Genomic DNA, 48,941 nt, shown 5'->3' on the forward strand with positions numbered 1-48,941 from the left:
AATCTCGTTCGCCTGGCGAAGCTCCTTCACTTCGCGCTCAAGCATCTTGATCCGCTCGCGCTCTTCGGTGCTTGGTCCCGCCCGCTTGCCGGCATCCCGCTCGGCCTGCGCCACCCAGCCATGCAGCGTCTGCGGCACGCACCCGATCTTGCCGGCAATCGAGACGATCGCTGCCCATTGCGACGGGTACTCCCCGCCATGCTCCATCACCATCCGAATGGCTCGCTCACGCACCTCTGGCGAGTAAGGATGTCTCTGCTTCCTGTCTGTCATAAAACCACTCTCTCAATGAAAATGGCCTCCGGCAAACCCGGCGCGGTTCAATCAATAGCATGCCGCCAGGTTTCAACAGGCGAAAGGCACTCGCGAGAATGCTCTTTTTTACTGGGATCGGGCATTGGTGGAGAACAAGACTGGTTAAAACTTTGTCAGCAGTTCCTGGCGCAAGCTGATCATCGATTTCGGCATCCCCCAATGCAGTTATAAACTCTAAATCGGTGCCAGCTTTCGCCGCTTTCTTTTCAGCGATGAGCCGAATGTCCGGATCCGGATCAAGGGCGATCATGCGGACGCCTGGGCGCTTGGTTTTGATCAGGATCGCCATGCTCGCTGTCCCGGCGCCAATATCGACAATGGTTTCCCCATTTTCGGGCGCGAGCGCTGCCAATAGCTTTGCGCGCCATTGTTTCTCGCGGGTCAGAAGCGCGATGACATGGTCATAAAGACCGATCGAACCGCGAGGGCCGAGAGCAGGGGTGAAATCAGGGGTCGGGGACTTTGTCATGGAGCGGTTTTAGGGCTGCGAAGCCGTGACCGTCTTGAACGTTTCAACGGCCAGGGACGCGAGGTCTCTGCAGCGTCAAGTGTAATGATTGAGGGAACGCGCCGTCTAAGCCGTATCAGCTCTTAGACTGCTTGCGTCTCATTCGCGGCAGCCTTCGACCCAAACACATTGGAGGATTTCGCCCATGAGACGCTCAACGGTATCCCGCATGGCATTGTCGCGCCCATGCTCGCAGATTAAACAAACCGTGCTGGCGCTGCCGGCGCGCTATCGTATCGCCAGGGCCGCCCTGCTTGGGGTCGCCACGATAAGTATCTTAGCCATTCCAGCTGCGGCACAGATCAATCTCTATGATAGCGAAGATGTCGCGATTGATGTCGGTCTTGACGCAGCCACAGCGGCTTTCGCACAGAGTAATCCCTGGTTTGGCGAGCCCGAGGCCAATATCGGCGTCGACACCAACAGTTGGGCCGAATTCGCGATTGAGCCCCAGCTATATCTAACCCCTGAAAAATGTATTGGGCGGTGAGGTCTCAGCTGGCATATCTGGCGTCGCGACCAAGACTTATGGTGAGAGCGCAGACGGCTTCGCTGCAGGGATCGACGATCCGGGCAAGGCCACCCTCGAAAAACTCTATGTCGGATGGAAAACCGATCTCGGCGGAGATGATTTCTTTGAAATTGTCGGGGGTGACTTCGATTATGAAATCGGCACCGGTTTCCTGATCAAGGACGGTGGGCGCGATGGCGGCGATCGGGGAGGCTTCTATCTCGGCGCCCGGTCTGCTTCTCGCAGCAGCGGCCTGGTTCGCCTTCAGAAAGGGGAGCTTCTGCTCGAAGGCTTCTGGCTCGGCAACAATCCCGGCCGCGGCGGCATCAAGGCGCATGTCGGCGGTGTTAACGCCGAATACGATGTCTCCGAGCGCGCTTCAATTGGTGCGACCTATATCGAGGTCGCTCATTTCGATGACCCGGTGACGGCGAACACGGCCGAAGAGCTGAAAACCTATGATGTGCGCGCCGCAGTCAATGTCACTGATCGTTTCACCTTATCAGGAGAATACGCTCTGCAGGACGGAGCCAGTTTCTATGAAGGCAATGGCTGGTATCTCCAAGGCGACTACGCCTTGGAAGACCTACGCTTCGAGCCGACACTCACCTATCGTTATGCGGTTGTCACCGGCGACGATCCAACAACGCCTCAGAATGAGGAATTTGTGCCGCTCGCCTATGGTTTCACCGATTATGGCCAATGGTATCAGGGCGAGATTACCGGCAATTGGATTTTCGGAAACTCTAACCAGAAAACTCATATGATCAAAGGCTCCGCCACGCTGACCGACTCAGTGTCGGTGACTGCGTCCTGGCTGAACTTCACACTGGATGAACCTGGTCAGATCGGGGTGAGCGATGAGGCTTTCGGCGACGAGATTGATGTTTTCTTGGACTGGCAAGCGACCGACCGGCTGTTCTTGTCAGCCGTTGCTGCTGTGATGATCCCGGGCGACGGCGCTGAACAGTTTACCGGCGGCGACAAGACCTGGTCTCACATCATGTTCTACGCATCCGTCGCGTTCTGAAAGAGGGGTTAAAGACATGTCCGATACGCTCCAAACGAAAGACACGCCAGCCTCTTCGAAGGGCTTCAAGTTTCCAACCGCTTATACAATCCTGTTCGCGCTGATCGCTTTGGTGGCCCTTGGCACCTGGTTTGTTCCGGCCGGGCAATATGAGCGTGTTGAAAACACTGAGCTTGGCCGCGAAGTCCCGGTCCCTGGAACATACGAAACTGTCGACGCGAACCCGCAAGGCCTTGTCGATATTTTTCTCGCTCCGATTGGCGGGTTCTATAATCCAGATAGCTATGAAGCGCAGGCGATCGATGTCGCGCTCTTCGTTATCATCATTGGTGGTTTTCTCGGCGTCGTAACCCGAACCGGTGCCATTGATCACGCGATCGAGCGCGCCATGTCGGCCTTGAAAGGACGGGAGATCTGGATGATCCCGATCCTGATGGCCTTCTTCGCCGCAGGCGGTACGACCTATGGCATGGCCGAGGAATCGCTTGCCTTCTACGGGCTCCTGATCCCGGTCATGCTTGCGGCGCGGTTTGACGCGGTCGTCGCTGTCGCGGTGATCCTTCTTGGGGCTGGGGTCGGCGTCCTCGGGTCGACGATTAATCCGTTCGCAACCGTCATCGCTTCTAACGCCGCCGGGGTTCCGTTTACCGACGGCCTGGGCTTGCGGCTCTTCATTCTCGTGACCGGCTGGGCGATATGTTCGGCCTATGTGATGCGCTACGCACTTAAGGTGAGAGCGAACCCCTCGAAATCGATCATTGCCGACAAGTCAGATGAAATCGCTGGCCGGTTCAAGGGCGATGGTCACGATCCGAATGCGCCGCTTTCAAGATCACAAATTCTGACCCTGATCATATTTGCTGCGACCTTTGCCATCATGATTTGGGGTGTCTCTTCACAAGGCTGGTGGATGGACAAGATGTCTGCACTGTTTATTGCCGCTTCCATCCTTGTTGGCGTTGCCGGCTGGATGGGAGAGGAAGGCTTCATCGACGCATTCATGGCAGGTGCAAAAGATCTGCTCGGCGTCGCTCTTATCATTGGCATCGCGCGCGGGATCGTCGTGATCATGGATGCCGGTAAGATGACCGATACGATCCTGCATGCGGGCGAAGGCGCCCTGAGCGGGCTTGGCCCGATCGGCTTCATCAATACTATGTTTGGAATTGAGCTCGGTCTCTCTTTCCTGGTGCCCTCATCTTCCGGACTCGCGGTTTTGAGTATGCCGATCATGGCCCCGCTTGCTGATTTTTCTGATGTCGACCGCTCGCTTGTTGTCACTGCCTATCAATCGGCCAATGGGCTTGTGAACCTAATCAATCCGACCTTTGCCGTTGTCATGGGTGCCCTTGCGATTGGCGGGGTGCCGTATCAGCGCTGGCTGCGCTTCATGTGGCCGCTTCTGCTCGTGCTCGTCATTCTGATCATGGGGTCGCTCAGTATTGCGACCCTGCTCAACTGAGCGTGGCGGCGCCAATTCCATTGCAAGCCACGCTTCATCTCAAACCGCCCGTGAAAGGACACTTCTCATGACAGGCTTCGGTGTACATTCCGAAATCGGAAAACTGCGCAAAGTCATTACCTGCCAGCCCGGCCTTGCGCATTCGAGGCTGACGCCGGCCAATGCCGACGCTTTGCTTTATGATGACGTCCTCTGGGTTCAGGAGGCGAAGACCGATCATGCTGATTTTCGCATGAAGATGAGCAATCGCGGGGTTGAAGTCTATGAGTTTCACGATCTGCTGAGTGAGATTGTCGCGATGCCGGAAGCGCGCGAATGGATCCTCGATCGGCGGATTACCGAAGACCAGGTTGGCGTTGGCATGCTTGAGGATTTGCGGGCCTGGCTGTCTGAGCTCGCCCCCTATCAATTGGCGGTGTTTCTGGTCGGCGGGATCGCAGTTCATGATCTGCCGTTTAAGGCCAAAGACATGTTTGGCAGCTATTTGGGGCCCGATGGTTTTGTGATTCCGCCGCTCCCTAATACGCAGTTTCCGCGCGATAATAGTTGCTGGATCGGCAATGGCCTGACGTTAAATCCGATGTTCTGGCCAGCCAGACGGCCGGAAACCCTGCTGGTGGCCGCTGTCTATAAATTTCACCCTGCCTTTTCAGGCGGTGACTTCAAAGTCTGGTGGGGCGATCCGGATACCGATCACGGCCCGGCGACGCTGGAGGGCGGCGATGTTATGCCATGGGGCAATGGCACTGTGCTGATCGGCATGGGCGAGCGCACCTCGCCGCAGGCCGTTGGGCAGGTGGCGCGCGCCCTTTTTAACAACGAAGCGGCAACGCAGGTCATTGCTTGCCAAATGCCGCGAGCCCGCAGCGCCATGCATCTCGATACGGTTTTCTCTCACTGCGACCGCGATGTCGCCACCGCTTTTGTCGAGGTCTGCGATCAGATTCAATGCTATACGCTACGCCCTTGCGACAAGCCTGATCGTGTCTGTGTCGAGCAAGAAACGCGGCACCTGTTTGCGATTGCGGCCGAGGCTTTAGGGCTCAAAAAACTCAATATCGTTCAGACTGGCGGGGATGCCTACAATCAGGAGCGAGAGCAATGGGATGATGGCAACAATGTCGTCGCCCTCGAGCCTGGCGTGGTTGTCGCTTATGACCGCAACACCTCGACCAACACGTTGCTGCGCAAAGCCGGTATCGAAGTGATCACAATCCGGGGGTCTGAGCTTGGGCGCGGCCGGGGCGGCGGTCATTGCATGACCTGTCCGGTCTGGCGCGACCCAGTCGATTTTTAGAGTTCAATTGCTGAACCCAAATTTAAACAAGGACATATGATGGCTTATAATCTTCAAGGGCGCAGTTTCCTGAAACTGCTCGACTTTGATCAACGCGCCGTACGCTATTTGCTGGATCTTTCGCGGGATCTGAAGCGGGCGAAATATTCGGGCATTGAGCATCAAAGCCTGAAGGGCAAAAACATCTGCCTGATCTTCGAGAAGGCTTCGACGCGCACCATGTGCGCCTTCGAGGTCGCGTCTATGGATCAGGGGGCAGGGGTCACCTACCTTGGGCCGTCGGGGTCGCACATTGGCAAAAAGGAATCGATCAAGGATACAGCTCGCGTGCTCGGGCACATGTATGACGCCATCGAATATCGCGGGTTCTCGCAAGACATTGTCGAGACGCTGGCAGAGTATTCGGGTGTGCCGGTGTTTAATGGCCTGACCGACGAATGGCACCCGACCCAAATGCTGGCTGATCTGATGACGATGCGCGAGCATGCTGACAAACCGCTCACCGATATCTCTTACGCTTTTGTCGGCGACGCCCGAAGCAATATGGGTCATTCCTTGATGGTCGCAGGCTGCCTGATGGGCATGGATGTCCGTATCGGCGCGCCGCGTGAGAACTGGCCTGGCGAGGAATATTTGAGCGCGGCAAAAGCTCTGGCCGCTTCGTCGGGCGCGCGGCTGACGCTAACCGAAGATGCTCAAGAGGCGGTGAAAGGGTGTGATTTCATAAACACCGATGTCTGGGTCTCGATGGGCGAACCGGACAGTGTTTGGCAAGAGCGGATAAAACTGCTCAAGCCCTATCAGGTCAATACTGATTTGATGGCGGCGACGGGTAAGGCGACCACCAAATTCATGCACTGTCTTCCAGCTTTTCATAATGCCGAAACCGAAGTTGGCCGCGAGATGCTCAGCAAATTCGGAATCGCAGAAATGGAGGTGACGGAAGCGGTTTTTGAATCGCCTGCCGGCATTCAATTCGAGCAGGCAGAGAACCGGCTACACACGATCAAGGCGATACTCGTCGCGACGCTGGGAGGTTAGGCAATGCGAATTGTCGTTGCTCTTGGTGGAAATGCGCTGCTGAAACGCGGCGAACCCCTGACCGTCGCCAACCAGCGCGCAAATGTAAAGATTGCGGCAAGCGCGTTAGCGCCTCTGGCACGTGACCATGAGCTCATTATCTCTCATGGCAATGGCCCTCAGGTCGGCCTGTTGGCCCTGCAAGGCGCGGCCTACAAACCGGATGAAGCCTTTCCTCTGGATGTGCTCGGGGCTGAGACGGAAGGTATGATCGGATATGTCATCGAGCGTGAACTGCGCAATTTGCTGCCAGAGCGCAAAGAAGTCGCCACGCTGCTGACAATGATTGAAGTTGACGCCTCTGATCCAGCCTTCGAAAGCCCGAGCAAGTTTGTTGGACCCATCTATTCCCGGGACGAAGCGGAGCGTCTGGCGGCACAGAAGGGTTGGTCCGTGAAAGCCGATGGCAAGGATTGGCGCCGCGTTGTGCCATCGCCGGCGCCGCGGCGAATTCTCGAGCTTGAACCTATTCGATGGGTGCTGGATCGCGGGGCGGTGGTCATTTGTGCGGGCGGCGGTGGAATCCCGACGCAGCGCACCGGCACAGGCGCTCTTCAGGGGATCGAGGCTGTGATTGATAAGGACTTTGCCAGCGAGTTGCTGGCGCGCGAGCTGGGCGCTGATCTGTTCGTGATGGCGACAGATGTCGATGGGGTTTACACCGACTGGGGCAAGTCTTCGCAGCGGCGCATTCTTGAAGCTTCGCCCGATGCACTTAACGCCTATGAGTTTCCTGCGGGATCGATGGGGCCGAAGGTCACCGCAGCAAGCTCTTTTGCGCGCCAAACCGGCGCCAGAGCAGCAATAGGGGCGCTAAAAGATATCGAAGCGATCGTTGCCGGCGCAGCTGGCACGATTGTTAGCAAGTCAATCCATGGCATCAGCGAAGTGTCTGAGTGATGCGTTCGGATGTCGTTACAAAATCTGTTCGCGGCGCGCTGCCAAAGCTTCTGCTTCCGGAGGCGTTCGCGATAGAAGTAACCGCCTCGGATGCTGATATTGACGCCTTCAATCACGTCAATAATGCGGTGTACCTGAAATGGATGAATGACTGCGCGGCGGCGCACTCGGCTGCAGTGGGGCTGCCCGCGGAGGCGTGTGTCACGCTCGACCGCGGAATGGCGGTTCGGGAAACAAAATTGCTCTATCAGCATCCCGCGCGCCTCGGCGATGAGGTCATTATTGCCAACTGGGTGACACAAAACGATGGACGATTAAGAGCCAGCCGCGCGTTTCAGATCCTGCGGCGTTCTGATGACACGACGCTTTTGCTGGGCGCATCCAATTATGCCTGCATCGCGCTCTCCACGGGTAGACCGGTTCGCATGCCAGATATTTTCCGCGACCAATATCGGGTTGATCAACATGTAGAACGCCAGCTCTTAGCAGATGCTGATCTGCGCTCTAGACTCCTGTTTTAGGAACACTATCGATTGTCCGAACACCTATTCAGAAGGCCCGTTGCCATGCTCACAGAAACCGAAAAAGATCTATGTGCGTCTCGCCCGAACAGCGTGAGCTATGACCGTGTCGCGGACCTCCACTTTCTCGGAAACTATGTGCGCCGTCTGCCGGTGAATATGGCCCGAATGATGGAGAATGCGCATGATTGGGAGCATCTTCCTTATGTTCACGCCTCGTCATTCGCGTCGATCGATCTGATCAGCAAGGGCCCCTGGGGGTGGCGCGCAAAGATCGGACTTCCTGGCGGCGGTGATTATCAGCTTTTGGACCTCATCATTGATGAGACCAGACACTATTGGGTATCCACGGTGTTTTCCGGAATGGGAACAGGGACCGAAATCCATACGCAGGCGACAGAACTCTATGGCGATGAGATAGAAGTCGATGTCCGGTTCTATTTACCCGAAGCGCCTGCGGACAAATCCGTTGCCGACTTCGTTCTGAACTATCTGACAGATCAGTATCGCGTTTTGTACGATGAAGACCTTGGCTTAATGTCAGGGCGACAATCTGCGTTGGATGATCGGATGGCGCGGCGCGATGAACCGCCAGGTTTAGCGTCTGTTTTGGTGGGGGATGTATCTGAGCTGGACCCGCTCGGAACTCATTTGGTTGAGACACAAGCCGGTCGTTTCTGTGTGCGGCGATGGCGCGATGAGTGGATCGTTCATAGCGCCATCTGCCCTCACATGCTCGGCCCCCTAAATGAGGCCAAACTTGATGAACACGGCAACATCACCTGCCCATGGCACGGTTACAGGTTTGATGTTGCCACGGGTCAAAACATCGGCGCAAAGTGCAATGACCTAGCGCAGGCACCGCGACTGATAGAACGCAACGGCAAGCTCTATTTAGACTGAACCTCAGGGTGCGCATCAGCATTTGAAGTGAGTGCGAAATGGGAAGTCTCACATTTTCCGGATCGAGTACGAAACCATATGCTCGCGCTAAAATCCGTGGCGTTCTTTGCTTGGTCAGCAATCGCGTTTTCACGCGCGCTGAAAGTGACCGAGGATCATCCAGGCGCCGATCGCGACAAATCCCAAGCCTGCAATCATCTTCAATGGCAGCATGCTTAGCCAGCGCTCTGCGGCGGCTCCTAACATGACGGCGATCGCCGTAGAAGCGGTCAATGCGGCAGTGGCGGCAAAGAACACAAACCATTTGTTCCGATCGCCGTCCGATGCAAATAGCAATGTCGCCAGCTGGGTCTTGTCTCCCAGCTCAGCCAAGAAAACGGTTACAAACACTGTGAAGAAGGCTGTCATTTTACGCTTGTTTCCTAATGGCGTGATTGATCCCGTCAGCTAGGGTGACGGGCAGTTACAGCGATTTCTGGTTTTGCCGGAAGGGCGCAGCGACACACGATCATTCCTCGGTTTTGCTTTCAATGAGCTGCAGCACGCCCAGATCATTCTCCAGGGGCTGGCCGGCCTGCGCCCAGGTCTCAAACCCTTCATGAGCGACAACGCTTTGGTATCCTTGCGCATCGAGCGCTTTTTTGACGAGCGCTGCTCGACTTCCGGTCTTGCAGTAAACAATGATTTCGGTTTCCGCGTCGCGTACTTTTTCGGCGACTTCAAATTCGACCCGGCCGCGTGGGATCCAGATCGCATCCGGAATATGCCCAAGTTCGTATTCGTCTTCGGTTCGCACATCGATCAATATCAGGTCAGGATTTTCGGTCTTTCGCTCCTGAACATATGTGTTCCCAACAAATTCGATCCCATCTTTCGCCGCTGCGACAACCGCGTCGCGGGTCATGGGTTCATCTGCATACGCGGCCCCTCCGAAAATCACGAGCGCGCAATAGATTAGTGAACTCCGCATCATTGGTATCTCCACAATATGTTTTTCATCTGCCCAACTCACCCCGACTCTAAAAGCGCCTGTTTGATATACATCTCGACATTAAGCTACTACGCGAAACGCAATCAAACCCCTGTAAATCGTCTTCAAAAGCGTTCCGATGCCGGCTCTAATCTCCAATGTCGGACTTCAATACAACAGTTGCTCTTGTCACAAAACTGATGGGCGAGTGACCCATCTCAAAAGTTTTTCGCTGCGCCTCTGAGAGACTCGTTCGATCCACTACACATCCGACGACGGCACAGAATCCAGCTTTTGCTGCATCGTTTTGGCGGCTCGGGAGCATGTTGCCAACTGTTCGGGATAGCCCTCAGTTTCAAAGACCCGCGCTGCCTTTTGAAAATGGGCGATGGCGGTTTCGCAATCATGGCGAACGCTGGTTGTGCCATCGAGCTCTGAATGGGCGGCATAGATGGTTCCCAGATAGGTCTGGATCCTCGCCCACATCAGTGGATCACTGTCTTTGGAGAAGACTTTCAACGCTTCCTCATAGGAGCCGATGGCGCGCAATAGATACAATTCCGTCAATTCGTTCTGCAGCGCCATGGCGTGAGCCTGTAATATCGCCGCCAATCCATATTGGGTGTGGCCGTACTGAAAGGGAAAGAAAGACAGCGGATAGACTTCGATAGCGGCGCAATAGGCAGCAATTGCTTGTATGCGCATGAACGCCTTCTCATCAGCGTTCTCGTTGAGATCAGACAAGCTCGCCAAAACGTTGCCGGTATTGACGTGAGCCGCAGCCCAAATGTCGGGCTGATTGGCATGTGCGCTGAGTGCTGTCGCACGCCGAAATGATTCGAGTGCGGCGTTGAGCGCCTCGAGATCGTTGTTTTCGGATTTTGCGAGATGCGCCGTTCCGAGATTGTTGCTGGCGTGGCATGCGAGTTCAGGGAAATCCTGTTCAAGCCCTTTTTGCGCCAACACTTTTTCAAATAACGCAATGGCCTCGTCAAAATAGATGATCCCTGCCTCACTCCCGAGCTGTTTGCCCTTATCCATCAGGCAGTTGCCAAGATTGATCCGTGTTGTCGTGGCGAAAAAGGCATCTTCGCCGCGAACAAGAACAGCTTTGGCCTCGCGGTTCAAACGGATCGCGCGGTCGATGAGGTCGCTGGCTTTATCCCGGCTTTCCTTGATCGATTGGTTTCGGGTGATAAGTGCCGCTTTGTAATTGAATTGCGCCGCAGATTGTTCGTTTCCTTGGTCAAGCCTGATTTCTGTCGCCTTGGCGAGCAGGTCTAAAGCGACCTGGAAATGGCTGTCGAAAGAGCGGCGGCCCGCCTCATAGATTCGGTTGGCCACAACATCCAGAGTCATGACCGATTCATCCACATCGAAGGCACAAAAGAAATCTGCTGCGCCCGCATAGGCATCATAAGCGCCCAGGCGATCTCCACTGAGGAGTTTGACATCACCGCGCGCGATGCGAATGGCTGCGAGCTTGCGGATCTCGCTCAGCGTATGTTCAGTCTGGCACAGTGCCTCGGCCTGTTCGAGATATCCATCAGCTGCCCCAAAGTCGCCTTGCTCCAGGGCGGCTGTGGCATTGTCTTTCAGCCTTGTTAGTTCGATTTCTGCACCTTCGAGCGTTTGGATGCGGTCTCGCAGTTCGCGCCAGTCTCTCGCCTTGGCCTTTAGAAACGCGTCGACCTCACCGAAACTTGCATCTGGATTGTCATGTTCGAACTGATAGAGCAGGGCGTCGATCAGGTTGCTGGCATTTCGGTAGGCGTCTTCAAGGTCGGCATCCGGTTGAAAGTCACTTGCACGCATGCACTGGGTGAGTTCCTCGTCACTGATTTTGAGAGCCACAATCAATGGATCGATAGTCTTGGGATGTGGGTTCGCGACCGTGCCGCTCTCGAGTTCGCTGATGCGACGGACCTTGCTCGGCGATTGGTAAGCGTCTTCAGACAATTGCAATTGCGTCAGACCAAGGATCGTTCGTTTTTGCTTAATCAGCGCGCCCAGTGCGGCGCCAAAGCTTTGTTTCTTCATAGGCGCATGTGCTCCGCATCTCTTCCGCAATTCATCCGCATATCTGGCACAACATATCACGCGACGTTGTGACATGGGCTGCCCATGAAGGGCGGCCCGATCAACGGAGCCTTCATGTCATGCAGACCCTATCCATACCGAAATTCACCCTATTGATAAGCATCGCCTTGCTCGCGGGATTAGATATCCAAACGATTTTGATCTTGCTGAGCGCGTTATACACTGTGATTGAAGAGCGTTAATTAGTGAGGCCCAAAGCATCGTCAGGCTTCCACGGTGAATTGACCCATCATACCAGCATCCTCATGTTCGAGAATATGGCAGTGATACATGTAAGGCGTGTTTGGGTCGCTATAGTCGGAAAATGCGAGCAGAAGTCGAACCGTTTCGCCAGGTGAGACAAGAACGGTATCCTTCAACCCGCTTTCGGCCGCCGACGGTGGACGACCGTTTCGGTCAAGTATCCTGAATTGTACATCATGGATGTGGAATGGGTGTGCCATCGTCGAGGTGTTCTCAATGTGCCAGATTTCGCTGGTGTCCAGTTTTACCCGTTCATCAATCCGGGTCATATCCATTGTCTTACCATTGATCGTAAAACCTCCTCCCATCATCCCCATCGGCATGTTCATGACAAATCTGCGCGTTCGAACCGCGGTGGCTGGATTGGGTCTAGGCAATTGTAGCAGTTTCCCCGGCACCGGCTCGGCTGATCGCCGCGTAGGCGCTGGCAGCAGCGATAGAACCGGCAACTCTGGACCCGACCCTCGCATTTGGCGGTTGCCCATCCGGCCTCTCATCATGCGCCCGCCCATCATCGAATTCTGGACTGGATGGGCGACAAGCTGAGCGGGCTGACCGTTGCTGAGGTCAACGAGAATCTCTGCACGCTCACCAGGAGAGAGGATAATATCTGTCAGAGGCACCGGTGCCGCTAGCAGACCGCCATCGCTGGCAATTTGGCGCATGCTGCGACCATCATTGAATGAAAATCTGTAGATGCGGGCGTTCGATCCGTTCAGGAGGCGCAGCCGAAGCAGGTCGGTTGTATATTCAAATACAGGGTCGATCACGCCATTCACGAGAAGCGTATCTCCGAGCATACCCATCATCAAAGTATGCATCGAGGTGCCATAAATAAGCTGACCATCACGCTGGAAGGCGCGATCTTGAACAATCAAAGGCAGGTCGGTTACGCCATACTCGCTTGGCAAATCCAGTGCGTCGCTTTCTTCTTCGCGAACATAGATCGGTCCGGCCAGCCCGCGATAGACTTGCGGGCCTGAGCGTTTATGCGCGTGCGAATGGTACCAGTAGAGTCCACCTCTCTGGCGAACGACGAACTGAGCTGACCAAGTTTCGCCGGGGGCAATTGCCTGATGCGGATTGCCGTCGAACCTCGCTGGCAAGTGAAAGCCATGCCAATGAAGTGTCGCCGTTTCATCGAGCGCGTTGTGGACATTTAGTTTGACGCTTTCACCCGACTGCATCTCAAGCAATGAGCCAAGATACGGTTGATTGATCCCGATTGTCTCGGTTTGCAAACCTTCCAAGAAATTCGAGGTGCCCGTCTGAAGCTGGAGATCATAAACTGTTTCAGCCCCCTTCCGCGTTCCTTTAAGTATTTCAGGCAGTTTGAAGGAGGATTGGACCGATGATGCTGAGGGCCCCGCATGGCTTCTCAAGTTAGATAGCAGGGATAGGCCGCCGACGGTTGCAACCGCTGCACCACCGAGTCCCCAGAGTGTTTGTCTTCTTGTCGGCATGAGTATTGGTCCTCTCAGACAAGGAGCAAACTGATATACGGTGTCGGCCTTGTGGACGCGATCGGAAATTCTGGAGCGCTCCAAAAACCAGTTCTTTAGCTTCTGATTTGTATTACGCGACATCTCGCGCGCCCCCTCGGAAAACGATTTGTGATGCGTTTCTGTTTCGCGAATGAGCGCTTCAAAATCCCCGGCCGATATTGGAGGGACCAGCGGTTATCTCTAAGACCTCATACGGCCTCGAATGAACCTTCTAAGCGGCGTTGCGGCGCGCCATCGCCCTTGAACATCATCCAGACGAGATAGAATGACATTAAAGCACCGCCGAAACAAAAGACTGACACATAGGCGTATGCAAAGAAGGTATAGGTGGTGATGAGCACACCCAGCGCCAGCAGGCCAAAGATGCGCACACCGCGCACGGATGATAGCAACAACGGCAAGATCACGACCGATATATAGATTGCATAAGTGACTTCTCGGCGGCCAACAAAGTCCAGCAGCTCAGTACCTTCATAGATGATCACGTGCGAGAGGAAGCGCGTGTTGAGCCAATCCGCATGCGCGAAGTAAGGCACATATTGCAAGGCGCCGAGCATCGCGCCGACAATCACGAATATGAGGAAGTAGGGCTTTCGCTTCGCCGGCTCCAAGGCGAAAGTCGAGACCGGGATCCAGACAGGCCATGCGAGCCAGGAAAAGAACATATAACTGAGTGAAGCGGTGGCAATGAGCTCGGTATTCTGGCCGGCGCCGGCAACCCAGACAACGCCTTCAGCAAGCTGTTGCAGTCCGAACAGGAGTGGCAGGGTTGCCAGTGGCAAATAACGCCGGTCGCCCCGCCAGGCCTGGCGCATGCTAAGCGCGCCTGCCGGGATAAGCCCTGCGGCGGCGATGAAACTGACTTCTGCTGATAGGCACATATTTTTGGTCCTCTTGATTGCTTAATTTTGGGTCAGGACACGCGCCTGCGAAACAGCCAGGCGCCTGCGGTAAGGGTCACGACAGCGATAACCGCCATGGGCCAGGTATGGTGGAAGAAGAGTTCAGCTGGCGCGTCCTTCATATAGACGGCCTTGCTGATCACGATGAAATGCATGATCGGATTGGACTCGTTCAAAGCTTGGAGCCAATCGGGCATATTGGCGACCGGGGTTGCATACCCTGACAATAGGACAGCTGGCATCATGTAGATGAAAAGACCGATGATCGCCTGTTGCTGTGTTGCTGCGAGCGAAGAGATAAACAGACCAATCCCGATGATCGCGGCGAGATAGATGATCATACTGGCATAAAGCAGAAGCAGAGACCCGCGCAGGGGAACATCCAGAACCAGCCAGCCAAGGATCAGCATTGCTGTCGCGCTTGCCAGGGCGATCATCAGAGCCGGCACCGCCTTGCCGATCAGAATCTCTGTTGGCCTGAGCGGCGACACAAGCAGCTGCTCGAATGTACCAAGTTCGCGCTCGCGTGCGATGGACAGGGCCGAGACCATGAACCCGACAATCGCGGTCAGGACGGCAAACAGCGCTGGTACGGCTGACCAAAGCGGATCGAGATTTGGATTGTACCAAACACGGGTCACGACCTTGGTGAGGGTCGGCACACCGAGCGCGGTCGCTTGATCTTCGTTGAAATCCTGGACGATCCGCCCAGAATAACCTGCAAGGATTTGGGCGGCGTTGGAGGCGCGGCCATCCAGAATGAGCTGTACGTTCGCTGGTTCACCGCGCTCCAATTGCCGGGAAAAGTCCGGACCGATCCTCAAGACCAAATCGACCGAACGAGAATCAATTGCCGCGGCGATATCGGCGTCGCGACGCAGATAGAGAATTTCTTCAAACGTCGGTGAACCCTCGAATCTGCTGATCAGTTCTCGCGCCTCGACGCCGCGATCCTGGGTGTACACGCCGAGCGTGACGCTGGAGATTTCCTGGGTGATGGCGAAGGCGTAAATCACCAGAAGGAAAGGCGGCGAAAACAGCACGACCCAGCGAGTTTGCGGGTCGCGGGCGCTGGCGAGAAGCTCCTTGATAATGAGAGACCAGATGCGTTGAAACATGCCGCTATTCCAGACGCGTGCGCGTGGTCAGCGCCGTGAGAGCGAAGATGATGAGCGCAAACACGCCGAGCCCAATCAGATCCGGAACGATAACGCTCCAGACGTCGCCTGCGAGAAACTCAGTTTGCAAGGTCGAGACATAGTATCGGGCGGGGACGCCATAGCTGATCAGGCGCAATGCGAGCGGCATGCTGTCAATTTCGAATACGAAGTTCGAAAAATAGAAAGCCGGTAGGAAGGCGGTTAAAACTGAGGTTTGCGCGGCGACCAGTTGGTTGCGGGTCAAGGTAGAGATCAGAAGGCCCTGACCGAGCGAGCACAGCATGAAGAGCGATGAGGACAGAATGAGCACGGCGAGCGAACCCCGAAACGGCACGCCGAACAAAAGCACGGCTGTGATGACCGCGAGCGCCATGGAGCCCAGCCCGAGCAGGAAGTATGGCACCAGTTTGCCAATCAGCAGCTCCAAGATACCAACCGGCGTCGCGAGCAATGCCTCCATCGTGCCACGCTCCCATTCGCGTGCGACGACCAGGGCGGTGAGGAGCGCGCCAATCGTTGTCAGAATGATCGCAATCGATCCTGGCACGAGATAGTTTCGGCTCGAAATCTCCGGATTGAACCAGACTTGCGGTTCCAGCTGCACACTTGGCGCCAGGGCCGGTCGTCCACGGCTGATCCATTCCTGTTCCAGCCAGTTGGCCCATAGGAGCTCGACATAACCACTGACCAGATATGCCGTGTTCGGATCACCGCCGTCCACGATAACCTGAATAGGCGCGCCTTCGGCCCGAAACGCTTTCTCCGCGAAATCAGCTTGCAGTACGATTAACCCATCCAATTCGCCAAGTGTCAGCGCGCGCTCGAACAGGCGACGATCCGGGCCCGTTTCGACCTCGAACAGGGTTGAGTTTTCAAGCGAGGCTTGGAAGCTCGCAGTTTCCGATGACTGCTGCTCAACCACCAATGCGACATCAAGTTGGCGTGGATCAAAGGTTACGCCATAGCCGAACAGGAAGAGAAGCAAGAGCGGCATCACGCCCGCGATCAAGACGGAACTCGGGTCGCGCAGAACCTGGCGCGACTCCTTTACGATCAGGCCGGTCAGACGTCGCCACCGCAGCGCAAGGGGTTCGCGGTCCTTCATCCCGCCTCGCGCTCTCGATCACTCTGCTCAACCAGCGCAATGAACGCGTCCTCAAGCGTTGGGTCCATCATGCCGCTTGCGCGGGCGCGGTCTTTCAACTCATCAGGTGAGCCACTGGCGATCATCTTGCTGCGATAAATAAGCGCCATCCGATCGCAATATTCCGCCTCATCCAGGAAGTGCGTTGTCACCATGATCGTGACGCCATTGGCGACCATCGCATTGATATGGGTCCAGAACTCTCGCCGGGTGCGTGGATCAACACCGGATGTCGGCTCATCAAGGAAAAGGACATCCGGTTCGTGCATAACCGCGCAGGCGAGCGCCAGGCGTTGTTTATAGCCAAGCGGCAGCCCCATGGCGTTGACATCCAGCCTGTCAGCAAACCCGAACGTCTCAATCATTTGAGAGATGGCGTCTTTGCGGGATTTGCCTGTCAGGCCATAAACACCAGCAAAAAAATCGAGGTTCTGCTGAACGCTAAGATCGCCATAGAGCGAGAATTTTTGAGCCATATAGCCGATCCGGCCGCGCGCCTTGCTTGGGGCGTTTTGCAAATCAAGGCCAACCACACGGGCCGAGCCCTCGCTCGGCTGGAGCAAACCGCACAGCATTTTGAACGTGGTCGACTTGCCAGCGCCATTGGGTCCAATCAGGCCAAAGATTTCACCGCGCCCCACTTCGAAGCTGATATTATCAGCAGCTGTGAAATCCCCGAACCGCCGCGTTAGCGCACGCGCCTCGACCACCTGATTCATAGTATGTTCGGCGCTATCCTCTCGATTGGCAAAAGGTGAGGTCGCGCGAAATCCACCGCCGATCAGATCCATGAAGGCATCTTCAAACCGCGGCGGGATTTGCGAGATTTCAGCTGCTAGGCCCGCGTTCAGCGGCGCGAGATTTGGCGGATCGGCACCTTCGGCCATGACCAGACGCACGCGGCTTCCCTGGATAACGCCGTCAATCACGGTTGCCAGCTTTGTTGCTTCGCTTAGGACTTCGCGGCGATCGGTGTCGATATGCCGGATCTGGTAGGTGCGACCGGCGACCCGGTCTGTGAGGTCTTGCGGCGAGCCTGCATAAAGCAAGGCGCCTTCATTCAGGAGCAGCACGCGGGCGCATTGTTCAGCTTCATCTAAATAGGCCGTGCTCCAGACGACGCCAATCCCCTGATCGACCAGTTCATAGACCATGCGCCAAAGCTCTCGCCGGGAGATCGGATCGACGCCAACGCTTGGTTCGTCAAGCAACAGCAAGTCGGGTTTCTTGATGAGGGCGCAGGCAAGGCCAAGCTTTTGCTTCATACCGCCGGAAAGCGCTCCAGCCAGCCGGTTTGTAAAAGGTGCGAGGCCTGTAAATCCCAAAAGCCGCTCGAAGGCCTCTTCGCGGTCTGACCCTAGAACTGACCGCAGATCAGCGTACAGCGTCAGGTTTTCCTGGACGCTCAGATCTTCGTAGAGCCCAAACCGCTGGGGCATATAGGACACAATCCGGTGAACCGCTCCGCTATCCGTGACAGGATCCAGACCGTTGACAGTGATCTTACCGGTTGAGGGAACCAGTAAGCCTGCGATCAGACGCAGCAATGTGGTTTTTCCAGCCCCATCGGGACCAACCAGACCAGTGACTTCCCCTGCATTGACATGGGCCGTAACAGAATCGAGCGCCGCAAGGGCACCCTTATCAAAGCGCTTGCTGAGTTGATCTATCTGGATCAGCGGGCCCGGCACGCTCAAACATCCCGGTCGGGGCTGAGCATGACTGTAACCGGCATGCCTTGTTTCAGGCGGTGTTCTGGATCTTCAACGATGATGCGCACGCGGTAGACAAGGCTGGTTCGCAATGACCGGGTTTCGACCGTCTTTGGCGTGAACTCGGCGACCGGCGAAATGAACCCGATTTGGCCTGTGTAGACGCGTCCGGAGTCGGTGCGCACCTCAGCGTCCATACCGGCCTGGATCAAATCAAGATCTGGCTCTTCAATATAGGCGCGCACCCAGACCGGCGAGGTCAAGGTTAAGGTATAAATGGTTTCCCCTGCGCCGATGATTGCGCCCGGCTCGCGAACACGTGTCAAAATGATGCCTTCATTTGGGGCGGTCAGCATCGTATCGGCGACGCGTTGCTCAGCCAGGGCGCGAGCGGCTTGTTCGGCGGCCAGCACCGAACGCGCCTGATCGATATCCTCAGAGCGCGGTCCAATGCGCGCCAACTCCAAGCTTTTTGCGGCGGCGTCACGCTGCGCAATGGCCGCGCCATGCCGCGCTTCGGCTTCCTCATGTGCCTGGTGTGAGGCGATATCTCGCTCGGCAAGAAACTCCTGTCGCGACAGGGTGGTTTCAGCGACGGTCAGAGCCGCTTCTGCTTCGGCGAGCTGCGCTTCAGCTTGCGCGATTTCCTGGGGTCGGGAGCCGGCGAGCAAAACGTTGAGCGCAGCTTGAGACCGCGCAACCCGCGCTTGCGCGAGTTTCACCTCATTTTCATAGTCAATCGGCTCGAGTTTTGCGACAACTGCACCCGCAGCGACCTTGTCGCCCTCATCGACCATCATTTCGGCGAGGCGCCCGGGAACTTTGAAACCCAGATTGACCTGGCGCACATCGACATTTCCGAACACTTCGATATGGCCGCGCTCTTCATGGGGGTTGCGTAGCTGTGTCCAGCCGACAATCGCGGCAGCGAGGAAGACGATGGCGATGCCGATCAGACCATAGCGTTTTACCATATTGGTCATTTGTGCCCCCATTCCTCAATAATACGCGTGGCCGAGTTCCTTCCCTTATAGGCGCAGGCGCGCGCCAAACATTTCAGGTGTAACTGTATTGAAGCGCGTGTGGGGGGTCTCATTGCCTGCTTTCCCCGCTCTGCTCCGTCATGAACAGAAACAGCATCGCCGCCGAGCAACTGATGAGCAGAAAACCATTCAGCGCCTCGACACCGGCGACGAAGCGCAAATGGCCGGTTGGAACAATGTCGCCAAGACCGAGTGAGGTGTAACTGACGAGCGAAAAGTAAAAGACGTCCATGGCTGTCGTCGGCGTATCACCGCTTAGATCACCTATATCCAGGGCGCGGCCCAGGCCATAAGCGAGGGCGTAAAGACTGGCCGCCGCGAGATGCGCAATCCCCGAGACGCAAAGCGCAGTGACCAGTTTGCGGCCGCGATGATAGCTGGCCGCTCCGAGGTGGCGGAATGCGCCTGAGACAATCGCATAGTGAAGCGCGCCGGATAGCACGAAGGTGACTGCGGAGATGACAATCGCCAGGATCATGGCGCGAACCTCGCGGTGTGCCGGGTCCGCGAAAGCGTTGTCACACGCCCCGCGATAGGATGCGCCATCGCATTTAAACCAATAAGGATCCCAGTCCTGCTCACCGCTCGCTCACAGAACACCACCAGGTTTACCCCCGGCGGACCAGTTACATCACGAGTGAGAGTGCGCATGATCGGGCGCCTCCTTGCCGCGGATCCGGCCGAGATAGAGCGCTTCGAAAGCAAAGATTGCAGCCATTGACCCAATCGCGATGACGACAATCATAGGGTCTGCGGTCGCTTTGATGAACAGGAAGGCGCCAAGGGCAATCAGATCGAATAATATGGCGGCGACTAGAATAGAGGCGCGGGCGCCGACATCTTCGCGTAAATAGCGCAGCACGCCATAATGGATAATAATATCCATTACGAGATAATAAATCGCGCCGAGTGAAGCGATCCGCCCAAGATCGAAGAAAGCGGCCAGGAAGGCAGCCAAAACAACGGTATAGACAAGCGTGTGTTTCTGGATGCCGCCGGGCATGCCAAAATGCTTGTGGGGGATGAGGTTCATATTCGTCAGCATAGCGAGCATGCGCGAAACCGCGAAGACACTGGCGAGCAGTCCCGACGCGGTGGCGATGATTGCAATGATCACGGTAAACGCCACGCCAAAATCACCAAAGGCCGGGCGCGAGGCTTCTGCGAGCGAGAAATCCTTGGCTGCGACAATTTCTTCAAGTGTCAGTGAGGACCCGACCGCTAGAGCGACAGCCATGTAGACAACAAGGCAGATCGCCAGCGACCAAATGATCGCGCGGCCGACATTCTTATTGGGGTCTTTGACTTCATCGCCGCTATTGGTGATCGTGGTGAACCCTTTAAAAGCAAGAATGGCGAGGGCGACGCCGGCGAGGAATCCCGCAGGTCCAGTCTCATTTGTTGTGGCCGAGGAGGCTGCTTCAAAAGAAAGGCCGGAGGCCCAGAGCGCCGCGCCAGCAAAGATCAGAATGCCGCCAACTTTCAGGACCGCAGCAATTTTGGATACGCCGCCAATGATTTTGTTTCCGGATATGTTGATTATAAACGCAAAAACGATCAATCCGACGGCCAGAACGGGTACCAGAATACTGTCTTTCGAAACATCAAAGAGTTGCAATGTGTAGGCGCCGAATGTGCGAGCGACGAGGCTCTCATTGATAATCATCGACATAGTCATGAGCAGCGCGCTGGCGGCGGCAATTGTCGTTGGCCCATAGGCTTTTTGAAGGATCATCGCGATGCCGCCGGCCGACGGATATTTGTTCGACATTTTGATGTAGGTGTAGGCGCTGAACCCGCTGACCACGGCCGCAAGCAAAAAGGCGAGCGGAAACGCCGGTCCTGAGAATTGCGCGACTTGCCCGGTCAGTGCGAAGATCCCGGCGCCAATCATGACACCGGTGCCCATCGCAATGGTTCCTGCGAGACTTAGCGAGCCTTTTTTATAGGTTTCGGATTTCATTGCCCGACCGCCTGTTCAGCTGGGAAGCGGCCGACATAGCTCGCGAATACGCTTTGCTGTTTCGCACTAAACAGAATGACATCATAGGCGTCAGGCGGGCTTGTCGTTTCCATTCCGGGAGAGCCCATTGGCATGCCGGGCACCGAAAGCCCCGCCGCATCTGGCCGGGTTTCCAGAAGCTTACGAATTTCCGAGGCTGGGACATGGCCCTCAATCGCGTAGCCATCAACCGACGCAGTGTGGCAGGAGGCAAGCTCATCGGGCACGTTCAGCGAGGCCCGCACAGGCGCAAGGTCTTCGCGTTCGATAACACGTACTTCAAGACCATCGCGCTGAAGGTGTTTTATCCAGGCCGTACAGCATCCACACCAGGGTGTTTTATAGACGGTAATGGTTTGCGCATTTGCAGGGCTCGCCAAACCGCCCGAGACGAAAAACCCAGCGGCAAGCGCAAAAAGGGCGGTGGCCAAGGCACCAAGAATCCATTTTGACATAAGAATTTCCTTCGAAATTATAGTTTGACGGAGCGAAGTCGCAGCGCATTCGCGATGACCGAGAATGAGCTGAGGCTCATCGCGGCGGCGGCGATAATTGGACTGAGAAGCAGTCCAAAGAACGGATAGAGGACGCCGGCAGCAACCGGCACGCCGAGCGAATTATAGATAAAGGCAAAGAACAGGTTTTCGCGAATATTGCCCATCGTCGCGCGGCTCAGCCGCTGCGCGCGGGCGACACCGCGAAGATCGCCTTTGACCAGGGTGACACTGGCGCTCTCCATGGCCACATCTGTACCGGTTCCCATGGCTATTCCGATATCCGCTTGAGCAAGGGCAGGCGCGTCATTGATGCCGTCGCCGCACATGGCGACGACCGCACCTTTCGATTGGAGTTCGCGCACGATCCGGTTTTTGTCTTCTGGTGACACATCGGCCTCTACCTCATCAATGCCGATTTGGCGTGCAACCGCTTGTGCTGTTGCCAGGCTGTCGCCTGTCAGCATGACGACTTTCATGCCAGCCTTGTGCAAGGCGGCTATGGCTTCAGGGGTCGTTTCTTTGATTGGATCGGCGACACCAATCAGGCCCGCCGGTTTGCCGTCCAGAGCGGCGAACATCACCGTCTGGCCGTCGCGGCGATAGGTTTCAGCATGGGCTTTCAGTGTTTCGTCAAAAGCACCGACCCGGCGCATCATCTTGGCGTTGCCGATGGCGAAAAGCTTTCCATCGACCCGGCCCTGCGCGCCTTCTCCGGTGACTGATTCAAAATCGGTCGACTTCAGGCGCGCTGCGCCGCGCTCTTCGGCCCCGTTGACGATGGCTTGCGCAAGAGGGTGCTCGCTCCCGCGTTCAATCGCGGCAGCGTAAGCCAGGAAGTCTGCTTCTGCGAGACCACTCGCAGGCTCGACTGTCACAAGTTTGGGGTGGCCCTCTGTCAAAGTGCCGGTCTTATCGACGACGATCGTGTCGACTTTTTCAAACGTCTCGAGCGCTTCAGCATTTTTGATCAGAATGCCGCTCTGTGCGCCCTTTCCTGTGGCGACCATAATTGACATCGGCGTTGCAAGGCCAAGCGCGCAGGGACACGCAATAATTAACACAGCCACGGCGTTGACGATCGCAAAAGCCATGGCCGGGTGAGGCCCAAAAATCGCCCAGACGATGAAAGTGATAATCGCGATCACGACGACGGCCGGGACAAACAGGCCGGCCACTGTGTCGGCGAGCTTCTGGATGGGCGCGCGTGAGCGCTGAGCTTCGGCGACCATGCGTACGATTTGCGATAGCATTGTATCTTCGCCGACGCGCGTCGCGGCCATGACGAGTGATCCGGTGCCGTTAACTGTACCGCCGGTAATCGGATCCCCTGCTGCTTTCTCGACTGGAATAGGTTCTCCAGTGATCATGGACTCGTCGACATTCGAACGCCCTTCAACAACTTCGCCGTCGACAGGTACTTTTTCGCCTGGCCGGACCCGTAGCCGGTCACCGCTCTGGACATCGTCGACGGAAACCTCTTCTTCCTGTCCGTCCGCCACGATTCGGTTTGCTGTCGGCGGGGTGAGTTCCAGGAGCGCGCGGATTGCTCCCGATGTTGCGCTTCGGGCTCGCAGCTCAAGAACCTGCCCGAGCAATACGAGCGTCGTGATCACCGCGGCCGCTTCATAATATACAGCGACTTCGCCAGCCTCATTGCGAAATGCGTGCGGAAAGATGCCTGGCAAAGCTGTTGCAACAAGCGAGAAGACAAAAGCAACGCCTACGCCGAGAGAGATAAGGGTGAACATGTTGAGGTTCATCGTCCGTACCGACCGAACACCACGGACGAAGAATGGCCATCCGCCCCAGAGGACGACAGGAGCCGCCAGCACGAATTGAGCCCATTGGGACCAACCGGCGGGCAAAAGCCCTTCGAGGGGTTTGCCGGAGATCAGGTCACCCATGGCGTAAATGGCAAGCGGGATGGTGAAGATGGCGCTGATCCAGAATCTACGGGTCATATCGTCGAGTTCTGAAGTGTCTTCTTCGCCTACGACAACACCTTCTGGCTCCAGCGCCATGCCGCAGATAGGGCACCCGGAGTTTCGGACGTCGCGAACGTTTGGATGCATCGGGCATGTATAGACCGTGCCTGTGTAGCCCTGCGGGACGAGATCATATTTGCCGTCCGCGCCGGCATCGGCGTCTCCGCCACCATGGCAACAATCATGATCATCCCCGTGGTGGTGATCATGATGTCCATGGTCGTGATGTTTATGATCGGTATTGGTCATATCCGCCCCTCCGGGGTTTGGCTTCAGTGTCACTCTTAAAGGTCAGCGCCCGGGTTGGGCGGCTGATCTCTAATGGAGTTCTGGCATTAGGCTTTTTGGCGATTGAACAGCCGGTAGAGCGGTACGAAGACAAGCGCGATATACCAGCCGTAAACGTAGGACTCGATGAGGCCGAGGAAGAAGCTTGAAACCGAAATGAATTCAAATCCGGGTAGGAGCTCTTCCCACGCACCGTGCATGTGGAGACTAGGCGGTGCGACCAACCCCCATGCGATACAGAGCGTAAACGTGATGGCGAGAAAAATGGATAGGGCGTGCCCAGTGGGGATGAGGCGCATGGTGTTTTCCTTCTCTTTGGTTGTTGCCGCCACATAATTCGTGCGACAGCGATGCGTTGCTTCGAAAATGAGTTAATACCCATAGGGGGTATTGGTTACTCCGTATATATACTTAGGGCCCGCATCGTTGTCTTGAGCAAGACAAGCGCGCCGACCAATCCGCGTTGGGTGAGGGATCAGCTGAGATCATCGACGGACACCTCCAAACCCGACAGGCCAATTTTTGGGGTCACCCCGAACCATTGTTGCAGTCGGCGAGTGAAATGCGCCTGGTCAGCAAAACCGCCCGCGGCCGCTGCATCAGCGAGACTGGACGACGCCTCCATTGCCTTAGCGGCGCCGAGCAATTGCAACCATTGCAATAGGTTGCTGGGCGGAACACCGAAGTCCGCCTTGACGATCTCTCGCAGCCGAGTTGGAGACAGCGCGAGCTCGCGCGCCAGAGCGGCGGGATTGGCGAGTGCGCGAACGTTGCCAAGGGCTTTTTGTAGGCGTGAATCTATGGCCGAACCAGGCAACCGGCCCGCGAACCTTTTCGCCCAATCGCGCGCCTGACTAATGTCGCTGATGTGCTCTAGAGCGGCTGATAGATCATCCGAAAGGCAGGCAGGCTGATTGCATTGCTGATCGTTTCGAATTCCGGAAAAGCGCGGGTCAATATAGATCGAGCGCGTCAGGCGTCCCTCAGGACCGATGGAATGGGTCTGCCCAGTAGGGATGTGAATAGCCTTGCCGGTCGGGGCTACTATCTCTGAGTTTGTCGTCACCACGACTGCGCCATCCAGCCCGAGTATGGCCTGATGTGCCAAATGAGCATGTGCCGTGTTCTTGCCAAGGCGAGCGTCGAGCGCGGCCCAGCCGACCCCGATGGCCAACGCGCCAGACCAGGGCGCCGCGCTCATTTCAATCTCCCCTGAGTGTCAGGCTCGGTTGCTTTAAGAAAAGCGTAGATCGCTGTTTCGCATTGACCGCACGCGGTCCCGAGCCTGTTCGGGCTGTTGCTCGTCGTTTCCAGCGAGGCTCTTTCAAGGCCTCTGAAAATACCTGCCATCGCTCGTAGTGCCCTGAGGAGATTTTCTCGGCGGTGTTCGATCGACTTCGCAAATGCCTCAGAAAGAAGAATGCACACCTCGGCCGTCATGAATGCCATTTCTGCAAACTTAGTTGCGGGTGTGTTTTCAGATGCGCTGCTTATAAGCTTCTCAAATTGGCTTTGAGCCCGAAGCAATGTTTCAATCAGTGAATGCGACGCGGAGGTCATGCGGCCACCTCCGGCGATACGGTTTTTTGGTTTATCGAGCGGGCGCGCAGCTTCAGAGCAAGCACTGGCTTTTCGATGACATGCCACGAAGTGGCCGCGACGAGCAGAATGAGCGGCGCGGTCATTATAGCCAGGACAGCGGGGCTAACATCTGGTTGTCCAACCAGAAATACCTGCAAAAGCGGGTAGTGCCAGATATAAATCCCGTACGAATAGTCCGGAATTTTGGCGATGCGGACGGACGCACGTTTTGGCAATCCAGCTCGAAGCATTAGGCTTGTGAGGGCAAGGGTCGCAAACAATTCGCCGAGGGGGCCGCCGCCAAGGAGCGCGAACGCTGCAATCAGACCTGCGACCGCCAAGAGGGGCGGTCTGCGCAAAATAGGCCACTGCCAAAGCGTCATTCCGAGCAGAAAGGCCGATGAGAGGCGGAGCAAGGACATCACGCTCGGCGGGAGCGCACTCGTATCGATGAACAAAGGCGCGCTAAGATAGACCGATTGCACAAGCAAGAAGACGCTAAGAACACGCCATGGGCCGTTGACGGTGCCAAACATGAACGCGATGCCCGCTAGGATGTACGCTGCTAGCTCGAACCGAATGGTCCAGAGCGGCCCGTTAAAGTCGGTTTCCAAATTCTGAGAGAATATCTGTGCGGGCGCGCTGTCGGGATCGCCAAGCGCCAAGACTTTGTAGGTGTATTGCCAGGTCTCCGGCTGAAACAATGATCCGCCGCCCTCGGCCGAATAGACAGGCGCGAAGACGAGGACAAAAGCCGCAAGTATAATCACCAGAGCTGGGTAGATCCGCAGAAACCGTGAAACTGCATAAGCCTTCATATCGCGCCTTGTATGAAGACTCTTGGCAATCAAGAGGCCTGACAGGACGAAGAACCCGTTCACGGCCATATAGCTGGCAGTCCATTCGTGGATGCGAAACGGTTCGAACCCTGTCGTGAGGAGCCAGATATGACCGAGTACTACAGCGATCGCCAACACCCACCGCACCGCGGTGAAGTGGTTTTGACCCATCAGCGGGTCCGCAAGCTGTGTTTGGCCACCCCCAGCCATTTATCAGTGCTCGTGATCTTCGGTGATCGGCGCGGATGACCAATGGACATGGTGAATCTTCCAGACCCCAGCGTCGCGTTTGAGAACCATGGTTTCCATAGCTTGGCGGTGCACGGGCTCGCCTCTATAGGCGCCATTAATCTCCGATTGAGAGATCACCGTAGCGATATCGCTATTCTCGAGAATGTTTCGGTCTTTGAGATCGAATGAAACCGCGGCTGTATAAGCCATGTCTGCGGGCATATGATGGCCGGCATACTCTTCGAATGAGCGCTCGGCGCCGCCGCCCTCAGCGATCACGACGTCGGGGGAAAACAGCGCGCGCAGCGCCGCCTCATCACCTGCTTTTAACGCTTCGCCGAAAGCGTCAGCGACGCTCGCCGGCGATCCAGCTTGTGGCGCGGGTGTTGTGGACGGGCTGTCTCCATCATGGTGCCCATCACTATTGTCATGACTGATTGGAGCGACGTCGTGATGGCCATCGGAGTTTTCATGGGCAGCCGCGGTCGGCGCTAAATCTGGCATGGGATCCATATCATGATCTGCCGTGACGCCGCCGCCGCCATGATCATGGTCGTGGCCATCTCCTGTCACCTGCGGCAGGCTTTTGACCCCAAGGCCGTAGCCATAGACGATTTTGCCGCCCCACCAGGCCGTGACGGTTAAGGCGAGCGCGGCCGCAGCCAAGCCTGTGACGAAAATGCCTGAGGCGGCTTTTGCTCTTCCCGTCCATCGCCAGGCCGCCAATAGGAGGATGGCGAGGCCGGATGGTACAGCCCAGTTGCGGTGGGTGGTCATCGCTGCATGCGACGGCGCGTCATGATCTACCGTGTAATAGGCTTGAAATCCTGCCGCGATTGTCAGCACGATTGCGATCGCACTAAAGGCCAGCATCCAGTCCGCGGCCGGGCGCAGAGTCTCTCGCCATCGCTCGACAGGCGAAAAGGCGGCCAACACATAAGAGGCCAAAGCCGTGAGGCTAAGCGCATAGGCAAAATGCACCAGAATCGGATGCAGGTTCGGTTCAATCAAATCGCCCAAAAGCGCCTCCCAGTTAGCCATATGCGTGAGCGTCGCTATCTTCAGCGACTGGCATTGTCTGGGTGATACGCCGGACACTTGCCTGACCCCTCAAGAATTGTGGGGTCTGCAAGCGGCGTTAGCTCAGGTCTTTCATGCGACGATCAAATTCTTCCTTGTCTATTTCGCCGCGCGCATATCGTCGCCGGAGGATATCGACCGGGTCGTTGGACTTGGAGTCCGCCCCGTCCCGATTGATGGTCGCACGCACAGCGACATAGATCAGCAATGCCAGGACGCCCCAAAAAATCAGCGCGCCAAGATTGCCGAAAATCATATGCCCCATATCGGCCAATTTAGATCTCCATCATGTTTAGAACCAGGTTCGCACACCGACGAGCAATGCCGTTTGATCTTTTTCGCCTCCAGACGCCTCAATGAAGTCTGCGGTATCGCCAATAGCGCTTTGCCATTCGACGCCAATATATGGCGCGAATTCGCGAACAATTTCGTAGCGAAGGCGCAGGCCGGCATCAACGCTGGTTAAACCAGAACTGAGTTGCAGGTCAGGCATATCCTGAGCAGAAAGGCTCGCTTCTAAGCGGGGTTGAAGGATCAGACGCTGGGTTAGCAGCAACTCATATTCGGCCTCGACCCGTGCCGTGACGTCGCCTTCGGTGCTCACAAAAGCAGCAGCGTCAGCTTCAAACCAATGTCCAGCCCGCACTTTATGGGCCAGTTTGAAGTAGGGTTTCTGGGGGAAGGACAGGACAGTCATGACCTAATACCCATATGGGGTATACTCAATATCATCGCCGCTTGCCGATTGCATTTCAACTTGGCCAGCACGCGGCAGTTTGGATTTCCTCCTTATCGCGGCGCACGAGAGGACGAGTGCGTGTGAATGACCTGCCAGGTGCCGGCGACCTTGCGGAACAGCACCGTTTGTTTCCCGATACGCTCCAGGCGTTCGCCATTGGAGCTGAACGTTCCACTGATCGCTGTGTCCGCGACAGCCCATGCAAAGTCACTTCCCTCGAATTGCACGTCTATATTCGAGAAGTCGAGTTCGAGATCCGGAATGGTATCTTTTTCGGGCTCGACATGATTTTCGACAAGGTCGAGCAGGCCAGTATTCTCGCCGCCTGACTCAAAGTACCGGGCGCCTGACCAGTCGAGAAAGTTCTGTCGGAACAGTTCGCCATCGCCGGTCTCCCAACCGGTTTCGATCGCGGCCATGATATCCAGGATCGCCTGTTCATCAGTCGAGACCGGTTTGGTGTCGTGATGGCCGTCGGAGTTGTCGTGTCCGGCGGGGACCGTGCCTGACATTTCTCGATCAGCTGCACCGTCGGTATGGTCGTGATCATGTCCATCGCCGCTCGCCGATGATCCATCCATCGTGTCGGATGGAGGCGCTCCGTGAGCGTCTTGATGATCGTCTGTTGAATTTACGGTGCCTTGGTCGCCATGACCGGCTCCGCCGCCATGATCATGATCGTGGCCTGGCCCGCTGGCTTCAGGAAGGGTCTGCACGCCAAGTCCGTACTTGTAGACAATTGTGCCTCCCCACCACGCTGTAACCGTCAAAAGACCTGCCACCGCCAGGGCACTGATCGCAAATACCGGGCCGGGCGACGAGGCCCTTCTCAGCCAGCGCCAACCGGCGAGGGCCAGTAATGCGAGGCCCGTGGGAACAGCCCAGTTGCGATGGGTTGTCATCGCTTCATGGGACGGCGCATCGTGAGCAACGCTGTAATAGGCCTGAAACCCGGCCGCGATGGTGGCCAGAACCGCCAAGGCAGCCAATGCCAGCATCCAGTCGGCGGCCGGTCGAAGGCTGTCGCGCCAGCGGCCTGCAGGTACGAGGAGGCCAGCCACATATGCCAAGGCTGCAGATGTGCCGAGGGCATAGGTAAAATGCACCAGCACGGGGTGAATATTGGGTTCTATGAAACCGCCCATTTTGTTCTCCTAATACCAGGTCCGCAGGCCCACGAGAAAGACGATATCGTCGCCTTCACCGCCTGCGGCTTTGATCATGTCGCGTGTCTCACCGAAGGCGCTTTGCCATTCGACGCCGACATAAGGCGCAAACTCCCTCCTGATTTCATAACGAAGCCGCAAGCCGGCATCGAGTGTGCTAAGTCCCGCGCCCGTTTCCCTTTCCGGTATGTCCTGCGCGGAAAGATTTGCTTCGATCCGAGGCTGCAAGATCAACCGCTGGGTCAGGAGCAACTCATATTCAGCCTCGATGCGGGCCGTTACATCGCCTTTTTCACTGAGAAAGGCGGAAGCGTCGACTTCGAACCAGTAGGGCGCCAGACCATTCAGTGCGACGACCCCATGCGCGAGACTATCCGGTTCGATGTCGTAGCGAACGCCCGCCTGAACATTCCAGAAAGGCGCAACCGCGCGGGAATAGAGCGCCTGGATCTCGGCATCATCCACGCCCTCTCCATTCAGAGAGGCGCGGCCCTCGCTCTTGAACCAGAGCTTGTTGATATCGCCCCCATACCAAGCCTGTCCGTTCCAGTACAAACTGTCGCCCTCGTCAGACATCTGAGCCTCGAGCTGGTTGAAGAGGATGTAGAAGCTCTTCTGGTCTCCGCCTTCCGCAAGAACGTCCCGGCGAGCGTCCGCCATTGCATCCTCGCCGTAGATGGCGTCGGCCTGATCCCAGGGCGGGGTTTGATTTGTGTCTTCCGCGAACGCGCTGCCGGTCGCGTAGAGCGCGAAGCCGAGGAGGAGAGGGGCTGCCAAATTCGGTTTCATCATGATTTTCCCTCCCCATGGTTCATGCCGTGATGGTCCATGGGCATATTCATCTGACCTGCCGGCATTTTTTCAGCTGGTGTCGTATCGTCTGCTGGCGGAATGACGCTGACGACCTGCATCATGCCAGCGTGCATGTGGTAAAGCAGATGGCAGTGGAACGCCCAGTCACCGACATGTTCTGCGGTGATGTCGACGCTGACCCTGTCTGCAGGCTTGACCGTTACTGTGTGCTTGCGCGGCATGTGATGACCACCGCCATTCACGAGATCGAAAAACATGCCGTGCAAATGGATCGGGTGTGGCATCATTGTATCGTTTACGAGCGTCAGGCGAACACGTTCACCCTCGTAGAACTTGATTGACTCGGTTACCTCGGAGAATTTTACACCGTCGAACGACCACATGTAGCGTTCCATGTTCGACGTCAGATGAATGACAATTTCGCGGCCAGGCGGGCGATGGTCCTCATTCATGTCGAGCGCGCGAAGCTGGTTGTAGGTGAGCGTGCGGTGGGGGACATCATCAAGCCCGAGACCGGGTTCGCCCAAGCGGCTCATCGTCATGCCTGATACTTTTGCGACACCGGGGCCGCGCTCTATATCTGCTTCAATCTTGACGGGCTGGACCGCCGGACCATGAGGATCGGGCATCATCGACATGGCACCCATGTCGTGGCCTTTCATGTCGTCCCCGGCCGTCGCGGTGTCCGGACCATGATCCATTCTCCCCATGCCTGACATGCCCGCCATGTCTCCATGGGCCATTCCCATGTCCCGCATGGTCAGCATCGGCACAGCTCGAAGCGCAGGCGCATCGACCCGCATACCGGCACGCGGGCCGAGCGTGGCGACGGCCTGGCCGGAGCGGTCGATCGATTCGGCAACAAAGGCGTAGGCGCGCGCTTCGGTCGGCGCGATGATGACATCATACGTCTCGGCCACGCCCATCTGGAACTCGTCGGTCTCAACCGGCTGGACATTCAGACCGTCGGCCTGGACCACCGTCATCGGCAAGCCCGGGAGGCGGACATTGAAGAGGGTCATGGCGGAGGCGTTGATAATGCGCAGGCGAACCCGCTCGCCCGGCTGGAAGACCATATTGAAATTATCGGCCGTCGAATGGCCATTGATCAGGTAGGTGTAGGTTTCGCCGGTCACGTCTGCGAGATCGCGCGGGCTCATTCGCATCTGCCCCCACATGCCGCCAAGTCCGGTTGGGTTCGACAGGGTCGGGCGGTTGAAATTCAGGCTCTCGGCATTCTTCTTGAGCTTGTCGAAGATCCGGTGCGGATGCGTGAAACTCCAGTCGCTGAGGACGAGCACATATTCCCGGTCATAAGCCACTGGGTCTGTACCTGCCGGATCTATGACGATCGGACCGTAATGGCCGAGTTGTTCCTGCAGACCAGAATGGGAGTGATACCAGTAAGTGCCATTTTGCGGCACCTTGAACTGATATTTGAACGTTTCGCCCGGTTTGATGCCCGGGAAGCTGACGCCCGGCACGCCGTCCATATGGAAGGGGACAAGCAGTCCGTGCCAATGGATCGAAGTGTCTTCGGCAAGCCGGTTGGTGACGTTCATTGTAACGTCATCGCCCTCGCGCAACCGCAAGAGCGGACCGGGAAGTGTGCCATTGATTCCGGTTGCCATACCGACTTTGCCGTTGAGCCTGACCGGGAACTGCCCGATTTCGAGGTCGAAGCGCGTGCCCGAAAGTGAGGGCACACCAAGGTTTCCGTTGCTGGAAGATTTTGCCCAAGCGGGCAGGAGGCTGCTTGCCCCCAAGGTTGCGCCGGTGCCGAGCACCGTCTGCAACATACGTCGTCTGTTCAACATAATCGTCTCCATGAGGTGAATTTATGCAATCGGGCTGCTAATGCAGCGACGCACGAAATCAGCTCAGGGAACGCACCTTCAATGTGACTGGCGTTTGTTGCAGCAGGTAACTTCGGACCTCAGGCCAGGGCGTGCGGACATTGACGACGCGCTTCCATGCGTGTTGCCATGAGGGTGTAGCAAGCCCGATGGGCGTCGTATCGCCTAATACGTGCTGGACCGGGTTCGCCGTCTTGTCGGCTTGGGCGACCGTTGCTGTCTGAAGCTTGCAGTGATCAGTCTCATCATCGCAGGGCGCCTCAGGCCCATCGGCGGGCGCCTGGTGAGAATGAGCGGTGAACTCGGTTGCCATGCTATTCGTCGCCGACATATCGACGGGACACGCGCAGAGCACCTGCGACAGGCTGAAAAATACCGTCACGAGAGTTGCGACAACAAAGTTCATGACTACCACTTATACCCCATAGGGGTTTAAATCAAGAAAGAACCTCTGAGCACTCAAGGTTTGTCGTAACGGAGCAGGATCAACCCAGACCCGCGGGTCAGTCCCGAGCGAAAAGTTGCATGGCTACGCTCCAGCGCGAATTTGAACGGCCAGCAAATCATGTTAGCGATGTGAATGTCGTTGATAGGCAGCGTCGAACTTTGACAACACGAAAGGGCTGCACCACAGTTTGCACTACAAATTGCAAACAATCTGCACAACAAGCGAAGTTTTGAGTGCCATAGTGCGTTGAATTAATTTAATTTCAAGCACGATTACTGGGCGCGTCACTCGCGGTTCGGAATCCATTGTCGGCTCTTGGCGAAAGGGCAACCTGGTTTCGCTGCGTACGAGCTTCAATTCATAAATAAATTGGACCCCAGACCCTTTTGTTTAGTACGGATTGTGCCATTCCGGTGATTAAGAGACCTGCTTCCTCATTCTATAAAACATCGTAAAATCAATATCTTGCACCTGTGTCGAGAGTATTTATTGTCTTTGTTGTGCATGACTTTTTAATAAGAAATGTTGCATAATATGGAGCATGACCCCTATATTGTGGGTGATGGAGACAGAACATGACCGCGCTTGCAAAACTAAAAAGGAAATTGCGCCCCGGACAGGTGTACCGGCGCAAGGAGCTTGCGACCTGGTCAAACGCTGTCGATCGACATGTTGGACAGCTGCTTGACGAAGGACGCCTCGAAAAGGTTGGGGCAGGGCTCTATATGGCTCCGAAGAAAACTCGGTTCGGGCAGGCACCCGCCAAGCCGGAGAAGCTGGTTGAGTCATTCCTGGGGGATGACCGGTTTCTTATGGTTTCGCCAAACGCCTATAACAGCCTCGAATTGGGAACGACGCAGCTCTACAATGAGCCGGTAGTTTATAATCGCAAACGGCACGGCCATTTCGAGCTGGATGGCCGACGCTATGACTTCCGCATGCGGACCTCTGTTCCTTCAAACCTCAGCGAAGAATTCCTCCTGGTGGATCTGTTGCACAACCTCGATCGGCTTCCCGAGGAAAAGGCAGCAGTGCTTCCCAAGGCACTTAGGCGTGCGCGACGTATGGACCGCGCGCGACTGTCACGTGCGGTGAAGGATTTCGGATCGGCGCGGGCTGCAAGGCTCCTCAAGCCTGTATTGAACCCTGATCAGGCAACCGCCGCGTGACCCTCCTGCACGCACTGCCTGATTTTGCCGACCTCATCGCTGTTGCTGCGCGAAACAACACTATCGATCCGGGCCTCATCGAAAAAGACTACTGGTTGATGCACTGCCTCTGGGGACTGCAGCAGCTTGACTATAAGTTTGAGCTGAAAGGCGGAACTTCGCTGTCAAAGGGATACGGCCTCATCGACCGTTTTTCGGAAGACATCGACATCCTGATCCACCCAGAGACCGACCTCCAGTATGGCCCAAACCACAACAAGCCTGCGCAGGTAAAGGCGCGTCTCGAATTCTTCAACGGTCTGGCCGAAGCCATCAAAATTCCTGGCATTATCGAAGTGGTCCGCGACGAAGAGTTCGACGACACACGCCACTATCGCGGCGCAGGCATTCGATTGAAGTATGAGTCGGTGAATCCACTGCCAGAAGGGCTGAAGGCAGGCATCCTGCTCGAAGTCGGGTTCGACCAGGTGGCGCCGAACCGGCCATGTACGATTTCGTCCTGGGCTTACGAACTTGCAGTCGAGAGTGGGATTGCAGACCTGACCGACACCCGCGCGGTCGATGTGCCTTGCTATGAGCCGGGCTATACTTTTGTCGAAAAGCTCCAGACCATCTCAACGAAATTCCGAAAGCAGCAGGCGGACGGCGACATGCCTGTCAATTTCATGCGCCACTATTATGACGTGTACTGCCTGCTCGCTGACGCCTCAGTGAAAGAGTTCATCGGAACAGACGCGTACAAGGACCACAAGGCCAAAAGGTTCCGCAAGGCAGATGAACCGGACCTCACCAGGAACGAAGCCTTTCTGTTGAGCGACGCAGAAACGCGAAAGGCGTACGCGGACGCTTATGCGAAGTCACGAGCGCTTTACTACAGGGAGCCTGCACTCTTTGACGATATTCTGGCACGCATCAGCCGGCGCCTGCCGGAACTTTGAATGATCGTTGCTCGCAGGGAAACCTCTAACCCTCTGAAATAAAAGGAATTACTAGCTTACTCTTTTGTTGGGTGCGCCCTCCCGCACCCAAACAGGCCCCTGAAGTCCTCACGGATTTCAGGGGCTTTTTTTATGCCTGCAACAAAGTTGATGGACCTGCGCCGTATGCGCGAGCTGTGCTAGGCTTGTCCCCAGCCATAAGAGCAAAGCATTGGGAGGAGATCGAATGTCAGCCGATTCTGCAGGAGGGGCGCCCGCACGGACCGACTTTGTTGCGCGGGCCGGAAGCTATCGCGAGGAGCTGGCGCGCCGCGCCGACGAGACCGAAGCGCTGCGACGGCTACCGCAGGATCTGGCCGACCGGTTCTCCGCCGAAGGCTTTTACGCGCTGTGCAATCCGGCCGACCATGGCGGCTCGCAAGCAAGCCCGCTCGATTATGTCGGCACCGTCGAGGCGCTGGCCCGCGGCGACGCGTCGGCCGGCTGGTGCACCTTCATCGCTGTGACGGCGGCCTATGGCATGGCCTTCGCCGGGACCGAGACCGTCAGACACCTATTGAGCCAGCCGGGCGTCATAACTGCCGGCGTGTTCGCCCCGATGGGGCGGGCGAGACCGGCGACGAAGGACGGCGTGGAGGGCTATCTCGTCAACGGGCGCTGGGCCTGGGGCTCGGGCTCGCAGAATGCGCACTGGATCAGCGGCGGCTGCCTGCTCGCCGATGAGGAGGGCGGGCTGGTCCTCGACAAGGACGGGCGCCCGCAATCGCTCTCGGCGATCTTTGCCGCCGACCAAGTCGAGTTCATCGACACCTGGACGGTGACAGGGCTGCAGGGCACCGGCTCGACGGATTTCCAGGTGACGGACGCTTTCATCCCGGCTGACCGCATGGTGCATGGCTTCGGGACGTCGCGCGACGATTATCCCATCTTCCGCTTTCCGGGCTTCGGCCTGCTCGGCATCGGCATTGCCGCGGTGGCCCTCGGCGCGGCACGCGGGGCGATGGACGATTTCTACGATCTCGCCGTCGACAAGGTTCCGGCCGGGACGCGCAGCACGCTGGCCGAAAAGGCCGGCACCCACCGGGATGTCGCCCTGGCAGAAGCCGCCATCCGGCAGGGCCGGGCCTTCTTCACCGAAGCGATCGAGGCCGCCTGGCAGGCGGCCGAAGCCGGGCCGGTCCCTGTGCCGCTGAAGCGCGACCTGAGGCTGGCGACGACGTCGGCGGTGCGCTCGGCGCGGACGGCCGTGGACCTGATCTATGAGCTCGCCGGCGGCACGGCGGTCTACCGGACCTCGCCCATCCAGCGGCGCTTCCGCGACATCCATGTCGCCACCCAGCACATGATGGTGAAACCGGCGACCTATGAACTGGCCGGGCGGCTCTTCCTCGACCAGCCGACCGACACCAGCCAGCTCTAGGCGAGGCGGGGCGCGGTTTTGGAACGCCCGGCGCGCAGCTGCATTGCCTTTCAGGTGAGCATGACAAAATGGACATTCGCCCGATGAGTACGGGCTCCTGGCTTCAGCGGCGCTACAAGGCCCTGGCCAGCACCATGAACCCGCCCGTCTTTTTCGGCGCCGGCGCGGTCGTGATCGCCTTCTGCATTTTCGGAGGCGGGTTCACCGGATATGCCGAAACCCTGTTTTCCAGCCTGCAGGCGGGCATCGCGCGCTATTTCGGCTGGTATTATGTCCTGCTCGTCACCGCCATTCTCGTCTTTTCGCTCTGGCTCGGCCTGTCGCGCGTCGGCAAGATCCGGATCGGGGGCGCAGGCGCCAAACCTGAATTCAGCCGGCTGAGCTGGCTCGCCATGCTGTTTACCGCCGGGATGGGCATCGGGCTGGTCTTCTGGTCGGTCGCCGAACCGCTCACCCATTTCGATGCCCCGCGCGTCGCGGACTCGCAGTCGGAGGCGGCCGCCCGGGAGGCGATGCGGCTGACCTTCTTCCATTGGGGGCTGCATGCCTGGGCGATCTATTCCATGCTCGCCGTGGCGGTGGCCTATTTTCACTTCAACAAGGGGCTGCCGCTGGCGCCGCGCTCCATCCTGTATCCGTTTCTGGGCGAGCGCATCCATGGCTGGGCCGGCCATATCGTCGATATTCTCTGCACCGTCGGCACGCTGCTCGGCGTGGCGACCTCTCTGGGGCTCGGCGCGCAGCAGATCAATGCCGGGCTGAAGGCGCTCGCCGGGATTTCGCTCTCGGTCGGCACGCAGCTCACCCTGATCGCGATCATCACGCTGGTCGCCACCGTGTCCGTCGTCGCCGGGGTGAAGAACGGGATCCGCCAGCTCAGCCGGCTCAACGCGGTGCTGGCGCTCGTCCTGGTGGGCTTCGTCCTGCTGGCCGGGCCGTTCCTCTATATGCTGCGGCTCTTCGTGACGACGTTGGGGGAGTATCTGCAGGAACTGCCGGCGATGAGCCTCTATGTGAACACCGATCCGCAGGACACCTGGCAGGCCGACTGGACGCTGTTCTACTGGGGCTGGTGGATCTCGTGGTCGCCCTTCGTCGCCATCTTCGTCGCGCGCATCTCGACCGGGCGCACGCTTCGGGATTTCGTGATGTCGGTGCTGATCGTGCCGGTGCTGGCGACCATGATCTGGCTGTCCATCTTTGGCGGGGCCGCGCTGCACCTGGAAAGCCGGGAAGGGGCCGCGCTGGTCAGCGAAGCCATTTCGACCCCGGCGACCGCGCTGCACAACCTGCTGGAGCACTTCCCGCTGACCGGCCTGATGCAGGCCGTGGCGACCGTTCTGATCACCATCTTCTTCATCACCTCCTCGGACTCCGGCTCGCTGGTCGATGACATGGTGACCTCGGGCGGACACCTGCATCCGCCGAAATGGCAGCGCATCTTCTGGGCGACCTCCGAGGGCGTGGCGGCCATGACGCTGCTGGTCGTCGGCGGGCTTCAGGCCATGCGAAATGCTTCTATCTCGCTCGGCCTGCCCATGTCGCTCGTCCTGATCGTCGCGATGGTAAGTCTGGTCCGGGCGTTGCCGCAGGATCCCCAGATCAGGCGGCCACGCAAGGGCGGCTCAGGCCCGGCGGCCTAGTCGAAATCCCGCTTCCATTGCACAGAGAGCTGCTGGCCGTCTTCGGTGCTGGTCGCGGCTTCCACCTCGATATTGCTGAGCGGTTCCCACTCGATAGCCACGCCGGGTGCGCCGGCGGCCCCCGAGCGAACCTCCAGATAGACATCTTCGGTGAGATACTTGCCGCTGGTCACCTGGACGTCGCCGCTGGAGCCGGACCCGAGATCGAAGGTGTCGAGGCCGAGGGCCTGTTCGAGCCCGCCCAGCAGGTCGAAGCCACCGCCGCCGGAGAGCTGGGCGAGGGCTGCGGCCAGACGGGCCGTCTCGAGCGCGGAGAGCTGTGTGGGCGAGCGTCCGAACAGCACGCGCGACAGGACTTCGTCTTCCGGCAGGACCGGATCGGAGGTCAGGCTGATGTCCGGACGGTCGATCGTGCCGGTCACGTTGAGGATCGCGGTGATATCGTCCTTGGCGTCGTGTACCGCGGAGATGTCGAGCCGTGACTGGCCGAGTTCCTGGGCCAGGCGAACCGTGCTGTCTGTAAAGCGGAAGCGCTTGCCGAGGAGGTCGAAGCGTCCGCGCACGACGCTGGCCTGTCCGGTAATGACCGGGTTGCCGAAGGAGCCGGTAATCTCTGCATCGAGGGCCAGTTCGGCATTCGCGCCGCGGCCGCTGACATTGATCTGGTCCGGCGCGGTCAGCGAGATGTCCAGCCGGGTCGCGGCTTCTTCCTGTTCTTCCTCGTCCTCGGACGTGCCGTCCTGCGGCTGGGTGAAGGAGACATCGAGCGTCGGCGGGCCGCCATCGGGCAGCTTGTCGATATTGATCTTGCCTTCGTCGACGGTGAGGTCGCCGGTGACCTCAAGCAGGTCCGGCTTCTGGTTCATGGACATTGTGCCGCTGACCGTGGCCGAGCCTTCGCGGCGTTCGGTGACGACGAGCTTGTCGGCTGTGAGCTCGACATCGCTGCGGGCCGAGCCGTCGATCGCCATGGAGCCGCTGCCGCTCAGCGTGCCGCCGGAGCGTCCGCGCGCTTCCAGACTCTCCAGGGTGACACTGCCGCCACCAAGGGTTGTCTGTGCACGGATGTCCTGCAGCACCATGCCGAGATCGCCATGCTCGAAAACGCCTTCGCTGAGCGCCATCTGGCCCTCGAAGCTGTCATTGAGGTTGGGCAGGCGGCCGGAGACCTGGCCTTCGACGAGACCTTTCAGCACCATTTGCGGCGGCACGACGAGAGCGGCGACAGCCTCGATCTGGCCGTCCAGCGTGGCATTGAAGGGGATGTCGCCGGACGGGTCACGCGTGATGAACGGAGCCGACGCCGAGGTCGTGACCGGGACTTCCGTATTGATCAGGGCGTCCAGGATATCGCTGTCCTGGGCGCGCAATTGAAGGTCGAGACGTTGGGGCTGGAGCTGCCCGTCGAGGAAGAGGTCGATGGGGCCGATCTCTGTTTCCGGACGGGCGACCGAGCTCAGCTCGGCCCTCAGCGGGCCGGCCAAGCCGCCTTCGGTCTCGCGGAAATCCACGCTGATATCCATGGCCCCGGTCAGGGCCTCGCGCCCGGCAAGGATGAGCAGCGGCGCAATGCGGAGGTCTTGGGCTTCGAGTTGCAGGCGCGTCTCGCCGCGGGTCGTCAGCTGCGGAGCGAGCGTCCCGTCGAGTGCGGCGAACCGGGCGGAAGCCTCGAACCCGTCCTCATGCTGAACGAAGCGGATAGGCTCTTGCGTGGTCAGCGAGATGTCGCCGAGCAGCGCAGAGAGCGAGGCGGTGAGATCGGGTGCGCCCGAGCTGAGGCCTTTCACTTCGCCATCGAGATCGACGCTCGTTTCGTAGTTCAGCTCATTAAGCTCGGTGCGCCCGTCCATATCGACCACGAAATTGATGGCCTCCGGTGTCCCGGTGGCACGCACGACGAGCGCATCGGCCTGGGCGGGGCCGAGGGCGACCGTGGCGAGTGTCGCATCGAGGGTGAGCTGTTCGCCCTCGACCTGGCCGGTGGCCTCGATGCTTCGCGCAGGCAGGCCGGCGGGCAGCTCGCCATTCACATCGAGATTGCCGCGCAGGGTGCTGAGCTTTCCGCCATTTGCGGAGAGGTTCGCCGCGGCGACAAGATCGCCCCACTCGCCTTCAAAGCCCTCAACCTGCCAGGCAGCGCCATCGAGAGTGAGGCCCGTGCGTGCGCTGAGCGGGCCAGTTTCAGTGTCGGCGTCCAGCGTGGTGTTGGCGCTGACGACGCCCTGGCGGTAGCGCCCGTCGCTCGCAAGGCGGACATTCTCGAAACTGAGCGGGCTGCGCGTGATGGCGGGCGCGTTGAGCTGGGTCTCGAAGCGCAGATTGTCGACCGGACCGTTGATCGTCGCGCGGCCCGTGAGGCCGCTCAGCGTCGCGCCTGCGACACCGGCTTCGCCGGCTTCAAGGTCTGCGGTGACCGACAGGATTTGATCGGCGGAGAGCCGGCCCGAGCCATCGAGCCGCAGCGTGCCGGTTTCGGCGGTGACGGCTGAGAGCTTCAGCGCGCCATCGGCCATAAGCTCGCCATTGGCGGTGATCCGGGCCTGGCCGTCGCTCCAGTCGCTGACGGGGCGCGGCAGTTCGCCGAGATTACTGGCATTGATGCGCGTTTCGAAAGTGGTGCGGCGGTCGCCGGTTCGGCTGGCCTTGAACTGGCCATTCGCCTTGACCGGACGGGCGAGACCGGCGGCAGCGCCATCGAGCTGGAAGCTGCCGGCCAGTTCGGCGCCGAGCGGCTGTTGCAGCGTTGCGGTGCCGGCGGCGCTGATCCGGGCCGCCTTGCCGCGCACGCTCAGCTCGCGCATGGCAAGCGCGCGTTCGGAGAGGTCATAGCTGAGATTCGTCGACACGACAGGCGCGGCGCCGGCTAGCTTGCCGGCCATGCCGGGCAGGGTGGCGCCTTCGCCGGTGAGGGTCGTGTTTACAAGCACCTGGCCCTGGTCATAGACGGCTTTAAGCGGGCCGGAGACGGTCTCGGCGGCAAAGCTCGGCACGTCGACGGCGTCGGCCTCGATGGTGCCGTCAAAGCGGACAGAGCCGGCATCGTACACGGCCGTCCCGTCCAGCAGGGCGCTGCCGACGGAGATGGAATCGGAGCCGGCATAGCGGTCGGGCCGGTCGGCTCTCAGGCGCAGGTCGGCACTGTAGACGCCGGACCTGTCCTGCCGGGCGCGGGCTTCCAGATTGAGCCCTTCGGCCCGGGCGTCGAGATCGAGGACGGGCTGGCTGCCATCCTCGCGCAGGATCGCGCCGTCAATGGTGAGTTCGTCGCCCAGCGTGTCGGCAATCCGGGCGGTCAGCGGGTGGCGGGCCGGATGGGCGTCGATGTTGAAGGCGATGGTCTCGTTTTCCGATTGCGCGTCGATGCTGATCAGAGACTGCTCTGAAACAGCGATCTCGCCATCGGCCTGCCATGTCTCCAGCGTGCCGTCGGCGTCGAGCCGGGCGTTCAGCGACTGGCCGGGCTGCAGCCGGGCAAGCGAGGCGAACAGGCCGCCGGCCGGGCCGTCGAGGGCGAGATTGCCGCGCACGCGGAAATCCTCAGACCAGGTGAGGTCGGCAGTCAGCCGGTCACCGTCGCCTTCAAGCGGCAGGACGGCCAGTTCGGTGCGCCCGCCATCGCGGCCAAGCCGGCCCTGGCCATTGATCTCCAGCGAGAGCGGGCGGGGCAGGACGCCCTCATCGGTGCGCACCTCGCCAATCCTCAGCGTCTCGATCTTGCCCGCGCGCAGCGGCATGGTGCCGCTCCCGGAGGAAGACTGGCCAGACGACACAAGCACCGGGCGGCGCATGACATGGATAAGGTCTGCCTCAAGCGCCTCGACCCAGAGTGATCGCTTGCGCAGGGCCAGCGGCTTCCAGTCGGCCAGCACATTCTCCGCCTCGAGCCAGATGCCATCCTCGTCGGCCACGGTCAGGCGCTCGATCCGGAAGGTGCCCAGCAGGTCACCGCTCAGCCCCTCGATCTCGATATCCTGGCCGGACGGGTCGGCGGCTTCGATGCGGGCTTCGACAAAGTTGCGCCCGATGGAGGATTGTGCGGCAAATCTCAGCGCAAGCAGGATCACGACCAGCAGGCCGACAAGCCCGGCCAGGGCGATCAGGCCCCATTTCACGAGGGGGCGGCGTTTGCGCGCGGTCTGCTGCTCTCCGGTGTCGGTCATCAGAACGCCTGCCCGATGGAGATGTAGACCTGGACGGGATCGTCAAAATCGGTCGGGTTCAGCGGCGCGGCGACATCGAGCCGGATGGGGCCCGCCGGGGTGGAATAGCGCACACCGATGCCGGCACCGTACCGGGCTTCATTGAAGTCCGAGAATTCCTCGGTCGAGACATTGCCGGCATCGACAAAGGCGACGACGCCGATCTTTTCCCGGATCGCATAGCGCGCCTCGAGCGAGGCCTCGATGAGCGACTTGCCGCCCAGCGGTGTGCCATCCTCGGCGCGTGGGCCGATGCCCTGATAGGCATAGCCGCGCACACTGCCGCCGCCGCCGGAATAGAAGCGGGTGTCGACCGGCAGGTTGGCGGCGCTCGCCCCTGTGACGGCCCCGGCCTTGAACCGTCCGGCGAGCACGAATTTGCGGGCCTCGTCGAACGGGAAATAGGCGCTGATCTGCGCGACGGAGCGGACATAGGGCGTGGTCTCGTCGCCGAACGTATAGCTCGGTTCGACGCGGCCATTCAGCCGCCAGCCCTTGCGCGGATCGAGCAGGCTGTCGGTCTTGTCGAGACGCCCGTCGGCGAAGACCGACAGGATCTGCAGGTCGCGCTCGCCATATTCGTCTTCTTCGTGGGCAAGCTCGCCATTCACGCCATAGGAGTAGGTGAAGTCCGGGCTCTGGACGACTTCGAAGGCGGCGCCGAGCGTGAAGGCCTGGCGGTCATAGGCGTCGGTCAGTTCCTGGATCAGGGCGGTGTTGAGCACAAGGCCGCGGCCATAGCCGAACTGGTTGGGCCGGCGCCAGGTCACATCGAGGGCCTGCTTCATCTCCGCCATGGTCAGCTCGGTCGTCAGCGTGTCGCCCCGGCGCATCAGGTTGCGGCGGGTGAATTCGGCATTGAGACCGGCGCCTTCATTGGTCGAATAGCTGGCGCCGAAGGCGATGGTGTGGCGCGGACGTTCGGTAAGGGTGACGTGAACATCGCGGATCTCGTCGCCGGACTCGGTCGTCCCGCTCGGTTCATCGGCGAGCGAAGCGCGGGCCACCTTGAACATGCGCGTTTCGGCCAGACGCGTGTTGAAGGCCGACAGGGCGTCGGGCGAATAGATCTCGCCCTCCTCATACGGAACAAGCTGGTGAAGATATTTCGTCTTGGTGACCAGCTCCTCGCCGTCCGGGAACGTGGTTTCACCCAGCTGCACGCGCGGGCCGGAATGGACGATATAGGTCACCGCAAGCGTCTCGGCCTCGCGGTCGCCGATCACGCGGCGTTCGCGGACTTCGGCGAAGGGATAGCCCTCATTGCGCAGGGTCGAGGTGATCCAGCGTTCCGCGTCGATGACTTCGGACGGGATGGCCGGGCGGCCGGCGCGCACGGGCAGGTCCTGACGGATCTCCGAAAGGGACTCCTCGCGCGGGGCCGGGGTGTCGAATTCGACGGTGACGGTTTCGAGTGAAAAGGACGGCCCCGGATCGACGCGCAGGCGCGCGGCCGGCGGCTCGGTGCTCTCGATGCTGAGGTCGATGCGCGGATCATAATGGCCAAGGCTGTTGAGCTTGCCGCGGACGGCATCGGCTGCCCGGCGCCCCTGACGGCGCGCCTCCAGCTGGGTTTCCGGCGTGCTCTCGTCGGGCAGCGCGTCGCGCACGGCCTGTTCGATGTCCCCGGTGACATAGTCGCCGGTGAACTCCACCTGCACGCTCGCGGCTGCCGCGGGCAGGGCGGGCAGGAGGACCGCGGCGATGAGAGCTGTTGTGTATCGTGCCATTCAATTCAAACCGGGCTGAGACAGCGTGTAACCAGCCATGCAAGTTCCGCACTAATCACGGCAGAACGAGGACAAGACTGTATATGGTTGCAAACGCGGGTAAAAACCAATGTTTACAGCATCAGACAGGGCGGTAAGGCGTGGCTGGCCAGTCTTTCTGAAGCCGGTGGTCCGGGCGGGAGAGGCAGGGGCGTTCCATGAGGCGGGCCTTCATTCTGAAGCTGTAATCGCACGCGCACAGTGTCACAGAGAAACATAGAATTCGTTACCGGTACGGATGGACTTGCGTGGAGTGTGCATGCGCGTTCAATCTCCGTCCCGGTCAGGGTTTAACGCGCCGGGCGCGTGTTTCCGTCGCTGATCTTTCGAGGGGGCCTATCATGAACCGTTCCGCCGCGCCTGTCTGGAGACTGGCCGACCGGCGCGAGGAAAGCCGGACGTTCAGCCCCATCGGGGCGGAGGAGGCCGCGCGCGTGGAGCGCTTACGGGACGCGGAGACAGCGCAGGATTTTCTCCATGCCCGGTTTCTCCTGCGGCAGCTCGCCGGCGAGATGCTTGGCTGTTCGCCGGCCTCTGTCAGCCTTGAGGGGCATGACGATGCCCCGCCCCGGCTGGTGGACGCGCCGGCCATGGGGGTGTCCTGGTCGCGCTCGGGGCCGCTCGCGCTGGCGGCTCTTTATCCGGGTGGACGCGTCGGGGCGGATCTTGAGCGTGTGCGGCCCATCCGTTTCGAGCCGATGCTGGACATGATCGCGCAGGCATCCGAGCGGGCCGCGGTGCTGGAAGGCGCGGATGAAGCCGACGCGCGCCTTGCTTTCTACCGGCTGTGGTGTGCGAAGGAAGCGGTCCTGAAATGGCAGGGGACCGGGCTCCGGGGCGGGGCGAAGACGGTAACAATCCCCGAGAGTTTCATCCGTGGGGAAACCGACAGGATGCAGATCGAACAGGCGGGTATCCCGCTGACGCTCCATCTGCTGCAAACGCCCCCCGACCGGGTGGCGGCGCTCGCCTTCAGCCGTTGAAGACGGGGCCGAACATCCAGCCGGCGAGCGACTCGCCATTGGTGTGGCGCGTATCGCGCATGTCAAAGATCATCAGCGCGACTTCGCCGGAGGCGCGGCCCGAAGCCAGACCTTCGCGCACGGTGTCGAACCCCATGGAGGCATAGAAGTCGCGCAGGGCCGGATCGGCCAGGACGGCGATATAGCGCCGCTTCTCCCGGGCCACGAAATCGAGCACGGCGCGCATCACCGGCTCCAGCAGGTTCGAGCCCTTGCGCACAGGCGTCGTGACAAGGTTCGCCACGATGACGGCGCCATGATCGGGCCGCGGCAGCGTGTTGCGCAGGTCGTAGACGTCATAGGCGCTCGCCGGCGTCATGGGCGAGACCGGGATGACCTGCGCGCTGGCGACGAGATCGGCGGCGTCGAAGAGGGCAAATGTCACCCCATGGCGATCATGCTCATGCGCCACGCGGCGAGCTTCATGATCGGCGCCCGCCACAGGGCCTTGTCCACCTGTGCAGAGCGCCCGGTAACGCTGATGCTGCACCAGGGGCAGGGTGCGCTCGTCGACGACGATCAGTTCGACTTTATTCGTAACGGTCATCACTCACGGCCCAGGCGCGCGCTTTCGAATCGAACTTCAAGTCGTAGCGGTGACGGCGCGCCGGGCCAATGACGAATGGCGGGTCGAGGTGTATGGCCTGCGGGTGGAGGCCCCATTTGCGGGCGAAATGCTCCTTCACGGCGACCGCCTTGACGAGGTCGCTGCCGGTGAGGCCCGGGCAGCCCCAGGCGGCGGCCACCGTGCCGGGCAGCCAGTCGCAAGCGATGACATCGGCCGGTGACAGCAGGGTCCGTCCTGCCTCGAAACGGCTGAGCGGAGCGGGGTGGACGTCGCTTGCGCCGGTCAGAAAAGCGCGTCTTTTCAGCGGGTTGAGCGCCGAAAGCGGACCTTTCGGATAAGCCTTCTCGATCAGGTCGAGCCGGGCCCAGAGGACGGTGTCCAGATAGGCTTCGATGGTGACAGGCAGCTCGCCCGTGGAGGCATCGCGCTGGCCGGGCACGCCGCGAACGGTGAGCGTCCCGTGCGCCGGCAGGTCCGAGCAGATGACAAGCCGCTCGATGCGCACCGGATAGATCGCGCAATCGTCGACACCGTCGAACCATTCTTCCGGCGTCTCGTGCGGGGGGCCATGCACCAGCGCGTCGAGGATGACGGCGTCGAAAGCGTCGCCCGGATCGGCGGCGAGCGAGAGGTCCACCCTGGCCTCGAAGCCGCGGGCATCCCGGTGCAGCTCTGTGACAGGCCGCAGGCCGGGGCCGTGGAAGAGGTCGGCGGTCTCGTACGGGTCCGGCCGGGCGGGGCCATGGTCCTGGGCGGCAAGCCGTGGGGCGGGCTTGCGCGGGCGTGTCAGGATCTCGCCGGCCGAGAGCGTCGAGAAGGGCGTATCCGGCTCGCCGGCCGGGCGCCCGCGCAGGCGGGCGGCGCCATCGGGCGTCACCTGGGCCTCTACGAGCAGGCCGGTCTCGGGAACAGACGCCCATTGCCGGGGCGAAAAGGCTTTCAGTTCGACCGGATAGCCGGAAAAACCCGCTTCGCGCGCCTGGCGCAGCAGCATGCCTGCCTGCGAGAGCAGCGGCAGCGCCGGCAGCGTATGCGTCGGGCGGTGCGCGCCGACCCAGGCCGGGCTGTCTGGCGTGAGCGTGTCGGACTGGCGATAGAGCAGCCTTGGCGCCGTCGCGCTGGAGAGGCGGACCGAGACCCCGCGCATCTCGTAGATGCGCAGGCCGTCGACCCAGAGCGAGCCGGTGCCGCTGACGATAGTCTCGGCCTCATGCTCTTTTACCGCATCGACCTCGATGGTGGCCGTGACCTGTTTCGCGGTCGGTGTGACCTGGCCGCGATAGGTCCAGGCGACATCCTCACCGGGCGCAATCGGGTCCCAGTGCGGCCGCTCGAAACGGTGGGCGAGGCCTTTCAGATCCGCCGCGCGGGCGAGCAGCTGGACCAGCATGTCGAGACCGAGCGAGCCCGGCTGGACCGGGTCGGAGAAGAAGTGTGCCCTGAAATACCACGCATACGGATCGACACTCTGGCGCGCGCGGATGCGGCCCATACCGGCGTTGCCGCCATCAGGCTCGAACCGGTCGATGAGGTCGAACAGGCCAAGCCGGCCCTGTGAGACGGGCAGAACGGTATCGGCTTCGCTCGGTGGATCGGCTGGCGCGGTGAGGAAGGCGCGGGCCTCGTCGCTCGCTTTCAGTCCGGCCTGGGTGGCGAGCGAAGCCTTGGTGAAGAAGCCGAAACTCGTCTCCAGCGTCACGACGGGCGTGCCGTCGGCGAGTGTGGCGTCGAGCTCGAAGAAGACGATGGTCATCGGCCCGACGCGCGAGCAGCGGGTGAGCGTCGTGCGCGTCCGGATGGTGCCGTCCTCGGGGCGGATCGGGCGCGCTGTCCTGCCGGCCCCGTCGAGATTGCGAAAGCGGGTTTCGCCCGACAGCGCAAAGCCCGAATAAGAGGCAAGCCAGCCGCAGGGCTGCAGGATCACTTCGGTCAGCACCGAGAAGGGCATGGTGGCCGTGCCGCCATCGCGGAAATACCAGGCATCCGGTGGAATGTCGTATTCGGCGGTGGCCGTCAGGCCGGCCTTCTGCTCGCCAGCCGGGCCGGTGACTGACAGCACGCGGCTCACCATGTGATAGGGCGGCTGCGGTAGGCGGGGCACGGCGCCCTTGGTGTCGAAGGGGGCATACATCGACCCGAAGGCCTGGCTCGGCGCACCGGAGCCGCACTCGATCATGGCGGCGGTATCGCCGCGCACATCGCACTCGTCATTGACATAATGTGGCACGCTCGCGGCTTTGGGCATGGCTGGCCACTTGCGGCGAAGCCGGATGCCGAAGCGCGGACAGTAGAAAATCTTCCGTCCGTCCGAACAGGCAAGAAGGCTTGCAAAAACAACCGGTTCTTCGCCATCGATCACCTCGTCGATGAAGACTTCATAGGTGACGTCATGATCCGTATCCGGAATGACCTGGCCGCGGCAATAGAAAGTGGCGGCTTCGCCCGGCACGGGCTCGAAGACATGGCTGTCGCGCTCCACCGTCAGGCCCAGCGCGGCGGCGGTAAATTCCAGCGCCTGCACGGCGGCCTCGGCCATGAGCGTGCCCGGCATGCAGGGGTCTTCATGGAAGTGGCCGTCATAGAACCAGGCATCCTTCGGCACGTGCTGGCGCGCCTTCAGATAGCCGCGTCCCCATGGCCCGCCCTGCGGGTCGAAATCGGCGACCTCGTCGAACAGGGCCAAATGCCCGCCGGGCAGGCAGGCCGGGCGGGTGTGCGGGGCGGCCCGCTCGAAACCCGCGCCGAAGCAGGCGAAGGTGTCACCGGCGCGGAAGGCGGCGACTTCTGCGGCGCTGAAGCGGCGTTTGGCGCTCGGCACCACCGGGTCGAGGACGGGCTCTGCCGTGGGCGCACCATCCTTGGCGGCGTCCCAGAGCACGCCCTTGGAGTGGGCAAGTTCCTCATCGGTGAAGAAGCCGGCCTGGCCGTTTCGCACCGACAGGATCAGCCGGTCCTCCGTATAGCAATCATATTCGAAGAAGAACATGCGCACGCCGGAAAGCTCGGCATGGCTCTTGATCGAGATCTGGAAGCGGATCGTCTCGCCGACGCGCGGCAGGCCGCCCTCATGGAAGGTCAGCTCGCAGCCGAGCAGGCGGTAGACCCGGTCGGAACAGTTCAGCATGTCCGCGCCCATCCAGGAGATGAGGGCGAGGTCGGCCTGCCCAGCCTCGATCATCGGGCCGGGACGCAGCAGGCCGTCGCTGACCGCCCAGCTGTCGGCGGTCACATCGGTCTCGGTCCAGATCGTGCCCTTGCCCTGGACCAGTGCTTCGGCATCGATTCCGGCAATCCGGTCGCAGAGCAGCATGGGCGGACGCGGCATGCGCACCTGGCGGCGGTATTTGTCCTGCGCGGCAAAGGCCGGCCCGAAGACCTCCGA

The 48,941-nt window shown here is 59.4% G+C and carries 42 protein-coding genes and 1 pseudogene; 13 read left to right on the forward strand and 30 right to left on the reverse strand.

All coding sequences use genetic code 11. From position 1 onward, the window contains the following. Positions 1–273 (reverse strand): transposase (locus B8784_RS07130; RefSeq protein ID WP_143435342.1); only part of this gene is annotated, 273 nt, incomplete at its 3' end. Further along, positions 227–784: a class I SAM-dependent methyltransferase gene (locus tag B8784_RS07135; protein WP_084396933.1), complete on the reverse strand. Its 558-nt coding sequence runs from the start codon at positions 782–784 to the stop codon at positions 227–229. The genes B8784_RS07135 and B8784_RS07130, both read right to left, overlap by 47 nt. A 184-nt stretch (positions 785–968) precedes the next feature. Between B8784_RS07135 and B8784_RS07140 the strand changes: the two genes are divergently transcribed. The 8 genes from B8784_RS07140 (at position 969) to B8784_RS21880 (ending at position 8,527) form a co-directional block, all read left to right on the forward strand. Further along, positions 969–1,313 carry a hypothetical protein gene (locus tag B8784_RS07140; RefSeq protein ID WP_143435345.1) on the forward strand — a complete coding sequence of 115 codons (345 nt, stop codon included), beginning with the start codon at positions 969–971 and terminating at the stop codon, positions 1,311–1,313. Continuing rightward, positions 1,303–2,364, forward strand: coding sequence for an alginate export family protein (locus tag B8784_RS07145; RefSeq protein ID WP_084396939.1), 1,062 nt, complete (start codon positions 1,303–1,305; stop codon positions 2,362–2,364). The genes B8784_RS07140 and B8784_RS07145 overlap by 11 nt, the downstream gene beginning before the upstream one ends. A 16-nt stretch (positions 2,365–2,380) precedes the next feature. After that, positions 2,381–3,826 (forward strand): YfcC family protein, encoded by a 1,446-nt coding sequence (locus B8784_RS07150; RefSeq protein WP_084396941.1) that lies wholly within the window; start codon positions 2,381–2,383, stop codon positions 3,824–3,826. Between the two features lie 67 nt (positions 3,827–3,893). Then, entirely contained in the window at positions 3,894–5,123 is a 1,230-nt protein-coding gene (locus B8784_RS07155; protein ID WP_084396944.1) for an arginine deiminase, read from the forward strand. A 39-nt stretch (positions 5,124–5,162) separates the two neighbouring features. Continuing rightward, a complete protein-coding gene (argF, locus tag B8784_RS07160) occupies positions 5,163–6,164 on the forward strand; it encodes an ornithine carbamoyltransferase (protein WP_084397018.1) in 1,002 nt (333 codons plus the stop codon). A gap of 3 nt (positions 6,165–6,167) precedes the next feature. Next, entirely contained in the window at positions 6,168–7,103 is a 936-nt protein-coding gene (gene arcC / locus B8784_RS07165) for a carbamate kinase (protein WP_084396957.1), read from the forward strand. Further along, entirely contained in the window at positions 7,103–7,624 is a 522-nt protein-coding gene (locus B8784_RS07170; protein WP_084396959.1) for an acyl-CoA thioesterase, read from the forward strand. The genes arcC and B8784_RS07170 overlap by 1 nt, the downstream gene beginning before the upstream one ends. Before the next feature lie 45 nt (positions 7,625–7,669). After that, positions 7,670–8,527: a Rieske 2Fe-2S domain-containing protein gene (locus B8784_RS21880; protein ID WP_084396962.1), complete on the forward strand. Its 858-nt coding sequence runs from the start codon at positions 7,670–7,672 to the stop codon at positions 8,525–8,527. A 129-nt stretch (positions 8,528–8,656) separates the two neighbouring features. On the opposite strand, the gene B8784_RS07180 is transcribed toward B8784_RS21880, so the two are convergent. The 24 genes from B8784_RS07180 to B8784_RS07295 all read right to left on the reverse strand — a co-directional run bounded on the left by B8784_RS07180 (position 8,657) and on the right by B8784_RS07295 (position 32,789). Then, on the reverse strand, positions 8,657–8,935 hold the full coding sequence (locus B8784_RS07180; RefSeq protein WP_035550595.1) for a TMEM165/GDT1 family protein: 279 nt from the start codon (positions 8,933–8,935) through the stop codon (positions 8,657–8,659). Positions 8,936–9,035: 100 nt separating this feature from the next. Continuing rightward, positions 9,036–9,431, reverse strand: a complete 396-nt coding sequence (locus B8784_RS07185; protein WP_158085619.1) for a rhodanese-like domain-containing protein — start codon at positions 9,429–9,431, stop codon at positions 9,036–9,038. 327 nt (positions 9,432–9,758) lie between these two features. Next, complete coding sequence (locus tag B8784_RS07190; protein WP_084396968.1) at positions 9,759–11,537, reverse strand: helix-turn-helix domain-containing protein; 1,779 nt, start codon at positions 11,535–11,537, stop codon at positions 9,759–9,761. 263 nt (positions 11,538–11,800) lie between these two features. Continuing rightward, entirely contained in the window at positions 11,801–13,303 is a 1,503-nt protein-coding gene (locus B8784_RS07195) for a multicopper oxidase family protein (RefSeq protein ID WP_084396971.1), read from the reverse strand. Between the two features lie 230 nt (positions 13,304–13,533). Continuing rightward, positions 13,534–14,226 carry a DUF6629 family protein gene (locus tag B8784_RS07200; RefSeq protein WP_051625140.1) on the reverse strand — a complete coding sequence of 231 codons (693 nt, stop codon included), beginning with the start codon at positions 14,224–14,226 and terminating at the stop codon, positions 13,534–13,536. 32 nt (positions 14,227–14,258) lie between these two features. Beyond that, positions 14,259–15,365 carry an ABC transporter permease gene (locus B8784_RS07205; protein ID WP_035541838.1) on the reverse strand — a complete coding sequence of 369 codons (1,107 nt, stop codon included), beginning with the start codon at positions 15,363–15,365 and terminating at the stop codon, positions 14,259–14,261. A gap of 4 nt (positions 15,366–15,369) precedes the next feature. Then, positions 15,370–16,512 carry an ABC transporter permease gene (locus tag B8784_RS07210; RefSeq protein ID WP_035541835.1) on the reverse strand — a complete coding sequence of 381 codons (1,143 nt, stop codon included), beginning with the start codon at positions 16,510–16,512 and terminating at the stop codon, positions 15,370–15,372. Next, a complete protein-coding gene (locus B8784_RS07215; RefSeq protein ID WP_084396974.1) occupies positions 16,509–18,242 on the reverse strand; it encodes an ATP-binding cassette domain-containing protein in 1,734 nt (577 codons plus the stop codon). The genes B8784_RS07210 and B8784_RS07215 overlap by 4 nt, the downstream gene beginning before the upstream one ends. A gap of 2 nt (positions 18,243–18,244) precedes the next feature. Further along, positions 18,245–19,246: an efflux RND transporter periplasmic adaptor subunit gene (locus tag B8784_RS07220; protein WP_158085620.1), complete on the reverse strand. Its 1,002-nt coding sequence runs from the start codon at positions 19,244–19,246 to the stop codon at positions 18,245–18,247. Positions 19,247–19,355: 109 nt separating this feature from the next. Further along, positions 19,356–19,784, reverse strand: a complete 429-nt coding sequence (locus tag B8784_RS07225) for a potassium channel family protein (RefSeq protein WP_084396980.1) — start codon at positions 19,782–19,784, stop codon at positions 19,356–19,358. Between the two features lie 153 nt (positions 19,785–19,937). Then, complete coding sequence (locus tag B8784_RS07230; protein ID WP_084396983.1) at positions 19,938–21,269, reverse strand: APC family permease; 1,332 nt, start codon at positions 21,267–21,269, stop codon at positions 19,938–19,940. Continuing rightward, the gene (locus B8784_RS07235; RefSeq protein WP_084396985.1) at positions 21,266–21,763 is read right to left on the reverse strand and encodes a DUF411 domain-containing protein; all 498 of its coding nucleotides are present in this window, start codon (positions 21,761–21,763) and stop codon (positions 21,266–21,268) included. The genes B8784_RS07230 and B8784_RS07235 overlap by 4 nt, the downstream gene beginning before the upstream one ends. Before the next feature lie 17 nt (positions 21,764–21,780). After that, positions 21,781–24,039 (reverse strand): copper-transporting P-type ATPase, encoded by a 2,259-nt coding sequence (locus B8784_RS07240; RefSeq protein WP_084396987.1) that lies wholly within the window; start codon positions 24,037–24,039, stop codon positions 21,781–21,783. An 86-nt stretch (positions 24,040–24,125) separates the two neighbouring features. Beyond that, positions 24,126–24,377 (reverse strand): DUF5676 family membrane protein, encoded by a 252-nt coding sequence (locus B8784_RS07245; protein WP_084396990.1) that lies wholly within the window; start codon positions 24,375–24,377, stop codon positions 24,126–24,128. 176 nt (positions 24,378–24,553) lie between these two features. Then, positions 24,554–25,279 (reverse strand): helix-turn-helix domain-containing protein, encoded by a 726-nt coding sequence (locus B8784_RS07250; RefSeq protein ID WP_084396992.1) that lies wholly within the window; start codon positions 25,277–25,279, stop codon positions 24,554–24,556. Further along, the gene (locus tag B8784_RS07255; RefSeq protein WP_084396995.1) at positions 25,276–25,638 is read right to left on the reverse strand and encodes a hypothetical protein; all 363 of its coding nucleotides are present in this window, start codon (positions 25,636–25,638) and stop codon (positions 25,276–25,278) included. Before B8784_RS07255 ends, B8784_RS07250 begins: the two co-directional genes overlap by 4 nt. Continuing rightward, entirely contained in the window at positions 25,635–26,708 is a 1,074-nt protein-coding gene (locus B8784_RS07260) for an acyltransferase family protein (RefSeq protein WP_084396997.1), read from the reverse strand. Before B8784_RS07260 ends, B8784_RS07255 begins: the two co-directional genes overlap by 4 nt. A gap of 3 nt (positions 26,709–26,711) precedes the next feature. Beyond that, on the reverse strand, positions 26,712–27,827 hold the full coding sequence (locus B8784_RS07265) for a nuclear transport factor 2 family protein (protein ID WP_143435347.1): 1,116 nt from the start codon (positions 27,825–27,827) through the stop codon (positions 26,712–26,714). 40 nt (positions 27,828–27,867) lie between these two features. Beyond that, entirely contained in the window at positions 27,868–28,074 is a 207-nt protein-coding gene (locus tag B8784_RS07270) for an SHOCT domain-containing protein (RefSeq protein ID WP_084397002.1), read from the reverse strand. A gap of 27 nt (positions 28,075–28,101) precedes the next feature. After that, positions 28,102–28,506: a copper resistance protein B gene (locus B8784_RS07275; protein WP_084397004.1), complete on the reverse strand. Its 405-nt coding sequence runs from the start codon at positions 28,504–28,506 to the stop codon at positions 28,102–28,104. A 92-nt stretch (positions 28,507–28,598) separates the two neighbouring features. Then, positions 28,599–29,693: a DUF2231 domain-containing protein gene (locus tag B8784_RS07280; protein ID WP_034827457.1), complete on the reverse strand. Its 1,095-nt coding sequence runs from the start codon at positions 29,691–29,693 to the stop codon at positions 28,599–28,601. Positions 29,694–29,702: 9 nt separating this feature from the next. Continuing rightward, positions 29,703–30,506 (reverse strand): copper resistance protein B, encoded by an 804-nt coding sequence (locus B8784_RS07285; RefSeq protein ID WP_034813580.1) that lies wholly within the window; start codon positions 30,504–30,506, stop codon positions 29,703–29,705. Further along, positions 30,503–32,356: a copper resistance system multicopper oxidase gene (locus tag B8784_RS07290; RefSeq protein WP_233356014.1), complete on the reverse strand. Its 1,854-nt coding sequence runs from the start codon at positions 32,354–32,356 to the stop codon at positions 30,503–30,505. The genes B8784_RS07285 and B8784_RS07290 overlap by 4 nt, the downstream gene beginning before the upstream one ends. Positions 32,357–32,402: 46 nt before the next feature. Then, entirely contained in the window at positions 32,403–32,789 is a 387-nt protein-coding gene (locus B8784_RS07295) for a hypothetical protein (protein ID WP_034813575.1), read from the reverse strand. Between the two features lie 617 nt (positions 32,790–33,406). On the opposite strand from B8784_RS07295, the gene B8784_RS07300 reads away from it, so the two are divergent. The 4 genes from B8784_RS07300 (at position 33,407) to B8784_RS07315 (ending at position 38,001) form a co-directional block, all read left to right on the forward strand. Further along, positions 33,407–34,000: a hypothetical protein gene (locus B8784_RS07300; protein ID WP_084394437.1), complete on the forward strand. Its 594-nt coding sequence runs from the start codon at positions 33,407–33,409 to the stop codon at positions 33,998–34,000. Then, entirely contained in the window at positions 33,997–34,938 is a 942-nt protein-coding gene (locus B8784_RS07305; RefSeq protein ID WP_013301472.1) for a nucleotidyl transferase AbiEii/AbiGii toxin family protein, read from the forward strand. Before B8784_RS07300 ends, B8784_RS07305 begins: the two co-directional genes overlap by 4 nt. Positions 34,939–35,164: 226 nt before the next feature. Further along, complete coding sequence (locus tag B8784_RS07310) at positions 35,165–36,358, forward strand: acyl-CoA dehydrogenase family protein (protein ID WP_084397007.1); 1,194 nt, start codon at positions 35,165–35,167, stop codon at positions 36,356–36,358. Between the two features lie 83 nt (positions 36,359–36,441). Continuing rightward, positions 36,442–38,001: a BCCT family transporter gene (locus B8784_RS07315; protein WP_084397020.1), complete on the forward strand. Its 1,560-nt coding sequence runs from the start codon at positions 36,442–36,444 to the stop codon at positions 37,999–38,001. Here the strand turns inward: B8784_RS07315 and B8784_RS07320 are convergent. Both B8784_RS07320 and B8784_RS07325 read right to left on the reverse strand, forming a co-directional pair. Beyond that, positions 37,998–42,161, reverse strand: a complete 4,164-nt coding sequence (locus B8784_RS07320) for a translocation/assembly module TamB domain-containing protein (RefSeq protein ID WP_084397009.1) — start codon at positions 42,159–42,161, stop codon at positions 37,998–38,000. The two genes, B8784_RS07315 and B8784_RS07320, sit on opposite strands and share 4 nt — an antisense overlap. Continuing rightward, positions 42,161–43,930, reverse strand: a complete 1,770-nt coding sequence (locus B8784_RS07325) for an autotransporter assembly complex protein TamA (protein ID WP_084397011.1) — start codon at positions 43,928–43,930, stop codon at positions 42,161–42,163. The genes B8784_RS07320 and B8784_RS07325 overlap by 1 nt, the downstream gene beginning before the upstream one ends. Before the next feature lie 380 nt (positions 43,931–44,310). On the opposite strand from B8784_RS07325, the gene B8784_RS07330 reads away from it, so the two are divergent. After that, positions 44,311–44,952 carry a 4'-phosphopantetheinyl transferase family protein gene (locus B8784_RS07330; protein ID WP_084397014.1) on the forward strand — a complete coding sequence of 214 codons (642 nt, stop codon included), beginning with the start codon at positions 44,311–44,313 and terminating at the stop codon, positions 44,950–44,952. On the opposite strand, the gene B8784_RS07335 is transcribed toward B8784_RS07330, so the two are convergent. Both B8784_RS07335 and B8784_RS07340 read right to left on the reverse strand, forming a co-directional pair. After that, complete coding sequence (locus tag B8784_RS07335; protein WP_084397016.1) at positions 44,942–45,538, reverse strand: hypothetical protein; 597 nt, start codon at positions 45,536–45,538, stop codon at positions 44,942–44,944. The two genes, B8784_RS07330 and B8784_RS07335, sit on opposite strands and share 11 nt — an antisense overlap. Next, positions 45,522–48,941 (reverse strand): annotated as a pseudogene (locus tag B8784_RS07340) (polyketide synthase dehydratase domain-containing protein); the annotation flags it as partial. The gene B8784_RS07335 and the pseudogene B8784_RS07340, both read right to left, overlap by 17 nt.

Source organism: Henriciella aquimarina, from assembly GCF_002088975.1.
GTDB lineage: Bacteria > Pseudomonadota > Alphaproteobacteria > Caulobacterales > Hyphomonadaceae > Henriciella > Henriciella aquimarina.

Coding starts and splice junctions, on each gene's coding strand:
- B8784_RS07135 (WP_084396933.1), bottom strand. CDS start 784: ATGACAAAGTCCCCGACCCCTGATTTCACCCCTGCTCTCGGCCCTCGC.
- B8784_RS07140 (WP_143435345.1), top strand. CDS start 969: ATGAGACGCTCAACGGTATCCCGCATGGCATTGTCGCGCCCATGCTCG.
- B8784_RS07150 (WP_084396941.1), top strand. CDS start 2,381: ATGTCCGATACGCTCCAAACGAAAGACACGCCAGCCTCTTCGAAGGGC.
- B8784_RS07155 (WP_084396944.1), top strand. CDS start 3,894: ATGACAGGCTTCGGTGTACATTCCGAAATCGGAAAACTGCGCAAAGTC.
- argF (WP_084397018.1), top strand. CDS start 5,163: ATGGCTTATAATCTTCAAGGGCGCAGTTTCCTGAAACTGCTCGACTTT.
- arcC (WP_084396957.1), top strand. CDS start 6,168: ATGCGAATTGTCGTTGCTCTTGGTGGAAATGCGCTGCTGAAACGCGGC.
- B8784_RS07170 (WP_084396959.1), top strand. CDS start 7,103: ATGCGTTCGGATGTCGTTACAAAATCTGTTCGCGGCGCGCTGCCAAAG.
- B8784_RS21880 (WP_084396962.1), top strand. CDS start 7,670: ATGCTCACAGAAACCGAAAAAGATCTATGTGCGTCTCGCCCGAACAGC.
- B8784_RS07180 (WP_035550595.1), bottom strand. CDS start 8,935: ATGACAGCCTTCTTCACAGTGTTTGTAACCGTTTTCTTGGCTGAGCTG.
- B8784_RS07185 (WP_158085619.1), bottom strand. CDS start 9,431: ATGACCCGCGACGCGGTTGTCGCAGCGGCGAAAGATGGGATCGAATTT.
- B8784_RS07190 (WP_084396968.1), bottom strand. CDS start 11,537: ATGAAGAAACAAAGCTTTGGCGCCGCACTGGGCGCGCTGATTAAGCAA.
- B8784_RS07195 (WP_084396971.1), bottom strand. CDS start 13,303: ATGCCGACAAGAAGACAAACACTCTGGGGACTCGGTGGTGCAGCGGTT.
- B8784_RS07200 (WP_051625140.1), bottom strand. CDS start 14,226: ATGTGCCTATCAGCAGAAGTCAGTTTCATCGCCGCCGCAGGGCTTATC.
- B8784_RS07205 (WP_035541838.1), bottom strand. CDS start 15,365: ATGTTTCAACGCATCTGGTCTCTCATTATCAAGGAGCTTCTCGCCAGC.
- B8784_RS07210 (WP_035541835.1), bottom strand. CDS start 16,512: ATGAAGGACCGCGAACCCCTTGCGCTGCGGTGGCGACGTCTGACCGGC.
- B8784_RS07220 (WP_158085620.1), bottom strand. CDS start 19,246: ATGACCAATATGGTAAAACGCTATGGTCTGATCGGCATCGCCATCGTC.
- B8784_RS07225 (WP_084396980.1), bottom strand. CDS start 19,784: ATGATCCTGGCGATTGTCATCTCCGCAGTCACCTTCGTGCTATCCGGC.
- B8784_RS07230 (WP_084396983.1), bottom strand. CDS start 21,269: ATGAAATCCGAAACCTATAAAAAAGGCTCGCTAAGTCTCGCAGGAACC.
- B8784_RS07235 (WP_084396985.1), bottom strand. CDS start 21,763: ATGTCAAAATGGATTCTTGGTGCCTTGGCCACCGCCCTTTTTGCGCTT.
- B8784_RS07240 (WP_084396987.1), bottom strand. CDS start 24,039: ATGACCAATACCGATCATAAACATCACGACCATGGACATCATGATCAC.
- B8784_RS07245 (WP_084396990.1), bottom strand. CDS start 24,377: ATGCGCCTCATCCCCACTGGGCACGCCCTATCCATTTTTCTCGCCATC.
- B8784_RS07250 (WP_084396992.1), bottom strand. CDS start 25,279: ATGAGCGCGGCGCCCTGGTCTGGCGCGTTGGCCATCGGGGTCGGCTGG.
- B8784_RS07255 (WP_084396995.1), bottom strand. CDS start 25,638: ATGACCTCCGCGTCGCATTCACTGATTGAAACATTGCTTCGGGCTCAA.
- B8784_RS07260 (WP_084396997.1), bottom strand. CDS start 26,708: ATGGCTGGGGGTGGCCAAACACAGCTTGCGGACCCGCTGATGGGTCAA.
- B8784_RS07270 (WP_084397002.1), bottom strand. CDS start 28,074: ATGGGGCATATGATTTTCGGCAATCTTGGCGCGCTGATTTTTTGGGGC.
- B8784_RS07275 (WP_084397004.1), bottom strand. CDS start 28,506: ATGACTGTCCTGTCCTTCCCCCAGAAACCCTACTTCAAACTGGCCCAT.
- B8784_RS07280 (WP_034827457.1), bottom strand. CDS start 29,693: ATGGGCGGTTTCATAGAACCCAATATTCACCCCGTGCTGGTGCATTTT.
- B8784_RS07285 (WP_034813580.1), bottom strand. CDS start 30,506: ATGATGAAACCGAATTTGGCAGCCCCTCTCCTCCTCGGCTTCGCGCTC.
- B8784_RS07290 (WP_233356014.1), bottom strand. CDS start 32,356: ATGGAGACGATTATGTTGAACAGACGACGTATGTTGCAGACGGTGCTC.
- B8784_RS07295 (WP_034813575.1), bottom strand. CDS start 32,789: ATGAACTTTGTTGTCGCAACTCTCGTGACGGTATTTTTCAGCCTGTCG.
- B8784_RS07300 (WP_084394437.1), top strand. CDS start 33,407: ATGACCGCGCTTGCAAAACTAAAAAGGAAATTGCGCCCCGGACAGGTG.
- B8784_RS07310 (WP_084397007.1), top strand. CDS start 35,165: ATGTCAGCCGATTCTGCAGGAGGGGCGCCCGCACGGACCGACTTTGTT.
- B8784_RS07315 (WP_084397020.1), top strand. CDS start 36,442: ATGAGTACGGGCTCCTGGCTTCAGCGGCGCTACAAGGCCCTGGCCAGC.
- B8784_RS07320 (WP_084397009.1), bottom strand. CDS start 42,161: ATGACCGACACCGGAGAGCAGCAGACCGCGCGCAAACGCCGCCCCCTC.
- B8784_RS07325 (WP_084397011.1), bottom strand. CDS start 43,930: ATGGCACGATACACAACAGCTCTCATCGCCGCGGTCCTCCTGCCCGCC.
- B8784_RS07330 (WP_084397014.1), top strand. CDS start 44,311: ATGAACCGTTCCGCCGCGCCTGTCTGGAGACTGGCCGACCGGCGCGAG.
- B8784_RS07335 (WP_084397016.1), bottom strand. CDS start 45,538: ATGACCGTTACGAATAAAGTCGAACTGATCGTCGTCGACGAGCGCACC.